The sequence below is a fragment of the Desulfobulbus rhabdoformis genome, from assembly GCF_016919065.1.
GTDB classification, from domain to species: Bacteria; Desulfobacterota; Desulfobulbia; order Desulfobulbales; family Desulfobulbaceae; genus Desulfobulbus; species Desulfobulbus rhabdoformis.
The window spans coordinates 1-57,671 of record NZ_JAFFQA010000004.1 but is presented as its reverse complement, the minus strand read 5'-3'; the positions used below and the strand labels follow the sequence as shown (position 1 = coordinate 57,671).

The 57,671-nt window shown below is 49.4% G+C and carries 46 protein-coding genes and 4 pseudogenes (1 of these 50 running past the window's edge); 19 read left to right on the top strand and 31 right to left on the bottom strand.

Translation table 11 applies throughout. From position 1 onward, the window contains the following. Positions 1–757, bottom strand: the 5' portion of a protein-coding gene (locus JWJ90_RS03095; RefSeq protein WP_205225729.1) for a molybdopterin-binding protein. 287 nt of this gene lie to the left of the window's left edge; 757 of the gene's 1,044 nt are visible here — the first part of the coding sequence; the start codon lies at positions 755–757; the stop codon falls past the left edge of the window. Between the two features lie 372 nt (positions 758–1,129). Here JWJ90_RS03095 and JWJ90_RS03090 point away from each other — a divergent pair, with 372 nt between their 5' ends. Next, positions 1,130–1,309: a Trm112 family protein gene (locus tag JWJ90_RS03090; protein WP_205225728.1), complete on the top strand. Its 180-nt coding sequence runs from the start codon at positions 1,130–1,132 to the stop codon at positions 1,307–1,309. A 97-nt stretch (positions 1,310–1,406) separates the two neighbouring features. Here JWJ90_RS03090 and ppsA read toward each other — a convergent pair whose 3' ends face one another. Then, positions 1,407–3,857, bottom strand: coding sequence for a phosphoenolpyruvate synthase (gene ppsA, locus JWJ90_RS03085; RefSeq protein ID WP_205225727.1), 2,451 nt, complete (start codon positions 3,855–3,857; stop codon positions 1,407–1,409). Positions 3,858–4,240: 383 nt separating this feature from the next. Between ppsA and JWJ90_RS03080 the strand changes: the two genes are divergently transcribed. From JWJ90_RS03080 to pilB, 5 genes are all read left to right on the top strand, one after another. Continuing rightward, a complete protein-coding gene (locus JWJ90_RS03080; RefSeq protein WP_205225726.1) occupies positions 4,241–5,995 on the top strand; it encodes a phosphohexomutase domain-containing protein in 1,755 nt (584 codons plus the stop codon). Positions 5,996–6,083: 88 nt separating this feature from the next. Beyond that, positions 6,084–6,920 (top strand): Fe-S cluster assembly protein NifU, encoded by an 837-nt coding sequence (nifU, locus tag JWJ90_RS03075; protein ID WP_205225725.1) that lies wholly within the window; start codon positions 6,084–6,086, stop codon positions 6,918–6,920. Beyond that, on the top strand, positions 6,920–8,104 hold the full coding sequence (gene nifS / locus JWJ90_RS03070; RefSeq protein WP_205225724.1) for a cysteine desulfurase NifS: 1,185 nt from the start codon (positions 6,920–6,922) through the stop codon (positions 8,102–8,104). The genes nifU and nifS overlap by 1 nt, the downstream gene beginning before the upstream one ends. Positions 8,105–8,183: 79 nt before the next feature. Next, positions 8,184–9,116 (top strand): FAD-dependent thymidylate synthase, encoded by a 933-nt coding sequence (locus JWJ90_RS03065; protein ID WP_205225723.1) that lies wholly within the window; start codon positions 8,184–8,186, stop codon positions 9,114–9,116. Between the two features lie 154 nt (positions 9,117–9,270). Then, on the top strand, positions 9,271–11,520 hold the full coding sequence (gene pilB / locus JWJ90_RS03060) for a type IV-A pilus assembly ATPase PilB (protein WP_205225722.1): 2,250 nt from the start codon (positions 9,271–9,273) through the stop codon (positions 11,518–11,520). Positions 11,521–11,694: 174 nt separating this feature from the next. Here pilB and JWJ90_RS03055 read toward each other — a convergent pair whose 3' ends face one another. The 17 genes and pseudogenes from JWJ90_RS03055 to JWJ90_RS02975 all read right to left on the bottom strand — a co-directional run bounded on the left by JWJ90_RS03055 (position 11,695) and on the right by JWJ90_RS02975 (position 29,213). Then, a complete protein-coding gene (locus tag JWJ90_RS03055; RefSeq protein WP_205225720.1) occupies positions 11,695–13,146 on the bottom strand; it encodes a glycosyltransferase family 39 protein in 1,452 nt (483 codons plus the stop codon). Between the two features lie 3 nt (positions 13,147–13,149). Further along, a complete protein-coding gene (locus tag JWJ90_RS03050; RefSeq protein WP_205225719.1) occupies positions 13,150–13,512 on the bottom strand; it encodes a GtrA family protein in 363 nt (120 codons plus the stop codon). A 71-nt stretch (positions 13,513–13,583) separates the two neighbouring features. Then, positions 13,584–14,540 carry a glycosyltransferase family 2 protein gene (locus JWJ90_RS03045; protein WP_205225717.1) on the bottom strand — a complete coding sequence of 319 codons (957 nt, stop codon included), beginning with the start codon at positions 14,538–14,540 and terminating at the stop codon, positions 13,584–13,586. 61 nt (positions 14,541–14,601) lie between these two features. Beyond that, positions 14,602–15,624, bottom strand: coding sequence for a glycosyltransferase family protein (locus tag JWJ90_RS03040; protein WP_205225715.1), 1,023 nt, complete (start codon positions 15,622–15,624; stop codon positions 14,602–14,604). Positions 15,625–15,644: 20 nt separating this feature from the next. Next, positions 15,645–16,667 (bottom strand): glycosyltransferase, encoded by a 1,023-nt coding sequence (locus JWJ90_RS03035; RefSeq protein WP_205225714.1) that lies wholly within the window; start codon positions 16,665–16,667, stop codon positions 15,645–15,647. A gap of 91 nt (positions 16,668–16,758) precedes the next feature. After that, positions 16,759–16,923, bottom strand: a pseudogene (locus JWJ90_RS23895) (DapH/DapD/GlmU-related protein); the annotation flags it as partial. Between the two features lie 364 nt (positions 16,924–17,287). Continuing rightward, positions 17,288–18,301: a hypothetical protein gene (locus JWJ90_RS03025; RefSeq protein WP_205225710.1), complete on the bottom strand. Its 1,014-nt coding sequence runs from the start codon at positions 18,299–18,301 to the stop codon at positions 17,288–17,290. Positions 18,302–18,363: 62 nt separating this feature from the next. Then, positions 18,364–19,212, bottom strand: coding sequence for a glycosyltransferase family 2 protein (locus JWJ90_RS03020; protein ID WP_205225709.1), 849 nt, complete (start codon positions 19,210–19,212; stop codon positions 18,364–18,366). 61 nt (positions 19,213–19,273) lie between these two features. Next, positions 19,274–20,404: a glycosyltransferase family 4 protein gene (locus tag JWJ90_RS03015; RefSeq protein ID WP_205225707.1), complete on the bottom strand. Its 1,131-nt coding sequence runs from the start codon at positions 20,402–20,404 to the stop codon at positions 19,274–19,276. 16 nt (positions 20,405–20,420) lie between these two features. Beyond that, entirely contained in the window at positions 20,421–21,359 is a 939-nt protein-coding gene (locus tag JWJ90_RS03010) for a mitochondrial fission ELM1 family protein (RefSeq protein ID WP_205225705.1), read from the bottom strand. Next, positions 21,352–23,118 carry a lipid A export permease/ATP-binding protein MsbA gene (gene msbA / locus JWJ90_RS03005; RefSeq protein WP_205225704.1) on the bottom strand — a complete coding sequence of 589 codons (1,767 nt, stop codon included), beginning with the start codon at positions 23,116–23,118 and terminating at the stop codon, positions 21,352–21,354. The genes JWJ90_RS03010 and msbA overlap by 8 nt, the downstream gene beginning before the upstream one ends. A gap of 123 nt (positions 23,119–23,241) precedes the next feature. Next, a complete protein-coding gene (locus JWJ90_RS03000; RefSeq protein ID WP_205225703.1) occupies positions 23,242–25,467 on the bottom strand; it encodes a peptidase U32 family protein in 2,226 nt (741 codons plus the stop codon). A 108-nt stretch (positions 25,468–25,575) separates the two neighbouring features. Continuing rightward, on the bottom strand, positions 25,576–27,039 hold the full coding sequence (locus tag JWJ90_RS02995) for a sensor histidine kinase (protein WP_205225701.1): 1,464 nt from the start codon (positions 27,037–27,039) through the stop codon (positions 25,576–25,578). A gap of 38 nt (positions 27,040–27,077) precedes the next feature. Beyond that, on the bottom strand, positions 27,078–27,611 hold the full coding sequence (pyrR, locus tag JWJ90_RS02990) for a bifunctional pyr operon transcriptional regulator/uracil phosphoribosyltransferase PyrR (protein WP_205225699.1): 534 nt from the start codon (positions 27,609–27,611) through the stop codon (positions 27,078–27,080). Further along, positions 27,608–28,216 (bottom strand): phosphoribosylglycinamide formyltransferase, encoded by a 609-nt coding sequence (purN, locus tag JWJ90_RS02985; protein WP_240194721.1) that lies wholly within the window; start codon positions 28,214–28,216, stop codon positions 27,608–27,610. Before purN ends, pyrR begins: the two co-directional genes overlap by 4 nt. A gap of 22 nt (positions 28,217–28,238) precedes the next feature. Then, positions 28,239–28,814 (bottom strand): annotated as a pseudogene (locus JWJ90_RS02980) (IMP cyclohydrolase); the annotation flags it as partial. A gap of 18 nt (positions 28,815–28,832) precedes the next feature. Then, positions 28,833–29,213, bottom strand: coding sequence for an RNA-binding S4 domain-containing protein (locus JWJ90_RS02975; protein ID WP_205225695.1), 381 nt, complete (start codon positions 29,211–29,213; stop codon positions 28,833–28,835). Positions 29,214–29,850: 637 nt separating this feature from the next. Between JWJ90_RS02975 and JWJ90_RS02970 the strand changes: the two genes are divergently transcribed. Next, positions 29,851–30,597, top strand: a complete 747-nt coding sequence (locus JWJ90_RS02970; RefSeq protein WP_205225693.1) for a GTP cyclohydrolase I FolE2 — start codon at positions 29,851–29,853, stop codon at positions 30,595–30,597. Positions 30,598–30,622: 25 nt separating this feature from the next. On the opposite strand, the gene JWJ90_RS02965 is transcribed toward JWJ90_RS02970, so the two are convergent. Then, complete coding sequence (locus JWJ90_RS02965) at positions 30,623–32,086, bottom strand: NAD-dependent succinate-semialdehyde dehydrogenase (protein WP_205225692.1); 1,464 nt, start codon at positions 32,084–32,086, stop codon at positions 30,623–30,625. Positions 32,087–32,323: 237 nt separating this feature from the next. On the opposite strand from JWJ90_RS02965, the gene JWJ90_RS02960 reads away from it, so the two are divergent. After that, a complete protein-coding gene (locus tag JWJ90_RS02960; protein ID WP_205225690.1) occupies positions 32,324–32,770 on the top strand; it encodes a PilZ domain-containing protein in 447 nt (148 codons plus the stop codon). Between the two features lie 18 nt (positions 32,771–32,788). Here the strand turns inward: JWJ90_RS02960 and JWJ90_RS02955 are convergent, their stop codons facing one another. Further along, positions 32,789–34,339: a GAF domain-containing protein gene (locus JWJ90_RS02955; protein WP_205225689.1), complete on the bottom strand. Its 1,551-nt coding sequence runs from the start codon at positions 34,337–34,339 to the stop codon at positions 32,789–32,791. 520 nt (positions 34,340–34,859) lie between these two features. Between JWJ90_RS02955 and JWJ90_RS02950 the strand changes: the two genes are divergently transcribed. Beyond that, positions 34,860–35,690: a bifunctional UDP-sugar hydrolase/5'-nucleotidase gene (locus JWJ90_RS02950; RefSeq protein ID WP_205225688.1), complete on the top strand. Its 831-nt coding sequence runs from the start codon at positions 34,860–34,862 to the stop codon at positions 35,688–35,690. A gap of 347 nt (positions 35,691–36,037) precedes the next feature. Here JWJ90_RS02950 and JWJ90_RS02945 read toward each other — a convergent pair whose 3' ends face one another. Both JWJ90_RS02945 and JWJ90_RS02940 read right to left on the bottom strand, forming a co-directional pair. After that, positions 36,038–36,958, bottom strand: coding sequence for a manganese-dependent inorganic pyrophosphatase (locus JWJ90_RS02945; RefSeq protein WP_205225686.1), 921 nt, complete (start codon positions 36,956–36,958; stop codon positions 36,038–36,040). 232 nt (positions 36,959–37,190) lie between these two features. Then, a complete protein-coding gene (locus JWJ90_RS02940; RefSeq protein ID WP_205225685.1) occupies positions 37,191–37,904 on the bottom strand; it encodes a Bax inhibitor-1/YccA family protein in 714 nt (237 codons plus the stop codon). 324 nt (positions 37,905–38,228) lie between these two features. Here JWJ90_RS02940 and JWJ90_RS02935 point away from each other — a divergent pair, with 324 nt between their 5' ends. The 3 genes from JWJ90_RS02935 to JWJ90_RS02925 all read left to right on the top strand — a co-directional run bounded on the left by JWJ90_RS02935 (position 38,229) and on the right by JWJ90_RS02925 (position 40,636). After that, the gene (locus JWJ90_RS02935) at positions 38,229–39,506 is read left to right on the top strand and encodes a double-cubane-cluster-containing anaerobic reductase (RefSeq protein WP_205225684.1); all 1,278 of its coding nucleotides are present in this window, start codon (positions 38,229–38,231) and stop codon (positions 39,504–39,506) included. Between the two features lie 3 nt (positions 39,507–39,509). Next, positions 39,510–40,262, top strand: coding sequence for an acyl-CoA dehydratase activase (locus JWJ90_RS02930; protein ID WP_205225683.1), 753 nt, complete (start codon positions 39,510–39,512; stop codon positions 40,260–40,262). A 137-nt stretch (positions 40,263–40,399) separates the two neighbouring features. Next, entirely contained in the window at positions 40,400–40,636 is a 237-nt protein-coding gene (locus JWJ90_RS02925; protein ID WP_205225682.1) for a hypothetical protein, read from the top strand. 159 nt (positions 40,637–40,795) lie between these two features. Here JWJ90_RS02925 and minE read toward each other — a convergent pair whose 3' ends face one another. From minE to minC, 3 genes are all read right to left on the bottom strand, one after another. Further along, positions 40,796–41,053, bottom strand: coding sequence for a cell division topological specificity factor MinE (gene minE, locus JWJ90_RS02920; RefSeq protein ID WP_205225681.1), 258 nt, complete (start codon positions 41,051–41,053; stop codon positions 40,796–40,798). Positions 41,054–41,057: 4 nt separating this feature from the next. Beyond that, complete coding sequence (gene minD / locus JWJ90_RS02915) at positions 41,058–41,867, bottom strand: septum site-determining protein MinD (protein WP_205225680.1); 810 nt, start codon at positions 41,865–41,867, stop codon at positions 41,058–41,060. A gap of 357 nt (positions 41,868–42,224) precedes the next feature. Beyond that, complete coding sequence (gene minC / locus JWJ90_RS02910; RefSeq protein ID WP_205225679.1) at positions 42,225–43,061, bottom strand: septum site-determining protein MinC; 837 nt, start codon at positions 43,059–43,061, stop codon at positions 42,225–42,227. Positions 43,062–44,285: 1,224 nt separating this feature from the next. Here minC and JWJ90_RS02905 point away from each other — a divergent pair. The 4 genes from JWJ90_RS02905 (at position 44,286) to JWJ90_RS02890 (ending at position 49,805) form a co-directional block, all read left to right on the top strand. Beyond that, positions 44,286–46,577: a hybrid sensor histidine kinase/response regulator gene (locus JWJ90_RS02905; protein ID WP_205225678.1), complete on the top strand. Its 2,292-nt coding sequence runs from the start codon at positions 44,286–44,288 to the stop codon at positions 46,575–46,577. Positions 46,578–46,583: 6 nt separating this feature from the next. Further along, entirely contained in the window at positions 46,584–47,129 is a 546-nt protein-coding gene (locus JWJ90_RS02900; RefSeq protein WP_205225677.1) for a nitroreductase family protein, read from the top strand. Positions 47,130–47,146: 17 nt separating this feature from the next. Then, positions 47,147–47,911 carry an amidohydrolase family protein gene (locus JWJ90_RS02895; RefSeq protein WP_205225676.1) on the top strand — a complete coding sequence of 255 codons (765 nt, stop codon included), beginning with the start codon at positions 47,147–47,149 and terminating at the stop codon, positions 47,909–47,911. Between the two features lie 346 nt (positions 47,912–48,257). Continuing rightward, complete coding sequence (locus tag JWJ90_RS02890) at positions 48,258–49,805, top strand: serine hydrolase (protein WP_205225675.1); 1,548 nt, start codon at positions 48,258–48,260, stop codon at positions 49,803–49,805. Between the two features lie 289 nt (positions 49,806–50,094). Here the strand turns inward: JWJ90_RS02890 and JWJ90_RS02885 are convergent, their stop codons facing one another. Continuing rightward, positions 50,095–51,627 carry a hypothetical protein gene (locus tag JWJ90_RS02885; protein WP_205225674.1) on the bottom strand — a complete coding sequence of 511 codons (1,533 nt, stop codon included), beginning with the start codon at positions 51,625–51,627 and terminating at the stop codon, positions 50,095–50,097. Between the two features lie 139 nt (positions 51,628–51,766). Then, on the bottom strand, positions 51,767–52,042 hold the full coding sequence (locus JWJ90_RS02880) for a hypothetical protein (protein ID WP_205225673.1): 276 nt from the start codon (positions 52,040–52,042) through the stop codon (positions 51,767–51,769). Between the two features lie 851 nt (positions 52,043–52,893). Here JWJ90_RS02880 and JWJ90_RS02875 point away from each other — a divergent pair. Then, the gene (locus JWJ90_RS02875; RefSeq protein WP_205225672.1) at positions 52,894–53,739 is read left to right on the top strand and encodes a rhodanese-like domain-containing protein; all 846 of its coding nucleotides are present in this window, start codon (positions 52,894–52,896) and stop codon (positions 53,737–53,739) included. Next, positions 53,736–54,848 carry an NAD(P)/FAD-dependent oxidoreductase gene (locus JWJ90_RS02870; protein ID WP_205225671.1) on the top strand — a complete coding sequence of 371 codons (1,113 nt, stop codon included), beginning with the start codon at positions 53,736–53,738 and terminating at the stop codon, positions 54,846–54,848. The genes JWJ90_RS02875 and JWJ90_RS02870 overlap by 4 nt, the downstream gene beginning before the upstream one ends. Positions 54,849–54,959: 111 nt before the next feature. Here JWJ90_RS02870 and JWJ90_RS02865 read toward each other — a convergent pair whose 3' ends face one another. Beyond that, positions 54,960–56,150 carry a TDT family transporter gene (locus JWJ90_RS02865; protein ID WP_205225670.1) on the bottom strand — a complete coding sequence of 397 codons (1,191 nt, stop codon included), beginning with the start codon at positions 56,148–56,150 and terminating at the stop codon, positions 54,960–54,962. Positions 56,151–56,896: 746 nt separating this feature from the next. Here JWJ90_RS02865 and JWJ90_RS02860 point away from each other — a divergent pair. Then, a complete protein-coding gene (locus tag JWJ90_RS02860; RefSeq protein ID WP_205225669.1) occupies positions 56,897–57,319 on the top strand; it encodes a collagen-binding domain-containing protein in 423 nt (140 codons plus the stop codon). On the opposite strand, the pseudogene JWJ90_RS02855 reads toward JWJ90_RS02860, so the two are convergent. Next, a pseudogene (locus JWJ90_RS02855) lies at positions 57,316–57,435 on the bottom strand (IS1595 family transposase); the annotation flags it as partial. The gene JWJ90_RS02860 and the pseudogene JWJ90_RS02855 sit on opposite strands and share 4 nt — an antisense overlap. Positions 57,436–57,459: 24 nt before the next feature. Continuing rightward, positions 57,460–57,671 (bottom strand): annotated as a pseudogene (locus JWJ90_RS02850) (IS256 family transposase); the annotation flags it as partial.

Here is a 57,671-nt window from a genome sequence, read left to right as displayed (position 1 = left end):
CATCGGGATCCACCGACATCCCACCGGAGGTAACGATAAGTTCCGCGCCACCAGCGATACATTTTTTGATTTCCTCCGCAATCAATGAGACATCATCCGGGGCGAATCCGACCATGGCCACCTCGGAGCCAATCCCCTCCAGTTTTTTGCGGAGCACAGCTTCGAACTGATCCTGAATGCGCCCGTAGAAGACCTCACTGCCGGTAATTACCAGACCAGCCTTCACCTTGGGCAACTCGACCACCTCAACGATCGGAAATGACTCCTGTGCCAATTGAACAGCCTTCTCAACCACGCCACGCTGGCCAACCAGTGGAATCAAACGCGAAGCTGCAATCTGCTCGCCCTTTTTCACAGGCGTGTTGTCCTGCAGGGTGGCGCACATCACCTCGCCGAGCAGGTTAAACTGGTAAAGCGCCTCCTTGTTGATTTTCAATAGGCCATCAACGGCCGCATGCAAGCTGACCTTGCCCTCGACCACTTCTTCTGAATACTGCACTCCGCCGCCAGCAAGGGCCTTGGCCATAAGCTGGGCCGCCTCGTTTTCATGAATCTCTTCTGGCCCGAGTTTGAGCACATAGATGTGCTCTTTTCCCAGTCGACGCAAATGATCAACATCCTCAAAACGAATCACGTGCCCTTTTTTAAAGGCCCGCCCTTTGAAGCTGTCTTTGACAATCTCTGTAATATCATGCGGCAGCACCATGCCTACCGCCTCTGTTACCGGAACACTTTTTCTCAGTGACACTTCAGCCATTGTACCACACCCAGCTCATTCATATTGTTCGTTGGTCGCAGGGAGAGCATCTTCCCTCTCCTCTGTGCCGGCAGTTTGATTCTCCGTTTTATCTTTATCAAAATAACGTTGGCCATACAATCGTTTTCCCCACTCTCAGTGGATTTGCCGACGCTCAATACTTTACCCCAGCCACCTCGTGGAGTACTATAGCCCCAAATCCGTGACGGCGAGTGGTTACTGAACAACGCCCCCTCTTAACGAGACGAAGATTTTTTACACAAATTCACGTGTTGTTCAGATACATGCGCCTGTGCGATGGATGCATCATATCTCAGGCAGCAAAACGCTCTACCAAAGAACATACTACAAAGCACCCATAAGGAAAACACCATGATTAAACAGGAACTTGTTGAGATTCTAGCCTGTCCCAAATGCAAAGGGCCGGTGGAGCAACAGCAGGACCCGCCAGGGCTTATCTGCCGCAGCTGCCAGCTACTTTATCCTGTGCGTGACGACATCCCCATCATGCTCATCGATGAGGCGAAACCGCTTCCAGAAAAGGAGCAGTAATTCAGCCGATCGCACCACATCCCTTAGAACAAAAAACAGCCTGACAGAAACGATTCTGCCAGGCTGTTTTTTTGTATTGTTCTTGCTTTTGCAAGACTCAAGGAGTGATGCCCAACTCTTGCTCCTTGGCAGCAATAGCCAAGCGGGTTTTCACCACGGTATCAGACACAAGACTGATGGAGTCAATTCCCTCTTCCACCAGGAAGGTGGCAAAGTCAGGGAAGTCAGAGGGCCCCTGACCACAGATGCCAATCTTGCGGCCACGGCGTTTTGCAGTGCCAATGACCATGCGGATCATTGCTTTCACAGCCTCGTTGCGCTCGTCATAGATATGGGAGACAAGATCGGAATCACGATCCAGCCCAAGGGTCAGCTGGGTAAGATCATTGGAACCGATGGAAAATCCATCGAAGACATCACAGAAGGCATCGGCGGAAATCACGTTTGAGGGAATCTCGCACATAACATAGAGCTCAAGACCATTCTCGCCCTGAACCAGTCCGTTTTCGCGCATAACCTCGACAACCTTGCGCCCCTCTTCCGGTGTCCTGCAAAAGGGAACCATCAGCTTGATGTTGGTCATGCCCATCTCGTTACGTGCCTTGATCAGCGCCTTACACTCCAGATCGAAGGCCTGCCGGTAACGCGGATCATAGTACCGGGAGGCACCACGCCAGCCAATCATGGGGTTGGATTCCTCCGGTTCATATAAATAGCCACCGATCAGGTTGGCATACTCGTTGGATTTGAAATCAGAGAGTCGAACAATAACATCCTTCGGATAAAAGCCAGCCGCGATCCGACCGACCCCTTCCGCCAACTTATCGATGAAGTACTGCTCCTTATCATCCGGGTAGGCTGAGGTACGGTGATCTATATCCTCGATCACCTCACTGATTTCTTCGTCGCTGCCGGCCTGTGCTTTCAGTGAGGCATAGTTGATCAACGCTAGCGGATGGATACCGATATGGGAGTTGATGATAAACTCCTCGCGGGCAAGCCCGACCCCATCGTTGGGGAGCTGTCCCTCAACAAAGGCTTTCTCCGGCAGCCCCACGTTCATCATGACTTTGGTACGGGTGGAGGGGATATTATCCAGATCCAGGGATTCAATTTCAAAATCGAGCAGGCCGTTATAGACAAAACCGGTTTCCCCTTCGGCGCAGGAGACGGTGACGTTCATACCGTCTTTGAGCATCTGGGTTCCGTTTTCCGTACCGATAACACAGGGAATACCTAGTTCGCGGGAGATAATCGCTGCATGGCAGGTCCTGCCGCCACGGTTGGTGACGATAGCCCCAGCCGTCTTCATGATCGGCTCCCAGTCCGGGTCGGTCATATCGGTCACCAGGACCTCGCCAGCCTTGAAGTCGTGAATCTGGCTCACATTGTGCAATACACGGGTCACACCCTGACCAATTTTGGCACCAACCGCCTGACCGCTGGCCAGAACATCACCCGAATCTTTGAGCACATAGGTTTTCATGGTGCGGGTGGTGACCTGGGAATGAACCGTTTCCGGGCGAGCCTGGACGATGAACAGATTCCCGGTGCCCACTGTTTTGCCGTCGCCATCTTTGGCCCACTCGATATCCATGGGGCGACCGTAATGGTCTTCAATAATGCAGGCCCAGCGTGCCAACTGCAGAATCTCATCATCACTGAGGATGTAGGAATTACGTTCTTCTCCAGTGGTGTCGATATTTTTGACCGGCTCTTCTGCTCCAGGATCGGTGTTATACACCATCTTAATTTCCTTGGTGCCAACCCGCTTGCCCACAATGGGGCGTTTGCCTTCCTTGAGGGTGGGCTTAAAGATGTAGTACTCATCGGGGTTCACCGCCCCTTGCACCACGTTTTCTCCCAGCCCCCAGGCGCCGGTCAAAAAGACCGCATCTTTGAAACCGGATTCGGTATCAATGGAAAACATGACGCCCGAACAGGCTGAATCGGAGCGCGCCATTTTTTGCACGACAATGGAGAGATAAACATCAAACTGACCAAAGCCCTTGTCATGGCGATAGGAAATAGCCCGATCGGTAAAGAGTGAGGCGAAGCAGCGCTTACAGGCATCGATAAGAGCATCTGGGCCGCAGATATTGAGATAGGTATCCTGCTGACCGGCAAAGGAGGCATCAGGTAAATCTTCAGCCGTTGCAGAGGAGCGGACAGCGACATCGACACCTGCACCATACTCCTCTTCCATTTTATTATAGGCGCTGATGATTTCCTCGCGCAGTTGTGCAGGGAATTCAGCGGTACGAATGATCTCACGGACTTTGGCTCCCCGCTCCTGCAGGTTGCGAAGATCGTGGGTATCGAGCCCCTCCAAAGCATTGCGAATAGCTTCTTCAACACCAGCTTCTTTCAGTAGATAACGGTAGGCATAGGCGGTAATGGCGTATCCGTTGGGCACGGCAACCCCTTTGGAGGTCAGCTTCTGATGCATTTCACCCAGGGAAGCGTTTTTTCCGCCAACCATCGGCACATCTCCTATGCCGATTTCATCAAACCAAAGAATAAGTGCAGTATCATGCCGGTTTTCCATCTATAACTCCCGTGTGAAATGAAAACGTCGGATGAGTCCCCCTGCGCAACAATTCGTCTGTTACCGGAATCCGACGTCTAATAGGTAAAAAAATACTGAAATATAAAAAAAATACAACCCCTGGTCAACCCAAACCTCTGCCAATTTTTTCTGCAAAGATGAAGATATACACGGCCTCCAGCAAGAGCTTGCCAAGGGGGAAAACCAAGGCTATAGTGATGGAATACTTACTTTTTGCCATCTTTACAAAATGCCCCCACCTCAGCGTTTTCAGTTCTGCAACCCGTGGGCAATCAAATCTTTTTACACGGCGTTTCTGCCCCAGAGACAGAGAGCCCCGGCACACCGATCGCCAGCCAACCCCCTACCCCGATGGAGCGAACATGAGCATCGCACAAGAAATCCTGGATATACGAAGCCGGTACATAGTCGATAACAACCATCCCGCAAGCCAGTATTTTCAAGCCATCAAAGCCCTGGTCCAAGGCCGGACCAATGCGGTGAGCACAGACAGGCAAAGCTGGCAGGAGGCGATAGACGATATCTACCGCCTCATCGAAGATGAAATTCGCACCAATACCGCCATGCCCCTGCAACCGATCAAATTTGGCACCTCTGGCTGGCGGGGCATGCTGGGCAAAGACCTGTATATCCATTCTGTCGCAGTTGTAACGGCCGCCATTCTCAGCCTCTATCGTGATGCGGAAACAAGCGACGACCTGCGCCAAGCTCTGGGCGTCAACAGCTTTGCCGAGATGCAGCGCCGGGGCTGTGTGGTCGGCTTTGACAACCGGTTCGGAGGCCCTGTTCTGGCCCTTGCCGCCGTCAACATTCTCAGCGCCAATGGCGTGAGTGTTTTCTACGCTGGCGAGGCAACCACAGGTGCGCTTTCGGCCTCGGTCCTCATTCGTAACGCAGCCTTCTCCATCAACCTGACTCCCAGCCACAACCCCCTGGAATACGGCGGCTTTAAATACAATGCTGCAGACGCTGGTCCGGCAGCGCCCATTCTCACCGACAGCATAACCCGCCTCTCTCGAGAATATATTCAGACTGCAACAGTCCCCTTTATCCCCAAGGAGCTTGACCTGCAAACCCCTCTTGCGGATTTACCCAATCTCGTGCTCGAAGATGCCCTGGCAAGCTGGCAGCAACTGGTGCGCGATGGCGAGGGTCTTCATGGGCTGCAATACGATCGACTCCTTGAGGACTTTGTCCGGAACGATGATATTGTCGTCTGTGTCGATACAGTGCACGGTGCCTCTCGACGATTTATTTCCCGACTGCTCAACAACCCTCCCGAAGAGCGCCTACTCCTGCTGCGTGAGGACAAGGACCCCACCTTTGGCGGCATCGCTCCAGAGCCTTCATCTGCCAACATGCAGCCCACCATTCGCACCCTGGCTTCCCGCAAAGAGCCTTTAAAAATCGGGGCCATTATCGACCCGGATGGCGACCGCATCCGTTTCACCGACGGGGAAGTCGAGATCTCCATGAACCAATTTGGGGCGATGGCGTATCATTTTCTCCATGAAATCAAAGGGAAACAGGGAATGGTCGCCAAAACCGTTGCCTCCAGCAATCTGGCAAATGCCCTGGCCAAACAAATGCAGGAGGAGACCTTTGAGCCCAAGGTTGGTTTTAAAGAGTTTAAACCTGTTATCAACAAGGCGCTTGTCTATTTTGAAGAATCTGATGGAATTTCCATCATCGGCCATACCCCGGAAAAAGATGCCTTTATTGGGCTGATCCTGGCCATAGACATGGTGCAGAGCTTGAAAAAATCCCTGGGCGCGTATCTCGAGGAAATTGAGACCACCTACGGGCATTACTACCCTGATCGTGACAGTGTCACGGTTTCAGCGCAGGGAGAAGCGCTGCTGCAAACACTGAGTCGGCTTGAAGCTTATGGTCCGGGAACAACGGTCCAGGTGGGAGATATGCACAAGCGGATTGCGGAGGTTATCGCTATTGACGGACGTAAAATGATCCTTGAAGATGGCTCCTGGCTGATGATTCGGCCTTCGGGCACCGAACCGAAAGTACGTTTTTATGTTGAGGCTCGAACGCCCGAAGAAACTTCACTCCTTGTAAAAAGTGCCAAATCGATGCTTGCCGAAATAGGACTCCTGGCATAATGTAGCAATCTAATTATACCCCGGCTTTCCTCATCTGTGAGGGAAAGCGCCTATAACAGCTTATTTTTATTACTCTAGAGAACCGGTCATGTGGGAATATACAGATAAAGTCCAGGAACACTTCACCAATCCGAAGAATGTCGGCGAAATTAAAAATGCCAGCGGTACCGGTAACGTAGGCTCTATAGCCTGCGGCGATGCCCTTCGCCTGACCATCCAGGTCGACGAAAACGACATTATCACCGATGCCAAATTCAAGACCTTTGGCTGCGCCTCAGCCATTGCCTCCTCGTCCATGCTTACCGAAATGCTCAAAGGGATGAAACTTGAGGACGCCAAAAACCTGACCAACGATGACATTGCACAGGCTTTGGGCGGTTTGCCTAAAGAGAAAATGCACTGTTCGGTCATGGGACGCGAAGCCCTTGAGGCGGCAATCGCCGACTACACCGGCGTCATGTTGCCCATGGCTCAGGGTGAAGTGGTCTGTGAGTGTTTTGGCGTGACTGATCTGGAAATTATTCGCGCTATCAAGGAAAACTCCTTGGCCTCTGTGGAAGAGATCACCAACTTTACCAAAGCCGGAGGCGGTTGCGGGAAGTGTGAGGGGCGTCTTGCGGCCCTGCTGGTTGAAAGCACAGATAAGCAAAGCAGCCCGGCTACGGCGCAGAAAAAGAAAAAACGCATGACCGCTCTGGAAAAAATCAAAAAAATCGAAGAGGTCATTGAGCGAGAAATCAAGCCGACCCTGAAAAAAGATGATGGTGACATCCAGCTCATTGATGTGGATGGCGACTTTGTCACCGTTTCCCTGCGCGGAACCTGTGCCGGCTGCTACTCCTCCCAGACCACCCTCAAAGAGTATGTGGAGAAAAAATTGCGTGAACAGGTGCTTGACACCTTGATTGTTGAGGAGGACAAGTAATGGCTTTCTCGTTAGACACCGTTATCTACATGGACAACAACGCCACCACCCGGATTGCCCCTGAGGTGCTGGATGCTATGATGCCCTACCTCAGCGATTACTACGGAAACCCTTCTTCCATGCATACCTTTGGCGGTCAGGTGGGCGAGGCTGTCACCCAGGCGCGTCAGTCGGTTGCCGATTTATTGGGAGCGGATCCCGGTGAGATCGTCTTCACCAGCTGCGGTACAGAGAGTGATTCGACCGCGATTTTTTCCGCTCTGCGTACCTACCCGGAAAAAAACCATGTGGTCACCACCCGCGTCGAGCATCCCGCGGTAAAAAATCTTTGTGACAACCTGGAAACACTCACCGGTCGCAAATATCACATATCCCGCCTCCCGGTTGCCGAAGACGGTACTCTGGATATCGAGCGCTACAAGGAATGTCTGACAGACGAGACAGCCATTGTCAGCGTCATGTGGGCCAACAACGAGACCGGCGTCCTCTTCCCGGTTGAAGAGATGGCTAAAATCGCCAAAGAACGTGGCATCCTCTTTCATACCGATGCAGTCCAGGCAGTGGGCAAAATCCCGATTAACCTCAAAGATTCCACCATCGACATGCTCTCCCTCTCCGGCCATAAGCTGCATGCACCCAAGGGGATTGGTGTTTTGTATGTCCGTAAGGGAACGCCCTTTGTGCCGTTTCTCAATGGCGGACATCAGGAAAAAGGACGCCGGGGCGGTACGGAGAATGTTGCCTCGATTATTGGCCTGGGCAAAGCCTGCGAGCTGGCTGCAGCCATGATGGACGAGGAAAACACCCGCGTGCGTGCCCTGCGCGACAAACTGGAAAAGGGATTGCTCTCTTCCGTGCCGAAAGCCATCCTCAACGGTCATCCGGAAAAACGTTTACCCAACACCGCCAATATCAGCTTTGAGTATGTGGAGGGCGAGGCTATCTTGTTAATGATGAACCAGCACAATATCTGCGCCTCATCCGGGTCAGCCTGCACCTCGGGATCGCTTGAGCCCTCACACGTCTTGCGTGCCATGGGTGTTCCGTTCACTGCGGCCCATGGATCGATCCGCTTCAGTCTCTCGGTCTACAACACCGAGGAAGAGGTTGATTTCATCCTTGAAAAGATGCCTCCCATTATTGCCCGCTTGCGAGAGCTCTCCCCCTTCTGGGAGGAGGATTAATTCTTTTCTGCACGTTTCGCGCCGCTTACACTCCTGTGAGCGGCGCATTCCTGTCCCTCTCTTTCCTTTCTGAAATCCTATGCGCATAATCGAGCCGAGCGTCACCATTCTTGATGAACTTGACCAACAGAGCCTCCCGGTCCGTATCGAATTCTGCGGACGTATCTGTTATAAGAGCGAAGACAGGATCGATACTAAATCTGCAATTCCTTTTGTTCGTAAGATGGCAGAATACGGTCACAACTCTGTGCTTGAAATGGGCGTCACCACCTTTACCGTGACGGCCCGGAGCAAAGATACGATCGCTGCTTTTTTTCTCCATCAACCCAAGTATCTCTTTATCGATCGGCTGGATGAACAATCATTGCTTATTTCAGGCTCTGTCCGTGCCTTGACCGAAATGGCGCTTGCTCACCCCAATGACCCCATTGCCCGTGCCCTTGTGCAGAAGCTGGAGACGGCACATCCCTATTTTTTTGAAACCATTACCTGGGGCCCCTGTCAGCAGGCAGCTGAGGTGGAGGTTCAGCGGATGTCGCTGGCCCAGGTCGAGGCGCTTCCCCGAGAGCAACTGATCAAACACCGCTACCTTGCCGTTAAATTTATTGTCAACCGGGCCGTGACGCACGAGCTTGTTCGCCATCGCCCCTGCACCTTTCTTCAGGAAAGCCAGCGGTACTGTCGCTACTCCGCCGATAAATTCGGCAACGAAGTCACCTTTATCAAACCGGTGTTTTTTCATGAGGGTAGTGCAGAATACGCTCTTTGGGCAGAATCCATGGAGGCCATGGAAAAACAGTATCTACACCTGCTTGAAACCTCGACCCCGCAGGCAGCGCGGACAGTGCTGCCCAATTCCTGTAAAACAGAGATCATCGTTTATGCCAACTTTCAGGAATGGCAGCATATTCTCGCATTACGCACCTCCCCTGCAGCCGAACCCTCCATGCGCGAGGTAATGATGCCCCTGGGAAAAATGCTCGCGGAAAAATATCCCGCAATTTTCACATAAACCCCACAGTGGCCAGACTTAGAAATTTCTTAACAATCTTTTTTGTATTATTCTTCATCTATTAGGAAGATTTTCTTCTTTTTGACCCATCTTTGCGTTTATAGTACACTATTGAAAAATTTCTCATTCCTCGTCCCAAAGGCCTTCTAACTCCATGGCAACACGAGCAGGACAATCAAAATCAGATACGCAAAGAGGCTCCCTGAAACGAACTGTTAAGGATCAATCAGGAGCCGGTAGATTAAAAATTGGCGAACTGCTGAGTAAGGCCGGTTATATTACCGCCAACCAGTTTGAGGAAGCCAAGGCCATCCAAAAAAAATCCGGTGAACGACTCGGTCGTATCCTTCTGGAAAGCGGAGCCATTGAACGGGATACCATCGCCAACTTCCTGAGCAGGATGCACAACTACACCCTAGTTGTCATCGATCAGGAATCCCCCAGTGAAGAAGCGCTTCAGCTGGTCCCTTATGAAACAGCCAAGCAGTTCATGGCCTTTCCCCTTCGGCTTGCTGGTGATACCTTACAGATCACCATGGCCGAACCCACCGACTCGCTTGATATTGAGCAACTGCAGGACATTGTCAAAAAGAACCTGACTGTCTGTGTCTCCACGGCTAAAAATATCATTGACTCGTACAGAAAATACTACAAGATCAGTGAAGAGGAGCATCTCTCCTTTTTTAAATTTGAGCCGGAAGGTGAAGAGGAAACCGTTACCCAGGTTGATGACTTTGGTGCCCTGGTTTCTGATGCGGCTGAAGATTTTGAGATAGAGAGCACCACGGCCGAGGAGAGCACCTTTGAGCAGTTTTCTGCCTCAGATGCCCCAATTATCAAATTGGTGAATGGTATTCTCGTTAAGGCAGTTCAGGAAGGGGTCAGCGATATCCATATCGAGCCCTTTGAAAAGAGCATGCAGGTTCGCTATCGCAAGGATGGCTCGCTGTTCAAATCCATGAACCTGCCGCTGACAATTAAAAATGCCATGGCCGCCCGTATGAAAATCCTGGCGGGACTCAACATTACAGAGCGGCGCATTCCCCAGGATGGGCGTATCAAAATTCGGCTGGGTCGAAATCGGGCTGTGGATTTCCGTGTATCCACCCTGCCCTTGCTGCATGGCGAGGGTATTGTTCTTCGTATTCTCGACAAAAACTCGCTCAACGTCGACCTGACCAAGCTCGGTTTTACCGTCGCTACCTTTGAAGCACTGAAACGCTGTCTCTCCAGACCACAGGGCCTGCTGCTGGTTACAGGCCCCACAGGTTCGGGTAAAACGGTTACCCTCTATTCAGCCCTGAACTCACTCAACACCGAAGATATCAAAATTCTCACCGCTGAAGATCCTGTTGAGTTCAACTTCAAAGGCATTAACCAGGTTAATGTGAACTCCGAGGTCGGCATGACCTTTGCTGCGGCGCTTAAGGCCTTTTTGCGCCAGGATCCGGATATCATCATGGTTGGTGAGATTCGTGATATCGAAACGGCAGAGATTGCCATGAAAGCGGCAATGACAGGTCACTTGGTCTTTTCGACCCTGCATACCAACGACTCTCCGGCAACGGTCGGTCGTATGGTCGATATCGGTATTCCTCCCTATATCCTTGCCTCTTCTCTGACCATGGTGCTCAGTCAGCGACTTGGCCGCAGACTCTGCACACATTGTAAAACACCGGCACAGTACGATGCAAAAGCTCTGATCAGCGCCGGGTTTAAAGAGGCGGAACTGAGTGAACTCAAACTGTTTAAGGCTAAAGGCTGTCCTGAATGTAACGGCTTGGGCTACCGTGGCCGTGTGGGTTTTTTCGAACTGATGGAGGTCACCGATGCCGTGGCTGAGGCCATTCAGGCGGAGGTCCCGGAAGAGCAGTTACGTAAGGTCGCCATCCAGGAAGGCATGTACACCCTGCGCGAGGCGGGCCTGCAAAAGGCGAGAGAGGGGGTCACCAGCCTCGAGGAAGTACTGAGACGAACCGTTGCCCATGAGGACAGCCTCCCCGCCTATCTGGTGAACCCGGATGTGGAAGAATACGAGGACGGGGATGTCATCATTCAGGAAGGGAATAAAGACCGCGATTTCTTTAAACTGATTCGCGGAAAACTCGCTGTTTTGCGATCGGGTAAGAAGATTGCCGAAATCACCGAGCCTGGCGAATATTTCGGCGAGATGGCTTCCATTATTGAAGAGCCCCGCTCGGCCTCCATTATCTCCGTGGGCAGGTGCACCATCAAGCGCTACCCCGGAGATAAACTTGGTGAGTTGATCGAAAAATATCCGGATGTCTCCCAGCATTTGTTTCGGACCCTGGTCGAGCGACTCCACAAGACTGACCGTATTGTTGTCCAGCTCGCCAGCGCGGGAAAACCACGCCCTCCGCACCATGTGATCCGACAGGCTTAACCCCTGATTTTCAGTGAAAGATTGTAAAAAAAGCTCGGTCTCCTATGAGACCGAGCTTTTTTTACGCTTACTTCTTTCCAATCCCTATTGTGAAGAACGTAAACAAGCAGAGTAATCGCTTACAGGTTCGATGATTCGCTGTATTTGAGGGGATTACCCCGTGACCGGTTACGATCATTGTCTCGAGCACAACTGGTAGTTGAGCGTGTAGGAGATGTCAGAGGAATACAGATATGGTTCCTGCAGCGCTCCAGTGCTGCAAGCATAATCCAACGCCTGAAGTCTTTGCAACACTTTTGGTTCCCTCTTGGTATAGAAGGCAAGAATAACGGATTTCTTCTGAAGAGCACTGTCCTGAATCTTCGTGACCACAAACCGCTCCGGAAAAAGGTGACGAATATTCCCCCCCAAAAAGTAGTTCTCCGCATACACCAAAGCATCCTCAGAACGAGCCATAATCTGCCCTATTTTGGGCTTCAACTCAACAAATGGTGTCTGAATACGACTGGCATGCTTCGTTAGATCAGACAGCCTTGGAAGCCCCAAATAACCTCCTGCTGAAAGGACAGCAATTGCAATACAGATGCCCCCCATTTTTTTTATCTTCGCTGAAATCACCTCTTGCGAAGTCGAAAGGGAGAAAAAAAGAGGAACATAGATCAAATACGGCAATAACCAGCGCTCTTTGATACTGGTTATGTTCAGGGCGACAATGAGCACCAAAAGCAACGCGTACACGGCTGCAAAGAAAAGGGTAAAATATTTTTTCCAGAGAGTGGACAGGGAAAACTGAAGCCCCTTTCGATACAGCACTCCCCAAACCACAAGCAGCAAGGCCGTAAAAGTCAAGGTGGCAAGAAAGAGGTCTGTGAGCCCCCCCAACATGGCAAATGAGGTCTCCGCAGGATTGTGTTGATGCATTCGCGCAACCGTTGATTTGGTTGCAGTCAGCACATGACCAAAGAACCAGATCACGTGGGGCGCTGTTATTAAGGCAAAACTACAGGCAGCCCAGAGCAGTTTTTTCTGCAAAAAGTTGCGCCGCAGTTCAGCAAAACACAGTGATGAAAAAAGAGCGGGGACCAGCAATAAAACAATATTATACTTTGAGAGGATCCCCACACCACAGGCCAGGCCAAAAAGGAGGAAACGTACAGCGGAGGTTTTTCCCGTAACGATCTGCACCAGGCTGTACATGCACAGTACCGAGGCCATGGTCACAAGAACAGAGTGGGTCTGATCGACCTTGGCTTCCCAGAAAATTTGCGGGATCAGGTACAAACCAAGGGTGGCAGCGATGGCTTTTCCCTGGCTCCCTGTGAGCAATTTTCCAAGTTTATAATAGAAAATAAAGGTGACACAAAAGATGAGGTTTTTAAGCAGAGAGAGCGAGAGAACATTGTCACCGAAAACCTGCATGGCAAACATCTGTAGCCAGGTATAGAGCGGCGGTTGTTCATTGTAGCCCCAGGCAAAAGATTGGGACAAAATAAACTGCTCGGCTTCATCCACCGAGAGCGTTGGTGAAAGGAAAAGTCGCTGAATGATCTGCGCACCAAAAAAGAGAACAATGAACAGGGTAAATGCATCCACCGGCCCGATCTTGTTTATTTTCTGGTCCGTCACAGATTAATCTCCAAAAGAAAACTTTTTCGTTAAAAAATTATAAAAAAAGATAACCACGACCACCAGACACTTTGCAACAAGGGGAGCATCCTCAAGCAGGGTCTTGGTTGTCAAAAGAAACACAAGCAAGCTGCTTAAAAATACGCCAATAACAGAGAAGATGGCTGAAAAAACAAAGGACACATACCATCTGCGGGTTGCCCGAAAAACCCAGAACCACTGCATCACAAAGTTAGCGACCATGCCCAAAGAGGCACTGAACATATTTGCACAATACGGCTCTAAGGTGCCAAGAAGCAGTGTATAGACACCCATATCCAGGGCAGTTGCCACGACAGAGGTTGAAAAAAACTTAATTATTTTCAAGGGGAAATATCTCAAAAACTGCTCAACGCAGGGACACTGTTTTCAGCGGGAAATGCAGGAGACATACAGGGTTACTCACCAGTCAGGTTGGGTTCCTGCTCCAGATTCGAGCGCAGGATCGCGTAGGAGGCTTTTCCCCGTTTTTCCTTGTGATGCACTAGAAGTTCAGCCAGCAGGCCACCGGTAATGATCTGAAAACCAATACCAATGGCAAGAATAGAGAGTGCAAACAGAGGGCTGGTCCCAATGGACTTGCCCATAACCCAGCGAAAACAGAAAAGATAAGAAAAAAGTCCCAAACCGGAACAACAAAAAAGTGCTCCAACAGGTCCGAAAAGGTGCAGGGGCCGCGTCAGGTAATTGGTGATAAAGATGACAGTGAGCAAATCGAAAAAACCACGGGCATAGCGCTCCAGACCAAATTTCGAATGGCCAAATTTGCGTGGATGATGGAGAACAGGAACCTCAGCAACCCGAAAACCTTTTTTATGGGCCAGAAAAGGAATAAACCTGTGCAGTTCACCATAAATATCGATTTCTTCCAAAACCTCCCTGCGGTAACACTTGAAGCCACAGTTGTAATCATGCAGCTTTAAACCACTGAACTTGGAGGTTATGAAGTTAAAAAATCTGGAAGGCAGTGTCTTCTCTATGGGATCCCGCCTATTTTCCTTCCAGCCGGTGACCACATCAGCGCCATTTTCTATCGCCTCTAAAAATTTTGGAATTTCAAGGGGATCGTCCTGCAAATCAGCATCCATGGTGAAGACTATCTCATGACTGACATGCTTAAAACCAGCGTTTAAGGCTGCAGACTTACCAAAATTTTTACGAAAGACGATGTATCGGATCCCTTGGTATTGACGAGCCAATTCTTCAATTACAGCCTGGGTACCGTCAGTACTCCCGTCGTTCACAAAAACAATTTCAACCGGAATGGAAATATTTTCAGAAACGGCAATAATGCCAGCACATAATTCCTGTAGAGAATCCTCTTCGTTGTAGACTGGTATAACAATAGAAAACATAAACTAACCTTGTTAGATAAAGAGATGAACGTTCACGGAGTCAGGAAAAATCAAAACAAAGCTACGATACCACCTGATCCTGCCATTCATATTGCTCTGTAAAAGGCTCTTCGAAGATGGTCTCGAGAAAAAACCGGGTGACTCGACATTCGTTATATGAAGTATGGGCTTTTTCATACCCACGTTGTGCATGCAACCGCCCTTTTTCCCAATCATTATGAAATGAAGTTACCTTAACAACGAGATCATCCAAGTCTGTAAAGTAAACGACCTCATCGTCTGAAAAAAGGAGGTCAAGGTCGGGGACCTGAGGAGTAAAAGTGAGTAATCCGTTACCAACAAGATGAGCCAAACGGTCCGATGAATACAAAGAGACGTCGTTATAACAACTAAAATTCAAGCCCATCCTTGAGTTGGACAACTTGTTTATATAGTTCTTCCCGAAAATTTTGGTGTCTTTACTTCCACCATACATACCTATATTAAACTGATGGGAGAGAGAAGATAAAGTCTGCAACATAAAGCGTCGTTCAGGAGTTGCGTGACCAATAAAAATGAGATCATGGATGTGTTGGCTGACATCAAAAGCTCGTCCGATCTCAACAGTTTTATCTATAATATTAGGGAAATAAGCAACAACCGTTTTTTTCCTATCGCCAAGTGCTTTTATAACGGGATCAACACCAACGGTTGTAAACAAGACATCGATTACCCCCATTCTCTCTTTCAAAAGAGCAATACGATCTGCTGGAAAAGGATCATCAACCCACCACATGGCTATTTTCATGTGAGGATTTTGTTTCCGAGCTGCTACAAGGTCTTGAGGCCGCAGTAATTCACTATGTCCCAAAAGTAACAGTTGAGGTTCTACCGATTCAATTGTCTTTAAAAAGGCTTTCACCATGGACTGACGTCCATATTTTGAAGAATGAAAAAGATTCAGACTTCTGGCAACATCACGGTAAGAGAAGTTGTACACATAATGCCCGTTTCGAATTAATCCATTACTAATTTTTCGGTCAGTACTATAGAGTGCGTCTCCAAATTTCCCTTCGCTAAAATTGGCTACATGTAAAATTTTCATAAAATTCAAGAAGAAAGGCTTCAACACATGCTTTCAAACAAGGCAATATATCGAGGAACAATCGATTTTGAAGAATATTGATCTTCATAAATTTGCATAGCCTTCTTTGCTTTCTTCACAGCCTCTTCAGGTGAATTTAACGCCAACAGAATGGAATGAGCCAAATCTTGAGCGTTATTAATATCAAACAACCAAGCCGAGCCAGGATCCAGGACTTCAAGAGGCCCTTTTGTTTTGGAAGATACAATAACCTTCCCCTTAGCCATGGCCTCTAAAACAGCAATACCAAAAGGCTCGTCGAGTGATGGCAGGACAAAGACATCCCCCTTTTCCAAAAAATGGCCAACATCATGAACCCATCCAACGAGTTCTACTTTTGACTCAAGCCCTAAGGCAGATATTTTTTGTTCAATATGTAATCTCTCAGGGCCATCACCACCAAGCAACAAACGAACATCTCCCCCCTGATCAGTAATGAGTTTTACCGCAGCAAGAAGCAGGTCAAATCCCTTTTTTTTGACAAATCGGCCATAGCTAATAATTACATTACTCTTTTTGTATTGCACTTCAGTACCACTATCTAACAAGGAGAAATGCGGCACAATTTCAATATCGACAGATTTAACCCCAAGTGACATCAAATATTTTTTTTGATCAGCAGTCCCTGGAATAAATTTAGAAATATTTTTATAATATTTCAGCTTTATGTAATTATGTATATTTGCCGCCACTGGGATTCTACACTTTCTCCCAACACGCCCTCCAATCATCGCCGCCCTGCATAAATGGGTATGAATCACATCGGGCTGATATCTAGAGACGATCCTTTCCAACCTAATTGTAGCCAAAAAACTATAATCGAAATGGACTTTTAATGTTGCGATGGTAATTTTATCATGGCGTAATTTATCCATTTCGACAAATTGAGGGTGACAGACAGCAATAACGTCAACTCCTGCTTCAGCAAGCGCAAAGCAACAATCAACAAACAGCCTCTCCGCCCCGCCGAACCCCTCAGAGAGCATTATCTGCATTACCTTCATAAATATTTATTCCTGTCCCAGCGGGTAATTTTAATACTACAATTCCCTTAAAAGCGAGTTACACGTCTGAAAGAAGTCCGATACTTCAAGGACGATACCGTATGATCTGAGCTGGTGCTCCCCCCACGATGGCATACTCCGGCACATCTTTTGTCACCACCGCATTCGCACCAATTATAGCACCACGAGAAATAGTGACCCCCTTTGTGATAACAGCACCATGACCTATCCATACATCATCGCCAATTTCAATCGGTGAGGTAGAGACTCCCTGCTGATTCATGGGCATGTCACGGCGTGAAAAGGCGTGGTCGGTATCCCGTATTGACGTACTTTGGGCTATCATGCAGTTATCACCGATAATAATTTTCTCGTTGCAGCCAATCACAGAAAAAGAGCCAATATAGGTATTTACTCCCAATTCAAGTTGCCCACTCCCCTGAATGATCACGTCATTCATCAAGACGTTATTCCCTTTAAAGAGGATCGTAAGATCTTTATCATTAAAAGGAAAACTCCTAACAAATACGCGCTTTCCTACTTGAAAGTCGCTTCCTACGATGTTTTTTTTATAGCGCAAATAAAAAAATATTTTACGAAATGACATTGCAAGCAAATAATTACGAACAAAAATTTTTAATTTTTTGTGAAATATTTTCTAAATAATTCTTCCACCAAAACTGCAGCGAAAATTGAGAATCAATTATTTCTTCCAAAATAATTTTGTATTCGCTTTCTATAGTCGGAATATTCTCTGAATATAGCTTCCCCCCCTTATCAAATACCTGTAATATTTTCTTACCATTAAAATATTCTTTATTGACTCTATCAATGTCCCCAGAGAATGATTCAGCTATATGTTGTTCCACTTTTTTATCATAAAAAATAGACACAGATTTCTCAGGGCTATTTTTTATGAGTTTATTTGTTATTTTTTCAGGAAAATCATAATTCTTTTTATAAATTTTTTTATTATAAACCATGTTAACCATTCGCATAAGTTCGATCTCAAAAAAATTTAACGAACGGTTAACAGTAACTTTTTTCATAGGTTGGATTAAACACTCATTTAACCCGAGCACTTTAGAAAAAGCGCTATCCAGATTTTTTTTATTTGAATTATAGTGCAATACATTTATTTGAGAAAAATGCCGTGACCACTTATCAACTACCGATATCTGCTCAACTTCCTTTAAAGAGTAAATATACTCCGAAAAAGATTTTTCAAAAAAATGCCTTTTTACAAGTTGATTATACTTGGAATATAACACATCATAAACATCTCGTAAAAATACGATAACAACTGGCTCAATCTCCAAAGATTCAAACAGGTTTTTCAAGCCAACTAATTGTTGATCAGTGAGGGATTGAAACTGCTCCGAAGAAAGCAGCACATCTTCATCTCCCTTTGCAAACAAATGTTCAAAAAACCTCGCCCCCCTTTCTTTATTGATAGCTTTAACAGCTTCAGCCCCATTGCCCGATGTAATTGTATATTGGCCAGTAATTTTACGAGTAAATGTTGGATAATAAATACCGTTTTCCAAAAGACAGGCAGCATTCTGATGGAGCCATAACTGTAATGCACTTGACCCTGTTTTTTCACAGCCAATGTGCATATAAATTTTTTTCATCAATACACCTTAACCAGGAAAAACATACTACTTGAAAGAGAAAAGAAGAAACTCAGATCCACTCAACACCACAAATCTGAAATAAATGGTGCCCCATTTTTATCAAAGGCCGTTCTTCCCTGCATAAAGGCTCTAACCCCTTCAGACTTCACTTTATATAATTTTCTTTTCACTGAATTTAAATTTATGATACTTTGAATTTTATACTCAAAGTACATCTTATACATAGTATTATAGTAAGTAAATAATTTATATTTATTCATAAAATAGCATCGAGACCAAGCATAATGCCATGCTTTTAAACATTCAATTTGCATTGAATCATCAGAGGATGCCCCACCAATATGGTCAAAAAAAACAGATGGGCACAATTTAATCTTCCCTCCTGAATTAATTACATCCTTACATAGACTTGTTTCCTCAAAAAAAAGAAATATGTTTTCATCAAAAAATTGTTCCATTTGCTCTGTGTCCAGCAGCATAGCAGCCCCAGAAACGTGTTCGACATCTTCCGAGTAGTCGTCATCGCCCCCTCTTCTTTCTAAAGATGGGGCCCAAATTCTGGTTGATGTTGCATCATTTTTTGCAATTCCGACTAATTTTACTAGATCATTTAAAGCAAATTTAATATCCGGATTAACGACTAAGACAAATCTTTTGTCTGAATTGTTTATTGCAAAATTAAGGGCTCTTCCATACCCAATGTTTTGTGATAAATTGAATACACGAATTTTTTTAAATTTTTCTCTTATTTTTTTGCCACTTTGGTCAGGGCTATTATTATCGACCACTGTTACTTGAACACAATCTTGATTTAAAATTCCTTCCCATGATTTATTACAGAATGAATCATAGCTATTGTACGATACAGATAGTATTTCTACGTTATTACAGATCTCACCATTAAGCATGCTAATAGTACCCAGGATCTTATTTATGCTTCGCCATAATTGTTTTCTAATTTCATACAAGTCAACTTAATATTTTTTTATATACGTCAACCGTCTGAGAGCACATTCGTTCCAGACTAAAATTACGCATGACATTATCTCGTCCTTTGATCCCCATGCGTGTTGCCCTATTTGCATCCTCGAGAACGAGTTGAATTTTTCCTGCCATGTCTTCATGGTCCCCTGGTTTGACTAAATATCCAGAATTTTCATCAAGCACAGTTTCTAGTGAACCGCCATGGGCAGTTGCAATAATTGGCACTTCCATAGCCTGTGCCTCAATAGCTATTCGACCAAAGGCCTCTGGCTGGCCTGATGATGCTGAAACAATAACACTTGCCAAATTGTATGCCGCAGGCATATCCGTACATGTTCCGACAAAGTGTACTCGCTGCTCTAATCCTGATTCTCTGACAAGGGCATGCAACCTTTCGGTATACCGACTTCCTTTTTCATAACCGCCAACAACAACAGCTTTCCAGGGCAGTTTTTTTATGAGGGCTAAGCACTTAATAAAGACATCTTGACCCTTCCATGAAGAGACTCTGCCCGGAATCATAATCAAGGGGATATCGTCCTGGGGTAGATTCCATCTCTGCAATAATTGTTGCTGTCGATCGATTGCAACATTATTTTTCGAAAAAATACTTGTATCAAGGCCACGGCTAATAACTTGTATTTTCCCCGATGAAATTTTATAATTTTCTTCTATGTGTTTTCTAATAACATGAGACACAGCTATAACGACTTCTCCTTTTGTCATTATTTCGCTATATTTATTTACTGAATAAAACCCATGAAATGTTGTTATAAATTTTGGTCGTTGCGTTTTTTTCATCAATTTTAACGCTAGATAAGCAACCCATGCAGGGACCCTTGACCGGGCATGTATTATATCTATTTTTTCAGCAAGAATAATCTCCTGTAATTTCCTGATTGAAAACAATGTTGCAGGTTTCTTTTCCCCAACGTTGAGTTTCAGGTGTCTGCAACCTATCGCTTCAAGCTGGGAGACCATGGGGCCACCGCCTGAAATAACAAGCGCATTGACATCATGCTCGACGAGGTATTTACTCAAATCAACAGTTCCTCGTTCCACCCCTCCTTCGTAAAGATCAGGTAATATCTGGGCAACAGTTATCTTTTTTTCCATAGGTATTGACGAAGAGTTACACTATCGGTTTCTCGTGAATAAATCTTGCAGTAATTTCTTTTGCACATCGCTTTGCTTCATTCAACTCAACCCCATGTTGCGTGCCGCTGTCCCCGATCTCGGAGGCTATGAGATGACGACTTTTAAGGTCTTGGATACAACGAACAAATTTATTCTCGGTCTTAAAGGTAACAGGGATAGTCGCGACCAAGCATCCGGCAGAGAGTGCTTCAAAAAGCATAGACAAACTGTCTTCAGTGACCAGGACCCAGTTATTGACCTCCAACTGTTTCTCGAGCCAGCCAGGTGGTGTTTCAGAAAAAGGGGCAAGAGTTAAAGCTTCCTTATCTGGACAAAATGATGAAAAAACTTGGAGAAAATCAGACGGTGTTCGAGGAGAGGTCGTCAACGTCCACTGGTATTGTGGATGTTGCTGTATCGCGTCAACAATAGTCTTAGAGATCTTTTCACTGCTCCAGATATGACTTTTTTCGTCAATCCCACCAACAAGGATCAGGCCCTTTTTGAGGTCATGGATCTTTTTATTGCTATTTAAGCCAGGAGGACCATCGGTAAACAGAACATTGTCGCCTTCCTCAACCTCATCATGTCGGGGAATACAGCACAAATCAAACCAATTCCGGATGACCTTCATTGGTGACATGCAGACGACTGTGCGTCCCCCTAAACGTTTTCGTAATGCCAGCATGATAAAGTGTGTATGGCTTCCCGTCCCCACGATTAAATCAGGAGAAAACTTCGCAATCTCCGCTGGTAGAGATCCCACAAGCAGGGATAAACTCCTGAGGATTGCCTTGTAGCCAGGCTTGATAAAGATCTCCCGGACCTCAACGCCATATTCTTCTTTCAGGGCAGCGACAATCCCCAATGATTGCTTTTCGTGTCCAGGTCGACCGTCCCGCACGACAAGGACTTTAAGTACTGTATCAGGCATGAGCTTCTACCATCTTATCTGGCTCTTGAGCATGACTAAACTGCAGCCTGTGAAGAGCGTGATACTCACCCTGCAGTGCCAGCAGACTCTCATGTGTGCCTTCTTCTACGAGGTGGCCATCTTTCAGAACAATTATTCGATCTGCGTTTTTTACCGTTGAAAGGCGGTGGGCAATAATGATCGTGGTTCTGTTTTGCATCAAGTTCTCTAAGGCACGCTGCACTTCACGTTCTGACTCTGTATCCAGTGAGGAGGTTGCTTCATCAAGAATCAAAATCGGAGCATCTTTTAGGATTGCCCGGGCAATGGAGACCCTTTGCTGCTGTCCTCCGGAAAGTCGTGAACCGGACTCCCCTATAACCGTGTCAAACCCCTGGGGAAGATCCTTGATGAATTCATACGCAAATGCTGCTTTGGCGGCTTGATGAACATCTTCTTCCGTACAGGATTTTCGTCCGTAGGCAATATTGTTTCTCACTGTATCGTTGAACAAAATGGTCTGCTGAGTAACCAGCGCTATCTGGGAACGTAATGAATGCAGGGTCAGATCACGTATCTCATGGTCATCAATTTTCAGTGATCCTTCGGTAACGTCATAAAAGCGTGGAATAAGGTTGGCAAGCGTGGTTTTACCGCTTCCACTGGGGCCTACAATTGCCAATATCTCACCGCGGCTCAAACGGAGGTTAAGGCATTGAAGAACAGGTCGATTCGGTTCATAGCAAAAGGTCACATCCTTGAGCACAATTTCCCGCTCAAAAGGTGGAAGTGTTACAGCATCCAAACGTTCTTGTATTTCAGGCTCAATATCCAACAAACCAAAAATTCGCCCCGCTGCAGCCGCTCCCTGTTGAAAAGTCGAGTTTATTTTACTCACTCCTTTAATCGGCTCATAAAGAAGGATGAGGGCGGTAAGAAACGACATAAAGGTGCCTGGCGTTGAGTGCCCGTTAAGGACCTCTCGACCACCAAACCAGATAATAAAAGCCATGCCAAATCCACCGATACATTCTGTCAGAGGATGAGAGAGGGCTCTGTTTTTTGTATCGAGCAACATGGTGTCCATGATCTCCTGCAGCTTGCCCGCAAAACGCTGCACCTCTTCTTTCTCCATGCTGAAGGCCTTGACGATACGGGCCCCTCCAATTGTTTCATGGAGGTTACTTGTCGCCTCTCCTATGTTGTCCTGATACACAACACTGATTTTTCGAAATCGACGCCCAAAAAAAACGATCGGGCCAACGGATAGTGGAATAAAAGCCAGCGAGATGAGAGCAAGACGCCAATCCATATAAAAGATGACTCCCAGTAGGCCGGCGACAGAACAGAGATCCCGTAAAAGCTGAATAAGGGCATAGCTCACCGATCTCTGAAGTAAATTCACATCATTGATGATTCTTGAAATGATTTTACCGGTGGGGGTTTTATGAAAATAACTGAGCGACAGGGTGTTGATGTGGGCATATACAGCATGACGCAAATCACGAATAACCCCGAGCCCGACTTTCTCCAAGAGGTAGGTGTAAAGAAAATAGAACACCCCCTTTACCACGAAAACGACAACCACCCCCAAGGGGAGCAAGGAAAGCAGCGATCCATTTTTATTAAAAAAAATTTCATCCAGTAGCGGCTTGACCATGTAGGCTTGAAGGGCATTGAACCCACCGACAACAATCATTGCCACCATAGCGATGAGCAGGCTACGGATATATGGCTTGAGGACATCAGCCATGCGTCGTAATATTTCTCTATTTGACATGAAGTATTCCGGTCTTTTGACCAGGCAGAAAGAAAATGATTTTTTAGGCCGATAGGCCTTTGTGTCTTGTTTTGCAGCTGGAGTGACAGATATACAAATGCAGGAAGGGTATACTCAGGGAATCTACGCCAACACTCCGGCATAATTGCCAGAAATAACTTCCGGTAAATCACCGCGACCGTGTATTAAAGCCGTTACTGTCATACTCTCCCGCTTCACGGCGCCGTTGCTGATATCAACGACAAAGTAATCAAGTCCCATTCGGGAAAGTTCTTCTGTGTAGGCAAGCAAAGAAAAACTCATATGTGCATAGGCGTAGACAGCCTCAGGTCGACGGTCAATATAATACCGCTCTCCCCTACTGCTGACAAAACTCCTTTGTCCCTGAAAATGGGGCGCATCTAAGCGCGCAGAAAAAAGCGGCGGTCGTCCATAGACGTATAAGCCGACCTGCATTTTCTTCCCCGCGTCATCCCCTCTCAAATCCTGACGGCTGGCAAGCGCCTGCTGCAGTGTCGCACGATCGGTCTCCAAAGAAAACTGGACACCAGCCAGGCCAGCATCCTGATACTGGAGAAGAGCAGGCGAGTTCAGCAGATTACAGCTATAATCTCCAAAGATTTCCAGGTCCCGGTGCGTTTGCTCGCCCAAAAGGGCCATCTGCGCTATATGGCCAATTTGAAAGCCGGTGCTCCCTTTCTCCAGTAACTGCCTGATCGCCTGCTGCTGCCAGGCGAGCTGTTCCTCCTGCATGACCTGGGGGAGTGCCCAGACCAGCTGATACGGCAGTGACTCGAACCGAGCAGCAGCCAGTTGTAGAAAACGCTCCAGGTTCAACGGGTTGAGCTCCAGGACAACACGACTCACCTGAAAGGGAAATCGCTGCCGGGCATGCTCCAGTGATGAAACCTTCAGCCACCATTGGGGCATGGGTGTGGACCTTGTCTTCCCCTGGCTCCCGTGGCGATATCGTTTCTTTTTTTCAGCAGCGTGTACCAGGGGGCCAATGCCAAGCTCCTGCAGCTGACGCTGGATGGTCTCCTGAGGAATCATGGGCTCTTCAAGCGCTGCAATCTTTCGTTTCACAGCCTGACTCTGTTTGTCAGAACGAGCACTTAGATCCACCCGAAACAGGAGCCCATGCCCCCCCTTCTGGAGGCTCAAATCTAAATCTGCAGCCAGAATGGTGACCTGTTGCCCCTTACCAGCCCGTTCCACCCGCCTTCCTTTAAACTCCATTGTACGCAAAGTAAAGCTTTTACGTGCACCACTCTTTTCCTCGTAGAGACGAAGCCGGTCCCCGTTGTTGAGTGGTGCCTGCAGGGTAACCTGGAGTCGAAGGGGACGCCGCTTCGGTGAGCGCCCTTTACTTTGTTCAATTTTTGTCACCTTCCCCACCAGCTCACCGCTGCTTCCGGCGAGATTTGGCTGAATAAGACGTCCCTCCTGGCCACTGATAAAAAAACCGGTCGAGCGTTTTCGGCCCATGGCCTGGTCCAGGGAGCGCCCAGCCTCCTTGAGAATGCGTTTCTGCTCATCTGGTGGCTGATCCAAACCGTCCAAAACCAAACGATAGGCATGGACGACATTGCGCACGTAGGCAACGGATTTCAGCCGCCCTTCAATCTTCAGGCTGACCACACCGGTCTTCCGCACCGAGGAGAGCGCCTCAATACCGCATAAATCGTTCATGGAAAAGAGATGCCCTCCTTTCTTCCCTCCAGAACTGCGCCCCTTTTTTCCCGATGACACCCAATCGTAGCTTCTGCGGCAGGGTTGGACACATTGACCGCGCAGGCTTGATTTACCGCCATGTAAACTGGAAAAACGGCAGAGACCTGAATAACTAAAGCACATGGCTCCATGAATAAAAATCTCAAGCTCCACTCCGCACTGGGCATGAATGGCGGCTATCTCTTTCAGGCTCAGCTCTCGTGCCAGTACCACCCGTTCAAAGCCAAGCTGCTTAAAATACGTTGCGGCCATTGCCGTATTGACGGTCATCAAAGTGGAGGCATGCACCTTGATTTGCGGGAAATACCGGCGGGCGAGGTACAGCAGGCCCAAATCCTGAATAATAAGGGCATCCGGTTTGATGGCAGCAAACTGGTGTAGCGATTCCAGTGCCAGGGGCACCTCGCTCTCTTTGACCAGGCTGTTCATAGCCACGTAGATTTTTTTTCCCTGTTCCTGGGCATACCTGGTCATGCCTGCGATATCCCCAAAGGTAAAATCACGACTCAAAGCCCTGGCATTCAGTCCGGGGGAACCGACATAAACGGCATCCGCCCCCTCACGCAACGCGGCCTCAAAGGCGGCAACACTGCCAGCCGGAGCGAGCAGTTCCATGGATGATCTATCTTGTTGATTCATACAGAGAGAAAGGAAGGAAAAAAGACAAACGACACACCGTCACCGGCAAACCAAATTGGAAATTTCATGCACTGTTGTTTGCTGTTAGTCAACGGTTGTATTGAGCATCAATGGGTAGTCGAGTGGTGGTATGGGGAGGATAAAAAAGAAGTTGTTTCCTTCGGGGGTAGGTTCATATCCGACTTGACCACCGTGCATTTCAACCACCAAACGGATAAAGGACAGCCCATGCCCGGTACCTGGAATGGCCGAATCGTCATCGCCACGCATCCCCTCCTGGAAAAGACGATTGCCCTCCTCAATGTCCATGTTGGGGCCGGTGGTAAAAACATTAAACTTAATCCCCTTTTGGCCGGTACGGTTAAAATTTTCGACGACTTCCCGCCCATAGGCCACAGCTTTGCGCGGGAGCCCGGTGTGATCGATAACCTCTTTTGTATACTTGGCCGCGTTCGAGAAAAGATTGGCATAGACCTGTGCCAACAACCCGATATCCACAAAAATAGGAAACTCTTCCTCATACATATTCCGAGGACGCTCCACCGAAACATTGGCAACCTTAAGACGGCTTGCATAATGTTCCAACTGTGGAATTATCACCTCTTTTTCCACAAAACAACGCCTGGGATGCAGCACCAGGTGCCCGCGCTCGAAATGTTCGCGCCGAAACAGGCTCTCAATAAAGAGGCTCATATTGGCGTGATGTTTGACGATCTCCTGGTAATACTCAAACAGTTCATCCTGAAGCGATTGCAACCTGCCGCAGCAATGCACGCAGGTTCCGGGCAGTGAATCCGGTTCGTGACTTGTAACAATCTCATTTTTCAACTCATCAATCAGCCCGATCTTCTTCTTGAGTTGATTGAAAAGGTGGCGAAAATACATGTTGGGCACAATGATATTGTGCTCAATATCGATCACCAGGGTGTTAATGAATTTCAATCGCTCGATATTCTGGCGGGCAATGAGTCGATTATCCAGGTTATAGCCGATACGGTTTGCAAATTTGGCAAAAAAGAATTTATCAACTTCTGAAAGCCCTCCTTTTTGCCGCACTACATACATTCCCAGGATACGTGAACCGCCACACAACCCGTGGAGATTATTCCACATGCGGATCTGTTCTCTCCCCTTCGCAGACTGAGCTTCCTTATCGCTTCGCTCATAGGGATGCTTGCTGAAGATGGGCACCATAAAGGCCCCGGCCATCTCGTAGGGGGTATCGCTCTGCTGTATGGGAAAACGGGCAGGTTCCGGGTGCTCCAGTACTCCTCGCTCACTTGAGCAGATCAACTGCAACCCTTCATCCCCCCGGCAAAGATACAGTGAACTGGCAACCCCAACCAGGGCCAGTGGCACAGACACACAGATCCGGTAGAAATCGTCCAGGCTGTCATACTCCTGAGCCAGATCGAAAAAAGCCTTGAGAAAATCGTTACGCCCCTGGGAGAAGTTGTACTTCTCGTAGCTCTCTGCCTTCTCCCGAATGCGCTGGCATACGCTTCTCAAGTCTGGGGGGATGGTATTGTTCTCAGCCGGATCTATCATGGAATCGAAGGGAGTAAAAACTCCTGAGAGTGTCTTGATTACTGTGGGGAGAGTACCACAGCATCCCGATCATCATGTTCACGCAACAAGACATCTACCCGCTCGTTCCGAGTGGGAGTCACAGCCATTCCCACATAATCGGGCTGAATGGGCAGCTCGCGTCCTCCACGATCAACAAGGACCGCAAGCCCGATGGAAAGCGGGCGTCCATAGTCCATGATGGCATCCATCGCCGCACGGATAGTTCTTCCGGTGAAGATGACATCATCCACCAGAATGACCCGCTTGTCCTCTAAAAGAAAGCCGATATCGGATTTTTTTACGATCGGATTCTGTGAGATAAGGCTCCAGTCATCCCGGTAGAGGGTGATATCAATAGAGCCAACGGGCAATTCTATATTTTCCCGCTCTTCGATCTTTTCTTTGATCCGCTTTGCCAAATAGACTCCACCAGTATGGATACCAACGATAGACAGATCAGCAACCCCGTGGTTACGTTCAACAATCTCCAAGCTGATTCGATCCAGGCTGCGTTCGATATCACTTTCGATCATGATGGTCTGGGTCGTCATGTTCTCACCTTCTTCCAAAAATAATCAATCCCCTTCTCGGCGACCATGTTGATCGCCTCGGGGTAGACCTCACACTCCACGGCAAAAACTTTGTCGGCAATATCATCGGGCGTGTCCGCGTCCTCAAGTGCAACGCAGCGCTGGAGGACAATAGGCCCCTGATCATACAACTCATTGGCAAAATGAACGGTACAGCCGCTGACCGTGCACCCACGAGCCTTAACCGCCTCATGCACATGGTGCCCGTAATACCCAGCCCCGCAGAAAGACGGAATCAACGAGGGGTGGATATTGAGCACGGCCCTGTTCAACGCTTCCGGAGGCGTATAGAGCTTGAGGTAGCCGGCAAGGGCTATCATATCAACCTTGTAATCAGCCAACAGCGTGTTGATCGAAGCGTTATCCTTGGCATAAAAGGCCGGATAGCCATAGCGGGTAGCCTTTTCCAGCCCCAAGGCTGACTCAACGTTGGAGATAACCACCTGGATCTCGGCTTGGAGGTTACCTGCCTGAATGCGCTCGTGGAAGTTATCAAGCGTTCTGCCGCTTCCAGAGAGCAGGACCGCCACCTTAAGCATCGCCCTCTCCCCGGGTAAAGTATCCATTGGTCTCCGGGTCGACCTTGCGCAACCACTCTATAATGGCCGTATCGTAGGCGGAAGTCAGCTCAAAGACCTTACAGGCAAGACGAAAGCGAGTTTTGAGGGTGGTATTGCCCTGGGCACGGATTTCCTCGAGAACCACCGCATAATCTGCCGGGTCGACAATAACGGTCACATCTTCAAAGTTTTTTGCGGAGGCTCGAAGCATAGTCGGACCACCGATATCGATATTTTCAATGGCATCATCCAGGCTACAGTTGGGATCGGCTACAGTTTTTGAAAAAGCGTAGAGATTCACAGCTATGATATCAATGGGCTTGATCCCATGCTCCGCACACTGCTTCTGATGTTCGGCATTTTCGCGCTGGTTTAGAATACCGCCATGAACCAACGGGTGCAGGGTTTTGACCCGACCATCGAGCATCTCGGGAAAGCCGGTGAACTCGGAAACATCCTTCACTTCCAGGCCACTTGAACGCAGCTTCTGGGCAGTTCCGCCGGTGGAGAGGATTTCAATTCCCAACTCAGCCAAGGCTCTGGCAAAATCCTCACATCCCGATTTATCGGTCAGGCTGATTAACGCCCGCTCAACTTTTCTCATCTTCGCTCCTTCAATAACCTACTCTTTTTTTAAAAACTGGCGGATTTTTCGCCGTTCACGTTTTTCCGGACGCCGCTCGGGCGGTTTGCCTTGCAGTTTGAGTATACGCCGCTGCTCAGCCAACATCTCCCTTTTGGCAATTGACTGGGCGGTCTCTTCATACAAGCTCTGTGCTATTTTGGCAGGTCCCCGCTTCTCACTCAGGGCGACGACCTCAAGGGTAAATTCAATATAATTTCGACGAACCACCAAGATATCGCCCACCTGCACGGAGCGCGAGGGCTTCACTCGGTTGCCATTGAGGCTGACATGCCCCCCGCTGACCGCTTTGGAGGCCAGAGACCGGGTTTTAAAAAAACGGGCAGCCCAAAGCCATTTATCAATGCGAACTATATCCATTTACACACTGTTTTTTTGATCCTGAATCCGTGACGGCGGGTGGTTACTGAACAAGGTATTCTCTTAATGAGACGGAGATTTTTAAGCTGGTTCATTTGTTGTTCAGTTTCACTCGCCGCCCCTTGGGGAATCCATCCGCACGCCACCTTCATTGTTCGTAACAAGCCGATAAGGTGTACTTTAATCGGCATGTCATAAACAACGAAGCTGACACACCAATGAATACTCACGGGGTCAGATTGATTATAAAGCCCAAAATACCACAGTTTACCAGCAGGATCAAACAAAGAAGAATGCTAAAAACGGCCTATTTTTGCCCAGAAACAACAGAACACGAACAAACAGAAGCAGGTCTTGCCCATTGGGTAAAAATCGAGTAAGGGGTGCTTCTTTTGCGCAGCAACCGTGACAAACAAATTTGAACTGTTGTACTATAAGTACTCAGATCGTATGTGAGCTCCCGACTGCTCGTTTCCTATCCACCCCAAAGGACACACAGGCAATCGCACTAAATAGTGTCCATCAAGAAATGAGGATTTTTGTTCAAGTTCAGGTAAGCCCTGACTCCGAAAAGACCGTTTCTGGATGGGTACTAAATAAGTGCTGAAAACCTGTGCACAGCCCCTGAGATTTGCCCATGTCTTTACAATCCGTCGGTATTAGCGACTTCACCTGCCCGGTACAGATTCCTCAAAAAAACGGCGGAATGCAGCAAACCGTCGCGACCATGAACCTGATGGCCCAGATCCCCAAAGAACATGCGGCCTCCGGCGTCGGCCTGATGCATGGAATACTTACCCGCTATCTGCCCAATATCCATTCGGGTGTTTTTCCTGAACTTTTAAACGAGGTACGTCTGCAACTGCAGGCCGATACGGCGGAACTGGTGATGCATTTCCCCTACTTTCTCAAGAAAGAAGCCCCGGTCACCGGAACTGCAAGCCTGATGGAATATCAATGCTCCTTTAGCGCCGATGCCACAACTGGCCCAGAACCACTGTTGACCGTCAGAGTTCCGGTGACCACTCTGTGCCCCTGCTCTAAAGAAATCAGTACTGCCGGTGCGCATAACCAGCGAGCTGAGGTCACCCTTCGGATACGCCCCCTGGCAATGATCTGGCTTGAAGACCTGATAAGCCTGGTTGAGGCTTGCGGGTCCTGTGAAATCTATGCGCTGCTCAAACGGCCGGATGAAAAATTTGTCACAGAGCGTGCCTATGCCCAGCCGATGTTTGTCGAGGATGTCGTGCGCATGGTGGCTGAGCAGGTGATGGCGCTTGCCGATGTCGCCTGGTTTTCCGTAGGCGTGGAGAGTTTTGAATCCATACATAACCACAGCGCCTATGCCTATGTCGACAGCGACGACCTTAAGCACTTAACCTAACGGCCTTCCAAGCTCCAGAATATGCTTACAGAGGAGCGTCCAGCCCCCCCAGACAGAGGTACTTCAGCTCCAAGTACTCCTCTAAGCCGTATTTTGAGCCTTCACGGCCAATGCCCGATTCTTTGATACCGCCAAAGGGCGCAGCCTCTGAAGACATCCGTCCGGTATTGATCCCGACCATACCGTATTCCAGAGCTTCGGCCACCCGCCAGATACGGTTGATATTCTGGCTGTAAAAATAGGCGGCCAATCCGTAGGGAGTGCTGTTGGCCAGGCTTACAGCATCCCGATCCTCTTTAAAGGAGAAGATAGGAGCCACAGGGCCAAAGGTCTCTTCACGGGCAATGCGCATATCCTTGGTCGCACCGAGGAGCACGGTGGGGGCGTAAAAATATCCGGCCTTGCCTACCCGCATACCTCCACAGGCGATCTCTGCCCCCAGAGTCACAGCATCTGCCACCTGCGCTTCGACCTTATCCAGGGCCGCCTGATCGATCAGTGGCCCCTGCTGCACGCACTGGTCAAAGCCACTCCCCACCTGGAGCTTTTGCACTGCGGCAACCAGCTTCTCCGCAAACTCAGCATAGATCCCTTCCTGAACGATAAAGCGATTGGCGCAAACGCAGGTCTGCCCTGAGTTACGATATTTTGAAGACATTGCTCCACGTACGGCAGCGTCCACATCCGCATCGTCAAAGACCACAAAGGGCGCGTGCCCTCCCAGCTCCAGCGATACTTTTTTCACGGTGCCGGCGCAATCGCGCATAAGTCGCTTGCCCACAGCGGTCGAACCGGTGAAACTCAATTTTCGAATCAGAGGGTTGGCTGTCATCTCCTGGCCGATTTCCTGGGCAGGCCCTGTGATCACATTAAAAACACCTGGAGGGAAACCGGCCTTCTGGGCCAAGAAAGCCAGAGCCAGGGCTGAAAAAGGTGTGCGTGCTGCTGGCTTGAGCACTACAGGGCAGCCTGCGGCCAAAGCGGGAGCAGCCTTACGTGTCACCATCTGCGAGGGGAAATTCCAGGGAGTGATGGCGGCGCAGACGCCCACAGGCTCTTTGAGGACAACAATACGTTTCCCCTTTTGGGCCATAGGCATGGTATCGCCATAGATCCGCTTGGCTTCCTCGGCAAACCACTCCACATAGGAGGCCCCATGCAGCACCTCCCCCTGTGCCTCGGCAAGGGGTTTTCCCTGCTCCAGTGTCATAAGGACAGCCAGATCCAGATGGTGCTCGACAATCAGCTCATACCAGCACCGCAAAATGCGGGATCGCTCATCAACACTCAGCCTTTTCCAGGCCGGCCAGGCCCGAGAAGCAGCATCTATCGCCTTCTGGGTTTCTTTTTGGGAAAAGGCCGGTACTGTGCCCACCAAGGCGCCAGTGGCGGGATTATATACAGCAATGCGATCTGCCCCTGAACCATCGGTCCAGGTGCCATCGACAAAGCACTGGGAGCGCAGCAGCTCCTGACAACGTAAATTCATTGCCCCCCTCGCAACGATTCCAAAAGAAAAAACAGGCAGCACGCCGCAAAAGAGGCTGTCGCTGCCTGCCTTGTAACCGGATTCTCGAAGGCATTGGTATTCCTTCAAAGAAACCAGGTATGCTCTATGTAGACTAACAGGTTTGTGCTATCTTATTTTACAAAGGAAGGTATCATACACCGGTAAGCTGTATTTTTCACCCCCCTAAAAATTGTCCCTTATAAAGAACAGGTTGCTATGAGTTCTGACTCCCGCAGATCACCTCGGTTGACTGATTTCCTCCCCCTGGAAATTCAGGTGGTGGAGCCACAAAGCGGTCACCACCTTGCAGGCCCCTTTTCCAGTAGAATCATTGACATTTCACAACACGGTGCCTGCCTTCTAATGAGCCAGGTCATGCGAAATGGCTTCCATGTCTTTCACACAACGCAAGAACGAGACGGCTGTGAGCTTGAGCTGTGCATTAGTTTGCCTCCAAATTTTGACGACTACCAACTTTTTGCACGTCCTGTCTGGCTTGACCTCTTTCAGCAGGGTGAGATTCGAGCCTTTAAAATGGGAGTGGAGTTTATCGAAGATGCGAACAAAAAAAAAATGAAGGCACTTCAAAAGGCCCTGCGCACCAATCAGAAACAACGGGCCAGCTGGTGGCAGAGATATCACCAGGGGGGGCACAAAAACTAGGGAGATCTTTCAGGGAGCCTATTCACAGTGTTGGTTACAGACCGCATACACCGAGATCGTTTTTTCGACACCCCGCAACTGCATATCCCCTAATGGGGTCACACTAAAATCACTTTCCACGGCATCTCGCACCGGCTGCGTTATATAAATACAACATTCGGTGGATTCTGCGGCCAGGCGTTGGGCAAAATTAACGGCATTTCCGATAACAGTATAATCAAGACGCTGATCTGAGCCTATGTTTCCAATAAACAGGGGGCCGCAGGTCACCGCCACCCCCAGGTCAACCTTGGCAAACTCGATCGATTGGACAAGCCATCGTGCCTGCAGCTCCCTGAATCGGGAACGAATCATCCAGGCAGCCTGCACCGCTGCCAAATGAGGGTTTTCCTGCTGAACCGGCGCCCCAAACAGAGAAAGTACCGCATCCCCCATGAATTTATCCACCGTTCCCTGATAGCGGAAAACGGTTTCTGTAAAAATACTGAAGAATTCGTTTAAGAACCGACGCAAAAGGGGGAGTTCCACATGCTGAACCAGGCGGGTGAAGTTACGAATATCGGCAAACAAGACCGTTACCTCCGTAATCTCCCCCAATTCCATCAAATCGGTCTTTTGCGCAAGCAGCAGCTCAGCCACCTCCGGCGCCACATACTGTTCAAACAGTGTTCGCATCCGGGTCGTCTGGGCCAGTAGTTGGCGGGATCGCAAATTCTCCAGAGCGTTAGCGGCCTGACTGCAGACAATGGAGAGCATCTCCTTATCTGCAGAGGAGAATCGCTCTTCCGTGGTTTTTTGACTAATATTTAAGACACCGATAACCCGTTCAGAGATACGCAAGGGAAAAGAAATAGCCGTGACCAGCTCGGGCTGCTGAAGCAGATCAGCAAACATGGAAATATGTTGGTCTTCTTTATTGAGGATGACTGGTTTTCCGTGTTTGTACACCCAACCAGCAATCTGCTCACCTGGTGCCACCCGAATGGACTCAACCAGTCCTGCATCCAACCCTCTGGCGGCAACGATGCGTAAGCGCTCATCTTCTGTATCATAAAGCATAACAGAAATCTGGCTGGCCCCTGTTTGCTCGATGACTGCCTGCATCAACTCCTCAACGAGTTTCTGCTCGTTGTTTGCAGCAAAGAACTTCTCTCCCAACCGGTAGAGAGGAATAAGCGTCCGCAAACGGGTATTATCCCAGTTCAGCTGATAACGCTGCAAAGCCTGCTGAACGACATTTTCAAGCACCTCCGGGGCGTACAGCAACTCGACCAGCCCGGAAAATCCGGCATTGAGCGCTCCTTGCAAATCACTGACCGTCGGTTCCCCTGCCACGAGCAGAATACCGCTGAGCCCAGGTTGCATTGCGTTTAATTCAACAAAGACCTCACGCCCGTCGATACGGGGGGGATCATCTACAATAAGGACCAGGGCAACACTTTGGTTCTGGCAGATCGAGCGAACGTCCTCTACCTGCTGACAGTGGAGGACCCGCATGTTGGACAGGGCGGCACGAATCGTCAACGCCTGTGCTGTGTCGGTGGTCAGCAGAACAACAGGTGCTTTCATACAGCCTCGTCAACATTTTCTCTGTCGTGCATACGCATCACTCAAACAGCGCCATGCCAGTTGATCAATAGGTTTCCCCACATGATGGTTTCGTAAAAGGTCAAAATTTCGAATTCAGGAACGTCGTTCTCATGATATTGACGAGAACGACAAACATAACAGTTCAAAAATTCTTCGTATTCCTTTGTACGATTAAGCATCTGTGGTTGAATCGAATTACAGCAATGTTATCATTGAATCACAGGCAAGGCAAACATTAGCAGGCAAAAGCTCGGTTTAAAACAAGCTGTTGCAAGATACCAGCGCTCTCTCATACTCATTCAACATATACAATATAATGCACCTGGACAAAAAAGACCTGAACATGCCCCGCAATCCCTCTCATTTTTTTCGTTTCTGGCCCCTGTTGGTGCTCCTTTTCCTGGCAGCAGCGCCACAGCTTCTGGGTGCCCCGCTGCGGATTATTTACGCAAATGACACCATGGGGGAACTTGAAGGGTGTGGCTGAGGCCACAGCCGCTTGGGCGGTCTGCCCAAAAAAGCTTCTCTGGTTCGCGGGCTCATGCGTGATCCCAACCGTCCTGCTCTACTTGTAAGCAGTGGCAACATGCTGCTCAATAAAAATTTTACCGCCAGTGAACAAACAGCAGCGCGTATCAGAGCCAAGGCAATGGTGCGGGCTCACCAGACAATGGGGGGACGGGTTATGGGATTGGGGACACTTGATCTAAGTGGTGGAGTATCCTTACTCTCTGCCCTTCATCGTCCCCCCGAATCGACCCTACTCTCGGCTAATCTGTTGAACAGGAAAAGTCGCGCCCCCCTGTTTTCCCCGTATACGATGCAGAAGGTGGGCGATCTGCAGGTCTTTCTTATCGGGCTTACTGATCACAAGGCAATGCCCCCTGATAGGCAACTCAGCATGTCTTCCTGGAAAGAGACCTTGCCGGAATTACTCGTACAACTTGAAAAGAAGGCCGATATCCTGCTGCTGCTTTCGAATTATCCAATGACAGACAACATGGCAATTGCGCGCAGCTTTCCTGCTATCGATTGTATTTTTCAGGCAGGGCATGTGACCGGTAACAAGGCTCCAATCAAAATCGGCAACACCTTGATCAGTCAAACCGATATTCGCGGAAAATTCATCGGCGTTCTGGATATTGAATGGCATGGCCACAGCATATGGCAAAACAAAGAAAGCGCTGGTACCGCAAACAAGGGCAACATGTACAGTAATCGTTTTATGGCTATAAAAGACTCAATGCGCGATGACCCGTTAGTGGCAAATATCATCAAACAGGCTAAGCGGCGCATGATAAAGGCGCAAGCACAGCCCCAGGCACGGTAAAAGACTGGTTGCATCCTTTTAGGGAATCTTGAATAATTGCTTTTTCTTCCAATCCCTGCGTCACGCTTAAAATTTTATCCTCGGAATATCACATATATGCCTGCGGTAAAATTTTGCGCAATCCTTGGCCTTGATTGAAAAATCTAATTATTCAAGACACCCTTTAGCTAAAAAATTTAAATTCGTACGTTCACGATGCGGCGGTCTGAGCTGAATGCGAGACGCCTGCAACCAACTAGAACACAAAAAAGCCGTCGTTACGGATTCAGAAAAAAGAAAAGGCCGCCCGAAATGGGCGGCCTTTAATTTATATATAAACTGAACTATATATAAAAAACTGTCCGGTCTTAGCAGCCAAATGCTTTCTGCAGGTTCGGTACAGTTTGTTTCTTACGGCTCATCATGCCGTCAATCCACATGCAGTTGCCGTCGAGTTTGCCACCAAAAGCCCCCTCAACCAACGCATCGTCATCAGAGATAACCATCAGGTCGGTTCCCTCTTTAACAACGTCGGTCAGCATCAGCAGTACGGTGTGACGCTCGGAACCTTTCTGCTCTTTCATGGCACCGTAGAGAGCCTCGCGCATATCGGCAACCTGATCCAGGGTAGCCAGCTCAAGCTGACCAACACCAACTTTCTTGCCATTCATATCGAAGTCTTTGTAGTCACGATGGAGCAGATCCATGGGGGGTACGCCAGCTACAGCACTCTTAGCTTTCAGCATCTCCATGAACAGGCCATCGGTGTCTTTCACATCAGCGATAGCAGCCAGCTCTGCAACGGCTTTTTTGTCAGCCTCGGTGCAGGTCGGGGATTTGAAGTTTACGGTATCGCTGAGGATAGCAGCCAGCATCAGACCTGCAACTTTCGGGTCTACGGCAATGCCTTCCAAATCATAGAGGGTTTTCAGAACGGTACCGGTACAGCCAACAGGCATGGCACAGAAAAAGATCGGCTGATTGGTGGTTACATCACCGATTTTGTGATGGTCAACAACAGCTACAACCTCGCCAGCAGACAGATTGTCAGGAGCCTGGGCCAGATCACTGTGATCAACCAGAGCAAGCTGTTTGCCGGTAGCGTCAGTCAGGGTCTCAGGGGTGGCAAAACCGAACTGCTTCAATACCATCTCGGACTCAGGATTCAATCCACCGGCGACGGCGGCAACATAATCCTCGCCTTTAGCTTTCATCAACTCAGCATAGGCGATTGCAGAGGTTACAGAATCGGTATCCGGACTTTTGTGGCCAATAACATAAACAGACATAGCGTATTACCTCCCAGAACATGATAAATGACACATTGTGAATGTGCGCTTCTCTTCCATCTCGGCCTTAGAATAGGCCGGAAACAATAAAATTGATCGACCTTATAATGTAAATTTATAAGCGTCAAGAAGAAAAAAAGAGGAGAGCGAAGAAGGTCCAGCTCTTTCAAAAAAAACAAGGGGATCGACAGCATCGATCCCCTGATTTTTTAGCTGGAAAATGAAGGGCGGTTCAGTCTCTACTGCCGCCAAAAAAGCGAAGAAGCATCAAAAAGAGATTAATAAAGTCAAGATAGAGCGCAAGCGCACCGATAATCGCCCCCTTGCGCACGGCCCCTTCTCCCTGCTGCATAATGCCCTCTTCGCCTATTTTTTTTATTTTCTGGACATCATAGGCGGTGAGTCCGGTAAAGACGAGCACACCGATGGCTGAAATGGCCCAATAGACGGCCGGACTCTTGAGAAAAATGTTCACCACCGAGGCAATCAGGATGCCGATCAATCCCATGAACATGAAAGACCCCACCCCGGAAAGATCCCGTTTGGTCACCATGCCGTAGACTGCCATGGCGGCAAACATTCCGGCAGTGACCATGAAGGTGGCGGCAATGGAAGCCTTGGTGTAGGCCAAAAAGATTGTGGAGAGCGTCACCCCGTTGAGCAGCGAATACCCAAGAAAGAGTCCGGTGGCAGTCGCTGGTTGGATCTTGTCAATGCGGGCGGAAAGGAAGAAGACCATCCCCAGCTCGACCAAGAGCAAGATCATAAAGACAGGGCTGGCAATAAGGGCTTGCACCATGCCCGACTGCCCCAAGAAATAGGCAACCACACCTGTTACCCCCAAACCAATGGCCATCCAGTTGAAGACCTTTGCCAGAAAAACGGTTGATGCCTCCTGACGTGCCTCTGCGCGGGTTATCTCACGCGTTCCAATGTGCGACTGCATAATCCTTTGACCTCCATATTCTCGTTTACAAGCGCTTTCATAAGCAAAAACAATGTTTTGGTTTCGTGCTCCACATATTAACCATTCCCCGACTAAAGGCAAGAAATCTCGGGACTGGCTCTCAGCGATTTACCCCACAGCGATGCATCACCGACTTTGCGCCCCTCGTTGACATAGGTTATCCCTTTTACAACAAATGAATTATTCCACATTTCCTATTTGCAGCGTCTTGCCGGCCTGTGCTACAAGTCCTTTTTCGTCCCTAACTCACCCTTTTGGATCTATTTGTAATGCACAGGCATCGCCTGCATTTGGAGAAATTTTATGACAACATCAGCCCATCAGAAAATGTGGGAAGAACTTAACCTTGATATCCCGGCCCACGATGGACTTCTGGCGGTGCTTGGCAAGTTTTATAACGATATATACCTCTCCCAGAGCGGACGCCTCAAAGGGATGGAGTACCTTGACTTTGTCTTAAGCGAGGTACATGGGCTTCGCATCAAGGAATTACAGGATGCCAAGGCTGCTGGCCGTAAAATCATCGGTACCTTTTGTGTATTCGTTCCTGAAGAACTGACCCTGGCAGCAGGGGCTGTCCATGTTGGTCTCTGCTCTGGGGCCGAAGTCGGTTCGGATAAGGCCGAACAACTAGTCCCCCGGAACACCTGCGCCCTGATCAAATCTTTTATCGGTTTTAAACTGGCAAGGCTCTGCCCCTTTACCGAGTCCTGCGACCTGGTGATCGGGGAGACCACCTGTGATGGCAAGAAAAAAGCCTATGAGGCCTTTGCCGATCATGTGAATATGGAGGTTCTGGAGGTGCCCCAGCGGAAAACAGCCAGCGACAGGGCCCTGTGGAAAAGTGAAGTCATTCGCTATAAAGCCGTTTTGGAAGAGCTCACCGGTAACACCATTACCGAAGAAAAGTTGCAGGCAGCAATTAAACTGGTCAATGAGAAAAGACGTGCCCTGCAGCGGCTCAACCGCCTTCGCCATGCCGATCCCGCGCCAATCTCCGGCCGTGACGCCCTGCTGATCAATCAGGTGTCCATGTATGACGATCCGGTTCGTTTCACCCAAAGCATCAATACGCTTTGTGATCAGATCGAAGAGCGCATTGCAGCCGGTGAAGGGGTGGTTCCTGCCGGAACCCCGCGCCTGCTTTTAAGTGGTTGCCCCATGGCCGTGCCCAACTGGAAACTCCCCTTCATTGTCGAGAGCAGCGGAGCAGTTATCGTGGGCGAAGAATCCTGCATCGGCTCACGCAACACCCGTGATCTGGTCAGTGAAGAGGCCACCTCCATGGACGCAATGATCGACGCCCTTGTAGATCGTTACCTTCAGATCGACTGTGCCTGTTTTACACCCAATGATGAGCGCCAAGACAATCTGAAAACCATGGTCAACGACCTCAAGGCTGACGGCGTTCTGCATTACAGTCTGATGTTTTGTCAGCCCTATGAGCACGAGGCCCTGAAGACTGAAAAAACAATGCACCAGGAGCAGGTTCCCGTGCTTTCCATCTCCACCGATTACAGCATGGAAGATGTGGAGCAGCTGAAAACACGCATCGAGGCATTTATCGAGATGGTGAGCTGAACCATGGCCCTATTTGGCGGCATTGATATTGGATCACGTTCCATCGAGTTGGTGGTACGTGATCCACATCAGGTGATCAGTCGCAAAAAAACCGCGACCACCTTTGATCCCCAGGCCCAGATTCGTCGCTTAAGCCAAGGGCTTGTTTTTGAGAAACTGGTTGCCACGGGGTATGGCCGAGCTCTGGTGGAAAAGGCAGGCATTTGCCCCGACATAGAGACCATCACCGAAATCAAAGCCTACGGCCTGGGGGCCCACGATCTTTTTCCTCTGGCGCAAACCGTGCTCGATATTGGCGGCCAGGATACGAAAGCCATTGCCCTCATGGGCAGTAAAGTGGCCAAATTTGAGATGAACGACCGCTGTGCTGCCGGGACGGGGAAATTCCTCGAGCATCTGGCCACCGTCTTTCAAATTCCTCTGGAGGAGTTTGGGCACTACGCCCTGGAAGGCAGCCAGCGGCTTGAAATTAATGCCATGTGCACCGTCTTTGCCGAAACCGAGGCGGTGAGCCTGATGGCCCGAGGCACAAATCCTCATGACATCGCTCTGGGATTGCATAGTTCCATAGTCAAACGCACCCTGACCATGCTCACCCGTGTCGGGGCCAACCAGCCCCTGCTCTTTGCCGGTGGGGTGGCCAACAACCCCTGCGTGATCCAGCTGTTGACAGAAGCTCTCGGATCAGCCCCGCTTATTCCCGAAGAACCGGAGATGGTTGGAGCCCATGGGGCTGCATTGCACGCCATCAGGTAAAGGCAAGATGTTTTTTGCTTAACGACAGGGGCCTGAGCTGGTATACAGGCTATTTTTCCTCTACGGTGCCGGGGCTGCACAAGAGCCCCCAACTAAAAACGACTCGCTATCCCCTAAAAGACTTTGGAACAAGAGCAATGCCCACTATTGAGAACAGCACCCTATTGATCGACCAAGAAACCAGTAAACTGCAAGCCTTTCGCCTGGAAGACACCTCTCGTGCTCCTGTCATTATTTTGTATGTTGACGACAAACAGGCGGAACTGATCCCGCTCAATCCTGACCAGGAACCACCCACCATGGTCAAATCTGCCAATATGGAGAGCGAGGTGCAGGTCATCACCTACAAAGAGATCAACTCCTTTATGACGTAGGGAGCACCCGAAAAGCAAGCCTGAATCTCTCTGCTGAGAATACAGAGAACGGGCTTTGAGAGGTCCCTGGCGGTACGCCAAGGACAAAAAGAGAACAGGGACCTGTGGGCGTTTCCAAGGTCCCTGCAAAAACGGGAGGTTGTGTTGCCGGTCCGGAGACTACTTGCCGGGGTCTGCCAGGGAGATATTCAATTCAAGCACTTCAAAATCCCCCTGTTTATCCACTGAAAGCTTGACCTGCTCTTCGCTAATCTGGATGTATTTCCGTACAACTTCCAGAATATCGCTCTGCAACTGCGGCAGAAAGTCAGGAGTGGAGGCCGGTCGCCGTTCATGGGCAACGATAATCTGTAGCCGCTCTTTGGCCACAGATGCAGAGCCGGGCTTTTTTGATTTGAAAAAGTCAAAAAATTTCATGGCATCAGGATCCAAAGAATCGGGAAAAGAAACCCTTTTTCTGTACGTCAAGGAAGCGGTAGGGTACTTCCTCGCCCAGGAACCGGTCCACGATATCAAAATAGGCGGTACCGGCATCACAGTCTTCGGCCATGGTCACGGGGATACCCGAGTTTGAGGCGGCCAGAACCAACTTGGACTCAGGAACGGCTCCCAAAAACGGAATCGCCAGAATCTCACAGACATCCTCGGCGCTGAGCATATCGCCACCATCAACCCGGTCGGGATCGTACCGTGTAATAATCAGGTGAACATTCACCGGGTCCTCTCCCTCTTCGGCGCGTTTGGTTTTGCTGGCAAGCATGCCTATGATACGATCGGAGTCACGCACGGAGGATATCTCCGGGTTTGTCACCACCAGCGCCTCATCAGCGAGATACATTGCTGTCATTGCCCCCTTCTCGATACCCGCAGGAGAATCACAGACAATATACTCAAAGCTCTCGCGGAGTTGCTCAATGACCTTGCTGACGCCTTCCATTGTCAGGGCATCCTTATCCCGGGTCTGCGAGGCAGGCAGGATATACAGGTTTCCGACTCGTTTATCTTTGATCAGCGCCTGGTTCAGTGAACCTTCACCGTGAATGACATTGAGCAGGTCATAGACCACCCGCCTCTCGCAGCCCATAATCAGATCGAGGTTGCGTAAACCGACATCGAAATCGATGACGACTGTCTTGTACCCTCTCACCGCCAGTGCTGCGGCAACGGCCGCACTGGTGGTGGTTTTACCCACACCGCCCTTTCCGGACGTCACGACGACGACTTTAGACAACTTCGTCCCTCCTTGTTTTTGTTATATACTGCTTCTTCAGGGGGGCTCACAGGAGTACCGTATTCACACGTTGGTGACGGCAAACATCCAATGCAAGCAGACCGCGAAATGCGGAAAAAACAGGTATGCACCTTACCCTGTGTATTCAATGTTCAATGCTTTAGGGAGTCTTTAATAATTGCTTTTTCTGCCAATCCCGCGGAGTCTGGCGCTTACCTCGTCATGCTTAAAATTTTATCCTCGGAGGTAAGCGAAGACTCCGATATCAAGCATATGCCTGCGGTAAAATTTTGCGCAATCCTCGAAGTCTGCGCTTATCTGGCCTTGATTGAAAAATCTAATTATTCAAGACACCCTTTAACCACGTTGGGGCTCAAAGGCACCCAGCACGTCAAACTCCAGACCGTTTTCTCCCCTGCTGATCATCACGGTATGATTTATCACCCGGGATTCCAGGGAGTCATTGACCACATAGGCATCGGTTACGGCAACCAACTCCGGGTTGCACTGCAGACAAAAGACACGGGCATCGGCGTCCCCATGCACTCCGGCCATGGCCCGGCCACGCAAGGCTCCGTAGACATGAATATTGCCACTGGCGACCACCTCTGCCCCGGCATTTACCGAAGCCAGAATAATAAGATCCCCCTCTTGGGCAACGACCTGCTGGCCCGATCGCACCGGCTGCCTGATGACCATAGTCGGTGCTGCCGTTACCTCGGGTGTCTGTTTGGGATCAGGTGCTGGCTCCGCGACTGGCTCTGCTGCTGGTTCAGGCTTAGGCTCGGGTTCCACCGGTTCATCAGGGACCGGTTCTATGACCTGTTCTTCTTCCTGGGGAGCCACATGCTTTTCACGGGTTGCCGGAGGGAGCACACCCAGGCCGGCATCCAGCACGCGTTGCTCAACTGTCTCGGCTGCAGCCCGCACCCCGACCGGGACAAGGCCCAAACCTCGCAAAAAGGTAGTCAGCACCAGGAAATCCAAGCGCAACTGCTCGCCTTCGGGCACTGCTTTGAGATCAATCAGTATGGGGGCGTTGTTGAAAAAAGAACGGGCTGGACCAATCTTCTTTTTTAACTGCGGATACAGCAGATCTGGATTGGTCTCCTTGACATAGAGTACCATGACGGTGAGCACACTGCCCTTGAGTTCAAACACGGAGGCTTCGCCGGATGTATCGCTTAGTTTCATGAATCACAATCTTTAAAGGAGATCTTAAAAGCGCATGTATACCTATTCACACAATAAATCTCAAGGATACTCTGCACAGCACATTGGGAATATTTCCCCTTAAACAACAAAATCATTGCCGGTCGTCAGGGACGGAGCCTTTGCCTTGCAACACCTCACCACTGTTAACAGTTTCCGAACCTGAGGGGGACAATAGCTTTTTAAGAGATACTGTCCGACTGTTGGTTTGAGAGGGGGCAGAGCCAAAGTGACTTTTTCGATTGAGTGGGGATTCGGCCCATTCTACCATGCCGCAGCATACCCCATATTGAAAAGGAGCAGCCCATGAGCCCAAGGGTCAATGAATATTTTCCTTGCATACGAACCAGGGAAAATATACGTGGCCGGGCACCTGGGGCCAAATGCTGTACGACTGGGTCTTGAGCAAAAACAGGCTCGACAGCGCCAAAGTAGCCTGGCCCTGGAGCAGGATCCACAGGACACAAAAGGATTGGCGAATTTTTTTGTAACCTGAATCCGTGACGGTGGATGGTCTCTGAATAACATATTCAGTTGATAATGCACAAATTTTCAAACTAATTTATTTGCAATTCAGGGTGTCTTGAATAATTAGATTTTTCAATCAAGGCCAAGGATTGCGCAAAATTTTACCGCAGGCATATGTGTGATATCGGAGTCTTCGCTTACCTCCGAGGATAAAATTTTAAGCATGACGCTGGGATTGGCAGAAAAAGCAATTATTCAAGATGCCCTTCAGTTTCACCCACCGTCCTTTGGGGCATCCATTAGTACGCCACCTTCACTGTTCCTAACAAGCCGATAAAGTTTACTTTAATCGACATGTCACAAACAGCGAAGCTGACACGCCAATGAATGCTCACGGATCCAGGTGTAAATAAAAAATTTGTATTCAAAGTCGTACCGAACCCGTCTCCTGCTGTCAAGCCCCAGAGCAAAAAACCTGATGCCACGATCGCTTGTCGGCCCTGGGGGTGTGGCCTCAGTCAACTCTTCCCTTGTCCCCGGATTCAGGAAAAGAATGCTGGTTTCGGGCAGGGCTTTCATGTTAAGCTTAAAGCGACTTCAATGAGATAGGGCGTATCCCAAGCACATCCCTCCCGATTTCATTGGGAGCCATCTCTCGACAGGACGCGCCCTTGCCCCCTGGTTCTCTTTGTCATCTCCTGTCAACGGGCAGGACAGATTTTAACAAGGAGTCTTCCCATGAACGAAACCGATGCACTCCATTGGCATCTTTATCGTTACGGCGCAATACTCTCCCGCCAGGTTGACCGTCTCTATAATGCTCTGGAAGAACTGGAACGGAGCACCCTGCTCTATCTCAAATCGCAGGCAAACGACTCCGAAACTGCAATTGACCGGTGGCTGAGCCAAGAGCAGTTTCTTGTTGACGATGATGGATTTTTCCAATCTATTCCATTGCTCAAGGCCTACCGGGAGGGTACAGCCCCCTCCGAGGCGATCAGCTTCTCCTGGGGTAGCCAGCTCAGGCACGATCGCACAGCCCGCCGCCACCTGTACAGCCACCGGAACATAGGCCCCCAGCTGCAACGTATCCATCAACGGCTGCAAAACGTTGGCTGGATCTATTTTCAGGATGCGGGCAACATAGCCCTGCAGTACCCCTTTATCGATCAGGCCACGGCTATCCCCGCTGATTTTGACTGGTCAACGTACCATACCTTCCGTTCAGTTTGTCCTGAAAACAACCCGGAGCGAGCAATCTGCTGGACTGCGCCTTCCATTGATTATGCCGGTAAGGGACTCATTCTTTCTGTCTCTATTCCCGTGTGGCAAGATGAGCGTTTTATAGGCCTCTGGTCCATTGATTTACCGCTGCGTTTTCTCTACCAGGATTTTGCCACGCAACAAGCTTTTGGTGAACAACAGCAATGGATAACCGATAACAAGGGATTGCTCCTCCTCCATGACAGGTTACAAGCCGAAATCAACCCGCAACAGGGCCAGCTCTTTCTCCATCCGTTGAGTGAGCTCGGAGGAGACTGGGCAGACTTTACCATGGACCAGTTGCAAGGAGAAAACGGCCAGCTCACCATGACCGATGGCGAGGGCATCGAGCGTATAGTCGCCTATCTCCACATTTCCAAGGTAAACTGGACACTCTTTTGCAGTATGCCTACGGCTTCACTTGAGGAAGCGGCTGCCAAAAGGCTGGAAGGCGCCTTTCAACAGATCGCCGATGGTCATTATGGCAGCAAGGTAGCCTCCTCATCGTCCAATGCGATTATTTCCACATTAATTGAAGGGTTTAACCGGATGAGTCAACGCCTTGCCCAGGCCGAGCAGGAACGGGAGCAGGCTGAAATCCAGCTGCGCCAGTCCCAAAAACTGGAGGCGATTGGCCGACTTGCCGGAGGCGTGGCCCATGATTACAACAATATGATCAACGTCATACTGGGCTATGCCGAGTTAGCCTTGGAACGTGTAGAGCCTGAGGATCCTTTACACCGGGACTTAAATCAGATTCTTGAAGCCGCCAAACGCTCCATGGAGATTACCCGGCAACTGCTCGCCTTTGCACGCTGCCAGAACATTGCCCCCAGAAGGGTTGACTTAAACACAGAAATCAAGCCCCTGCTGGCCATGATCACCCGGCTCATTGGCGAGGAAATAGAACTCCGTTTCTACCCGGGGACCGATGTCTACCAAGTCAACATTGACCCCACGCAAATCAATCAGCTGCTGGTTAATCTCTGCGTCAATGCTCGCGACGCAATCGGCGGCGTCGGCAAAATCGTGGTCGAAACCACCAACACCATACTTGATCAGACCTACTGCGACCTGCATCCGAACTTTCACCCGGGTGAATATGCTCAACTGGCCATCAGTGACGATGGGGCAGGCATGGATGAGGAAACACAAAAAAATATTTTTGAGCCATTTTTCAGCACCAAAGAGCAGGGCAAGGGAACGGGATTGGGACTGGCAACCGTGTATGGTATTATCAAGCAAAACAAAGGTTTTATCAACGTCTACAGTGAGCCGGGCAAAGGTACCACCTTTCGCCTTTACCTGCCACGTGATGACGGCGACTCAGCCACATCCGAGGGGCTATCCCTTGCAGAAGGACCACCGACCGCTCAGGGCGAAACTGTTTTAGTGGTTGAAGATGAAGCAGGTATTCTCAATCTGGTTAAACGCTTACTCCAGGAGCTGGGATATGTTCCTCTGGTTGCCGCTTCTCCACAGGCGGCCATCCAACTGGCCACATCCCACTCTGGTGCCATCGATTTGCTGATCACAGATGTGATCATGCCCCAAATGAACGGCCGAGAACTCGCCAAAGAGTTACAGAAAATTTTGCCGGAGCTCAAAGTGTTGTTCATGTCTGGATACACCTCTAATATCATTGCAAAACGAGGAATTTTAGATATAGATGTCATTCTCTTGCAAAAACCGTTTACCAAACAAAATTTTGCTGACAAAGTTTATCAGGCTCTTACAAGCTCCACGCCTCTCAACTCGCACTCTTGATCCCTTATGGACTTCTCCTCCCTTGTGACCACTCGGCAAAGTGTCCGGCGTTACAGCGCCAAACCCGTTGAACCGGAAAAGATCGAACAACTGATCGAAGCGGTTCGTCTGGCTCCCTCGGCCAGCAATTCGCAACCCTGGCATTTAATCATGGTCACTGATCCTGAACTCAAAAACCAGGTCGCTCATGCTACCTATAGTTCTCTGGTCTCCTTTAATAAATTTGCCCCCCAGGCTCCAGTACTGGCGGTCCTGGTGCTTGAAAAGCCCAAACTCATCACCCAAATTGGCGGTCGCCTCAAAGCTCGGGATTTTCCGCTTATCGATATCGGCATCGCCGCCGAGCATTTCTGCCTGCAGGCTGCTGAGCTGGGGTTGGGAACCTGCATGCTCGGCTGGTTCGATGAACCCAAAGTGCAGCACCTGCTCAATATCCCTCAAAATCGTCGCATCGGGCTCCTGATCACCCTGGGCTATTCTCAGGAGGCTGCACCACCACGCCCCAAAAATCGAAAATCGCAGGAGGAGATGTCCAGTTTCAACAAATATTAGCCCCCAAGGAGGTTTGCATGTGCCCTTCTCAGGTTATCGACAGCCATATCCACTGCGGTATTCAACACTCCCGGCTGCCCATCGATGATATCAGGCCTCTGCTTCTTGAAGAGGGCATCACCAGCAGTTGTATGTTTGCTCCGGTGGAGGATATATACGATCGATATGATCGTGACTTTGAAGACACTGCCCGATGGCAACAAACACGGCACCGGGCAAATCAGTACCTGCTGGACCTGGCCGATACCGGCGAGTCGGTGTTCCCCTATCTTTTTATCTGGAACGATTTTGCTGTCGAAGAACTCAACCACCCCTATCGGGGGATTAAATGGCATCGCCACTCCAATGAGCCGGTTTACCATTATGAGGATCCCCGCTGCCGGGAGATACTTGAAGAGATCTCACGCAGACAGCTCCCCATTGTTCTTGAAGAAAGTTTTGACAATACCTGCAATTTTATTCAGAATCTGGCTCCCGACGCCATCATTATCATCCCCCACCTGGGAGGCTTAAATGGAGGGTATCGGGCTCTGGACGAGTCCGGAATCTGGAAACGCGACAACGTCTTTGCCGACACCGCCCTGGCATCCAGCTCGGAAATGCGCGCCTTCATTAACCAATACGGTGTTGAAAAACTACTCTTTGGCAGCGATTACCCTTTTGGGGATCCAGGTGGAGAGTTGCGCAAAGTGCAGCGCCTGTCTTTAAACAACGACGAGTATGAAAAAGTGGTGGCCGGTAATATTCTCAACTTGTTGGGGGCCGGTGGCACTCCTCTTTGAGGCTGTACAGTCCTTCTTCCCCCTCTTTTTTCCGGAAAAATTGAAATTTGTGATTTTTTCCTCTTACATTGTATAGATAACACGCTATCATGGGGATATGCTCTCTAAGGGTGTCTTAAATAATTAGATTTTTCAATCAAGGCCAAGGATTGCGCAAAATTTTACCGCAGGCATATGTATGATATTCCGAGGATAAAATTTTAAGCGTGACGCCGGGATTGGCAGAAAAAGCAATTATTCAAGATGCCCATAAGGTTTTCAGAGGGTATGCTGTTTCAAAAAACAACCTTCAGTGCGACGTTAATCGTCAACTGTGTAAACAATAACCTTAACCGGTGTTACCGCAATGAAGTTGCTGCGCATCTCTGCTCTCCTCTCCTTCTGTCTCTTTCTGCTCCTGACGCCTGCTTTCGGTGCTCAGGCAGTCAAACACTATGCCCTCGCTTATACCTGGAACCAAGAGATCCAACGTGCCCTGCATGACCGGGACATTCTGGCCCGAGCCCTCTCTCTGCAAATAGACAGTCAGCTTGAGATCGTGAGTAACAATAAGCAGTACGGAGTTATCTATCCCCTTGATGGCACGCTGGCCGAGGTCCGCACCCTGGCGCTCAACCAGTCTGATAGGCTCATAAAGGCAGGATACAAACCTGCAGAGATCCTCCCCAAAAACAATTATACCAAACTCTACCACCTCCTCCTGGCACAAAACAGTGACCCAAAAGCGTTGCTCACCAAGTACGATAGCTATCTCCCGACCCTTGAAGGGGAAAAACGCAGCAATCTGCATATTGAAAAGATTGGCATCAATAATTTTGGTCTGGTCTACCACTGCTGGACCCCCCAGGCGGGCTCTCAAACCATAATTCAGGCCTTACGGCTGCAAGCCGAAGCGAGTCCCCCAAAATTGATCACGGCAACAGTTCGACCTGTTCTCCCCCTAATGGTCAGTGTACCCACCCTGGAGGATGCCTCAGTTCCTCCCCAAAAAACCAGCATTGGCACAGTAACCAATGATCCCCTGCCCTGCAGTATTGCCGCAGTTCCGGTTGAGGCCAAGGCTCAGCTTGTCAAACTGGTACCGGCACGCATTGCCAAGCCAACCAAAAGGCGCGTTGCCCTGATCAACAGCAAGGTACAAAAATTTCTCCGTGAGCAACGCAACACAGGCAAACTGCGCCGCTATGAACGAGCAGCCCTGGTTGCCTATGACCTCACCAACGATACCTACCTCTCCAACATCAACTCGTACAGATCTTTTCAGGCGGCAAGCATGATCAAGCCCTTTGTCGCCCTTGCCTTTTTCCATCAGGTCAAGCGGGGGAAGCTCACCTATGGGCCTAAATCCCACCGCATGATGGAAAAGATGATTCAGCAGAGTAACAATAATGCCACCAACTGGTTCATTCGTCGCCTCGGCGGACCGGCCAAATGTAACGCGCTGATCAACTCCCATTATCGGCACCTCTTTCGCAAAGTACGCATTCGCGAATACATTCCGCCGGGAGGCAAAACCTATAAAAACAGTGCCCTCCCCCAGGATTACGTCCAGTTTCTCAAAGCCCTCTGGCACAAACGGCTCCCCTACTCCAGTGAAATGCTCAGGGTCATGTCGTTGCCCGGACGAGACCGTATCTTTTGGGGGACCAAGGTTCCCCGGGGCACGCAGGTCTATAACAAAACCGGCTCAACGTCCTACCTCTGTGGCGACATGGGCATTTTGGTGACCAAAACCAAAAACGGTCGCCGCGTCCCCTATGCCATTGTTGGTATTGTTCAGCGCTCGTCCGCACCCAAAAATTACAGACAGTGGATGGATCATGGAGGTGGAGTCATTCGGGACTTCTCAAGCCTGGTCTACAAGGAGATGAAGCGTAAATACAACCTCCAGTAACGCTGCACCAGAAACACAAAGAAAAAAGGGGCTCGAGTCAACTCGAGCCCCTTTTTTCTTTGTGATTACCATCAAAGCTCCGCTGGAAAAGAAGAATTTGTGCCGGGTGCCACTTCTCTTCCGCAAAAGGCAAAGAGTCGGTAAACCGTTTGCCCTGTCGCGGGCATGGCCCGTCTCCAGCCTCCCAAATGTTATCGTACTCGGAGCGGGCCTTGCCCGAGACAAATATTGCAGCTGAGTTTCAGTGATAATAATTTTTTTTGTGTTTCTTGCGTAACTGAAAAGCTTCTTATCTGATGCCGCCAAAGGGCCGCATCTCGGTATCACAGACGCCCCCCACGCGGACCAAACGTTCTTTCCCGGCACGGTTGCATTGTTCGCCCCTGTCGGAAATGCGGCAGCGGATCTCCAGAGGTTTTCCTGCATTGACCCAACTGGGGGTTTTACGGTAACGGCTGGTTGCTTTTGTAGAACACCCACGGGGAATCCCATAGGGCCGACAACGAGACGATACTCCGGCAAGACTGACCCGGCGCCCATCCACCAAAAAACCGCGATAGTCATTCACCAGGCGCAACTGATCCCCCTTGTCGGCATCACGCACTTCAAGTGCGGAAAAAAAATAATCGTCTCCTTGCTTTTTTCCCACCTGTATACGGGTATTGGCGATCAGGGCATAAGCCTTTCCCCGTCGGGCCACCGCACCCGACATATATTCGATCCGCTTCAACTGGGGGAAACACTTCCCCATGGCCGGGGCATGATAGTAGTGGCGCAGGCTTTTAAGATCAGCAAGCGAATTTCCCGGAAACAGCGATTGCAGCTCACGATCATCACCAAAGAGAATCCGTTCCACGTCGGTAAGACTCTGGCGATACATCGCCTCCAACTTCTGATATTCTTTTCCGTTTGCGGCCTTTCCTGCTGCAAGATCGTCACGCAAAAAACAGGAGGTCAGCCCTGATATCTGCGTGAGGTATTCATCCCAGATATTGTACTGGGAGACCTTGGAACAGACCCCTTGAAAATCTCCAGGTTCCCGACAACCTAATCGAGTCGCACAGCCTTCGAGTCCACGGTTACGAATTGACAGGGCAATAATGTTTCGCTCACAGGCACCATAGCTACTGCAGCCCCTTCCTAGATGCCCTTCAAAAAGGGCTGTGCGCATGACATAATCCAGATGCTTCGCGCGCTTGAGCTGCGCTTGTGACCAACGCCCTGCATGCTCCCGAATGAATCGATTCCAGGCCTTATCCAAACGAGCCCGTCGTCCCACAAGCTGAGTGTTAACCGTAGCACAGGCCCTGGAGTTATGAAAACTGCGCACAATCTGATCCAGCTCTCCCTGGACAACCCGGGGCCGAACTCGATGAGATGCAGTTGGGGCAGGATCAAACTGAGGCGGTTTGCTCATAGAGTAAAGCTTGCGAACATCAAGGACATACCGCATCCCTGGTCGGCACTGATGACTTGCAACCCGCATTGCCTGTCGAGCCTCCACCATACGCTGAAAACGTATAGCATCGGTTGGCCCAGCCTTACGCGCATCAACCACGACCTCAAACCCCACATAGGGAACCCCATCGCCGTTGGTCAGCGGTTTTTCATTTTTCACCATCACACAGGGGATAACCGATGTCCCCTGGGCCAACCGTCCAGCCGGTTTGCCGGGACCATTCTTGCCGAAACTGTCCACCCGGAAATAGGGGATATCTGTATCACCATTAAAACGATACAAGGTCATCACCGGGGTTGCCGGAATGCTGGCCCAGGCCTGGGCAGAGAAAAAAACACCAAGAATAATACAGAAAAATCGCATGGGAGCCCCCTCATATTTGAGAGATAAAGAAACGTGCCGGTGGCAAAGACGAGGCATATTTCCGCCCAGAACGTCTCTTTTTGACTCCACTTTTACTGCGCTCCCAACAAAAAAAAAAGAGAAGACTCGAAAACGAGAATTATTTCCTGAAGACGTGAGGAGCGACCTCATTCAGGATGACGCGCCCCTGAGAGTCGTAAAAAATGTCGCCCACTCCATAGACCGTGTGTAAATTTTCTGGCTCCCGACGCCATCGTACATCGAAGGCCAGCAGTGACTGATCTTTCAGGTGAAACTCGGCAAAGGCGGACATGATCACGTCATTGAGGACAATATTGGCGTTTGTAGCCCGATAACCGGTGAATTTGCCGAAATTAGCCTTGATATCTTTAACCTTGAATCCGTGAGCATTCATCAGTGCGCCAGTTTCGTTGTTTGTGACATGCCGATTAAAGTAAACTTTATCGGTATGTTGCAGGCAATGAAGGTGGCGTGCTAATGGATACCCCAAAGGGCGGCGGGTGCAACTGAACAATTCATGAATTTATAAAAATACGTTGTCTTATTAAAAAGATGCGTTGTTCAGTAACCACCCGCCGTCACGGATTCGGATTTAATCAATGTGTGTCCACGTGGAGAGTTTTGCTCACGGCTCTTCCGCTCGTTGGGGCAACCAGTTTTCCAGGCCAACCGTTTAGCGATCAAGCCGTGCTCTAAAGTGTACGCCCCCTCTCCCCGCATTCCCATAAAATCAGGGATAAAGGGAACAATGGGAATTGGGTGGTTAGAAGGGAAGAATCTCTCCTCCCTCCATAGATAATTCATAGTGAGGAACAATCGCCTGTGTTAGAGTGACAAAATACGTTAGCAGTTACAGGGTACCGAATCTGCGGTATTATCGGCCAGCTTACATAAGGTGTACGCGGCACAGGCTGATATCTAACATCTCCGGCACCAAGCAATCACTTGCGAATCCGAAGATACAGGTTCTTTCGGCACTTCTCCCCTGTTCGGTCATAAAAATACAGGGAATCTTGAATGATTGCTTTTCTGTCTATCTCGCGGAGTCTGCGCTTAGCTCGCCATGCTAAAATTTTTATCCTCGGAGGTAAGCGAAGATTCCGATATCAATCATATGCCTACCGTAAAATTATCAGCAATCCTTGGCCTTGATTGAAAAATCAAATTATCCCCCCTTCTAATGCACAGGCCCGACACGAGAGGCGAAGTACTCTTATTTTTCATTTTTTTTTTGGAGAATTTATTATGAAATGGTTGCAGTTTTTCACCCCGGTCTCTTCCATCACCTGGCAGGAAGCTCATGAGCTAACCAAAGAGTATCCAACGGGCGAGGTTACCTTTCTTGATGTGCGCCAACCCAAAGAATATAAATCCGGTCATTTACCAGAGGCCAAACTCATTCCCATGGGAGAGCTGGATAGCCGCCTGGGAGAACTTGACAAAGAAAAACCCATTGTCATCTACTGCGCCATCGGGGGCCGCAGCCGTGTTGCTGCGCAGATGCTCGCTGGCAAAGAATTCAAGAAAATCTATAACCTCACCGGTGGTATCAAGGCCTGGGAAAAACAGGTCGCCGTTGGTCCGGAAGATATTGGCCTTCACCTTTTCTCCGAAGCGACCACGGCTGAGGAGGCCCTGATAATTGGATTTGGCCTGGAGATGGGCCTGCGTGATTTCTACCTCTCGCTTGCACAAAAAGTCTCAAGCGAGGCCACAAGATCTCTTTTCCACCTGCTTGCTGATATTGAAATTAAACATCAACAGCGCCTGCTCACCCTCTATCAGGACCTCACGGGAGAGGCGATACTCGAGGATGACTTTGCCCAGAAAGTCGCTGAACCAGCCCTGGAAGGAGGACTGTCCACTGAGGAATATCTCAATCTTTACAAGACCGATCTGGAATCTGAGTTGGAAGTCCTTGGTCTGGCCATGGCCATTGAGGCGCAGGCTCTTGATCTGTACTCACGGGCAGCCGAGCAGCACAGAGCCCAGTCGGAATTTCGCAAAGTGATGCTGGACATTGCCGAAGAAGAGCGAAGTCATATGAAAAAAATCAGTGACTACATCGACCAAACCGCAGGTGAAGCATGAAAAAAGAACTTCTGCTCATTGGTGGAGGTCATGCACATATGGTTACCCTGGCGCAGCTGGACACCTTCATCAACAAGGGGTTTGGGGTCACCGTGATTCAGCCTTCCGAATATCATTACTACAGCGGTATGGGCCCTGGCATGCTTGGAGGGACCTACCACCCCGATGAGATCCGTTTTGCCACCAGAAAACTTGTCGAGAGCAAGGGGGGACGTTTTGTTCTGGGCAAGGCCAAACGCATTGATCCCGACAAGCAACAGGTCCATCTGGAAGGAGAATCCGCCCCTTTAAGCTATGATGTGCTCTCCTGTAACGCGGGGTCCTATGTTCCACGCTCCATCATTGCAGGAACGGGGGAACAAGTCTTCACGGCAAAGCCCATAGAAGATCTGTTGGCAGCCAGACAACGCATTCTCCTGGAAGCTGCCAAGGCCACCATTACCATAGCCATTGTCGGCAGCGGCCCCTCCTCCATTGAGATTGCGGGTAATATCCACCAGCTCTGTAGCCAAGAGGGCATATACATGCCTCGCATTCAAATCTTTGCAGGGAAACAACTCCTTGCCGGCAGGCCTGGACGGGCGCAATACCTTGCACGCAAATTACTGAGCCGCAAGGGAGTTGAGATTCTAGAGCAGGGGTATGTAAAACAGATCGAGTCGGGTAACATCCTTCTGGAGAATGGAGAGCAGTACCAGGCCGACCTCCTCTTTCCTTCCATTGGAGTCAGGCCCTCGTCTCTGTTTGCCGATTCTGACTTGCCCATTGGTCCGGATGGCGGCTTACGGGTGAATCGTTGTCTTCAATCCGTTGCCCACGGCAATATCTTTGGAGGGGGAGACTGCATCTATTTTGAAGAGGGACCGCTGGACAAGGTCGGCGTCTATGCAGTACGCCAGAACCCCGTTCTCTATCACAACCTCCTTGCAGCCCTCGAAAACAGGCAGTTTGAGGTCTTTCAACCGGGTGGCTCGTATCTTCTGATCTATAACCTGGGTGACGGAGAAGGCATTTTCTCCAAATGGGGGCTGACCTTTTCGGGCAAATTGGCCTTTTACCTGAAAGACATAATCGATCGCAAATTTATTGAGCGGTTTCAAAATGCCTAACCCTTTGTATCCGTGAACATTCATCGGTGCGTCAGCCTCAAAGTTGGAGACAGGTCGATTACAGTCCACTTTATCGGCTTGTTACGAACAGTGAAGGTGGCGTGCCAACAGTCACGAAGCAGAGGAATCCTTCATCGAAACAATCGGCCCCGCCGGTCCTGCAGGTGGTCGAAAGAGATGACCGGTGATCATGCCTTTGGTCGTACCAAAGGCCGCCACTAACCAGGCGAGAATCAGCCCAAGAAAAAAACAAACGCTGGCCCAGGCAAAAAGCGGTAGGCCGGTATGGTGCGCCAGTTGCGCCGTGCCCGTCACACAGGTGCCAACCGGAAAGGTAAAGGCCCAGTAAGTCAGGGCAAATTTCATATTTTTACGGTGTGCCCTCAGGGTCAGCAGAATAGCCAGGCAGGTCCAGAGCATCACAAAACCAAAAACCGGGACGCTATAAAAAACTGCAAAGAGCTCAAATCCAAGGGCTATCTTTGCCGGAACCGCCCCTTGGGCCACCGTGCCAAGGATTCCGGCCGCGGTCATGGATTGCCCCAAAGGTCCCAGCACAATCCAGAGAGTGGGCACCCGCGAGGTCCCTGAGGTGCCATGATGGGCCAGGCGGCTCCAGATCATGGAAATGATGATCACCGCAGCGAAAAGACTGAGACCAAAAAGGGAAAAGCAGCCATAAAAAAGCGTTTCCCGCACTCCCCCAACAGGTGCATGGGGCACAAGCATGGCCCCAATAGCAGCGGAGACCATGGGTGGCACCACCGGCATAAGCCAGCCGCCAAAGGCCGAATCGGGCCGAACTGCAAAGACAGTAAACAGACGGTAAGGAATGATCACCGCAGAGCAAAGCCCTCCCACCGTGCCTATGCACCAAAGGCTCCAGGCAATCCTGAGGGCAAGCTCCTGACCAACCAGCCCCTGCCCAACCAGCAGCGCACCGCCGGCAACCGTCAGGGCGGCCATGGGCGGAGCCCCGTAAAACTGGGCCATCATCGGATCCCGAAAATGGCGAATCCAGGCATTCTGGCGATGGACAAGAAAAAAAACCGAAGCCAAGACAAGGCCTACGAGCATCAGCGAGGCAAAACACCAGACAAGAAGGGCGAATCCTTTGAGGTGACTGGAGAAAAGCGGTAGGGCGGCGGCAGCATTGGCGATAATGCCAGTTCCCATGACCGAGGCAAACCAGTTGGGTCCCACCTCATAGTCAAGATTGGCGCCGGTTACGGTATAGAGAAATCGTTTCCACCACAGTCCTTGAGCGTCTCTATTCTTGCGATCCCTGTCCATACCCGACATATCTTGCACCTACACACACCTCATTGGGTAAACGACCATATGCAGTCGAATCCACTGCGTTATCGTCCTGTTGATATAAAATTGAACTTCTCTCTATTTAGAGCAAAGTTTAAACCGGATGTTGATATTTCTGGCCTGGCTTCCACCGATATCGAGCTTCTCAAGCACACTCTTTTATGCTCGAAAGTAAGGCAAGCCCCCCCCTGAATCCATGACGACAGAGCCTCCTTTCATGCGATAATGATTGCGGATCTTCACCTTGTGCTCATTTGTCCTGGGAAGGAACGTATCCTGGTGGGAGCATCCCACTGAAAGGCCTCTCCCAAAGTTGACCTCCCACGTCGTGTCTGACCTAGTAACTCCGCGTTGCACTTCGCCACTGCCAGCGTCTGCACTCAACAGGCAAGACCTATATTCCTTACCTGCCTCCAGTGATTCGCTTTGGCCACTTCCAGGCATGGGGAACAAATATGAAGGGGTTACGATTACTTGTGCCGAAGATGCGAGGCCAAAATACAGGGCTCAAAAAACAAATGGGAAAGGCAACCAGAAGGATTAATTCTCTTTGCCGAAAAAAATATCCGGTTTATTGTAATAATACTATCTTGTTTCTCAACCCAAACCTCCCGGAACCCCCCTACTGAACATAACATGCTAGAACAACAAAATAAAAAAAAACATCCCGGCAAAAGGCCTACAATTTGCAAAAAAAACCATTGCTATTTCCCATAAATAAAGGCGCAACGATGAATCGAAAACTCGTACAATTTATACTAATCTCATTCTTTTTCTGCCTGATGAGCGGTGTTGCTTTCGCCTCGTCGTTAACGGGTCAGGAAATTTTGGAGCAATTCAATCTTGTCGTTTTAGACGACGCCACATCAACAAGTCATGTTGATGGACGCACGTACGTTGGAGGAAAACTTACAGGTGGAGATTACGTCCAACACCCTGACTCAACCCCTACCTCTGCATATGCAGGATTGACCGTGAAAGAAAATGCTTCAAATATCCATGTTAACGGGCTGGGTACTGTGATTGATGGAAATCTCACCAATTCTATAATCAACACAGGAGAAGCTGTCGTTCTTGGTACAGCCAGCAGCAATACTTTTAACAACCCGGCATATGTCGGCAACGATGGAGGAAATAATAATTTATGGCTCTAAACTATTTTCAGTTGTTTGCCCGGAGCATGGGCAAGGCATGCGTTCAGTAAACGCATTGGAAGCTCATGTTCCCAAAAACGACGATTAAATCGATAACAGAATTCGGAGTTATGGTCAAGTCTGGTGTTTAAGAATAGCTCTCACATGACGGCCCTGTTCAGTTCGTCTTCTGTTAAAGGGGTGATAGGATCCCCATCCTTGAACTTGACACCCCGGATAATATCGGCAAGGAGCTTGAATCCTCGTAGCCTTTGCCACTTTTTTTCTGCACTCATTCCCAGTTTATAGACCATGGCCAAGATTGTTCGGCGGGCAACACAGCCCCGGGTCTTATCTGTTCTTAGCCGTACTG

Excerpts from the sequence above, each read along its gene's own strand:
- JWJ90_RS03090 (WP_205225728.1), top strand. The coding sequence starts at position 1,130 with ATGATTAAACAGGAACTTGTTGAGATTCTAGCCTGTCCCAAATGCAAA.
- ppsA (WP_205225727.1), bottom strand. The coding sequence starts at position 3,857 with ATGGAAAACCGGCATGATACTGCACTTATTCTTTGGTTTGATGAAATC.
- JWJ90_RS03080 (WP_205225726.1), top strand. The coding sequence starts at position 4,241 with ATGAGCATCGCACAAGAAATCCTGGATATACGAAGCCGGTACATAGTC.
- nifU (WP_205225725.1), top strand. The coding sequence starts at position 6,084 with ATGTGGGAATATACAGATAAAGTCCAGGAACACTTCACCAATCCGAAG.
- nifS (WP_205225724.1), top strand. The coding sequence starts at position 6,920 with ATGGCTTTCTCGTTAGACACCGTTATCTACATGGACAACAACGCCACC.
- JWJ90_RS03065 (WP_205225723.1), top strand. The coding sequence starts at position 8,184 with ATGCGCATAATCGAGCCGAGCGTCACCATTCTTGATGAACTTGACCAA.
- pilB (WP_205225722.1), top strand. The coding sequence starts at position 9,271 with ATGGCAACACGAGCAGGACAATCAAAATCAGATACGCAAAGAGGCTCC.
- JWJ90_RS03045 (WP_205225717.1), bottom strand. The coding sequence starts at position 14,540 with ATGTTTTCTATTGTTATACCAGTCTACAACGAAGAGGATTCTCTACAG.
- JWJ90_RS03040 (WP_205225715.1), bottom strand. The coding sequence starts at position 15,624 with ATGAAAATTTTACATGTAGCCAATTTTAGCGAAGGGAAATTTGGAGAC.
- JWJ90_RS03035 (WP_205225714.1), bottom strand. The coding sequence starts at position 16,667 with ATGAAGGTAATGCAGATAATGCTCTCTGAGGGGTTCGGCGGGGCGGAG.
- JWJ90_RS03025 (WP_205225710.1), bottom strand. The coding sequence starts at position 18,301 with ATGAAAAAAATTTATATGCACATTGGCTGTGAAAAAACAGGGTCAAGT.
- JWJ90_RS03020 (WP_205225709.1), bottom strand. The coding sequence starts at position 19,212 with ATGCTTAATGGTGAGATCTGTAATAACGTAGAAATACTATCTGTATCG.
- JWJ90_RS03015 (WP_205225707.1), bottom strand. The coding sequence starts at position 20,404 with ATGGAAAAAAAGATAACTGTTGCCCAGATATTACCTGATCTTTACGAA.
- JWJ90_RS03010 (WP_205225705.1), bottom strand. The coding sequence starts at position 21,359 with ATGCCTGATACAGTACTTAAAGTCCTTGTCGTGCGGGACGGTCGACCT.
- msbA (WP_205225704.1), bottom strand. The coding sequence starts at position 23,118 with ATGTCAAATAGAGAAATATTACGACGCATGGCTGATGTCCTCAAGCCA.
- JWJ90_RS03000 (WP_205225703.1), bottom strand. The coding sequence starts at position 25,467 with ATGGAACTGCTCGCTCCGGCTGGCAGTGTTGCCGCCTTTGAGGCCGCG.
- JWJ90_RS02995 (WP_205225701.1), bottom strand. The coding sequence starts at position 27,039 with ATGATAGATCCGGCTGAGAACAATACCATCCCCCCAGACTTGAGAAGC.
- pyrR (WP_205225699.1), bottom strand. The coding sequence starts at position 27,611 with ATGACGACCCAGACCATCATGATCGAAAGTGATATCGAACGCAGCCTG.
- purN (WP_240194721.1), bottom strand. The coding sequence starts at position 28,216 with ATGGATACTTTACCCGGGGAGAGGGCGATGCTTAAGGTGGCGGTCCTG.
- JWJ90_RS02975 (WP_205225695.1), bottom strand. The coding sequence starts at position 29,213 with ATGGATATAGTTCGCATTGATAAATGGCTTTGGGCTGCCCGTTTTTTT.
- JWJ90_RS02970 (WP_205225693.1), top strand. The coding sequence starts at position 29,851 with ATGTCTTTACAATCCGTCGGTATTAGCGACTTCACCTGCCCGGTACAG.
- JWJ90_RS02965 (WP_205225692.1), bottom strand. The coding sequence starts at position 32,086 with ATGAATTTACGTTGTCAGGAGCTGCTGCGCTCCCAGTGCTTTGTCGAT.
- JWJ90_RS02960 (WP_205225690.1), top strand. The coding sequence starts at position 32,324 with ATGAGTTCTGACTCCCGCAGATCACCTCGGTTGACTGATTTCCTCCCC.
- JWJ90_RS02955 (WP_205225689.1), bottom strand. The coding sequence starts at position 34,339 with ATGAAAGCACCTGTTGTTCTGCTGACCACCGACACAGCACAGGCGTTG.
- JWJ90_RS02945 (WP_205225686.1), bottom strand. The coding sequence starts at position 36,958 with ATGTCTGTTTATGTTATTGGCCACAAAAGTCCGGATACCGATTCTGTA.
- JWJ90_RS02940 (WP_205225685.1), bottom strand. The coding sequence starts at position 37,904 with ATGCAGTCGCACATTGGAACGCGTGAGATAACCCGCGCAGAGGCACGT.
- JWJ90_RS02935 (WP_205225684.1), top strand. The coding sequence starts at position 38,229 with ATGACAACATCAGCCCATCAGAAAATGTGGGAAGAACTTAACCTTGAT.
- JWJ90_RS02930 (WP_205225683.1), top strand. The coding sequence starts at position 39,510 with ATGGCCCTATTTGGCGGCATTGATATTGGATCACGTTCCATCGAGTTG.
- JWJ90_RS02925 (WP_205225682.1), top strand. The coding sequence starts at position 40,400 with ATGCCCACTATTGAGAACAGCACCCTATTGATCGACCAAGAAACCAGT.
- minE (WP_205225681.1), bottom strand. The coding sequence starts at position 41,053 with ATGAAATTTTTTGACTTTTTCAAATCAAAAAAGCCCGGCTCTGCATCT.
- minC (WP_205225679.1), bottom strand. The coding sequence starts at position 43,061 with ATGAAACTAAGCGATACATCCGGCGAAGCCTCCGTGTTTGAACTCAAG.
- JWJ90_RS02905 (WP_205225678.1), top strand. The coding sequence starts at position 44,286 with ATGAACGAAACCGATGCACTCCATTGGCATCTTTATCGTTACGGCGCA.
- JWJ90_RS02900 (WP_205225677.1), top strand. The coding sequence starts at position 46,584 with ATGGACTTCTCCTCCCTTGTGACCACTCGGCAAAGTGTCCGGCGTTAC.
- JWJ90_RS02895 (WP_205225676.1), top strand. The coding sequence starts at position 47,147 with ATGTGCCCTTCTCAGGTTATCGACAGCCATATCCACTGCGGTATTCAA.
- JWJ90_RS02890 (WP_205225675.1), top strand. The coding sequence starts at position 48,258 with ATGAAGTTGCTGCGCATCTCTGCTCTCCTCTCCTTCTGTCTCTTTCTG.
- JWJ90_RS02885 (WP_205225674.1), bottom strand. The coding sequence starts at position 51,627 with ATGCGATTTTTCTGTATTATTCTTGGTGTTTTTTTCTCTGCCCAGGCC.
- JWJ90_RS02880 (WP_205225673.1), bottom strand. The coding sequence starts at position 52,042 with ATGAATGCTCACGGATTCAAGGTTAAAGATATCAAGGCTAATTTCGGC.
- JWJ90_RS02875 (WP_205225672.1), top strand. The coding sequence starts at position 52,894 with ATGAAATGGTTGCAGTTTTTCACCCCGGTCTCTTCCATCACCTGGCAG.
- JWJ90_RS02870 (WP_205225671.1), top strand. The coding sequence starts at position 53,736 with ATGAAAAAAGAACTTCTGCTCATTGGTGGAGGTCATGCACATATGGTT.
- JWJ90_RS02865 (WP_205225670.1), bottom strand. The coding sequence starts at position 56,150 with ATGTCGGGTATGGACAGGGATCGCAAGAATAGAGACGCTCAAGGACTG.
- JWJ90_RS02860 (WP_205225669.1), top strand. The coding sequence starts at position 56,897 with ATGAATCGAAAACTCGTACAATTTATACTAATCTCATTCTTTTTCTGC.